The organism is Crocosphaera chwakensis CCY0110 (assembly GCF_000169335.1).
Lineage (GTDB): Bacteria > Cyanobacteriota > Cyanobacteriia > Cyanobacteriales > Microcystaceae > Crocosphaera > Crocosphaera chwakensis.
Window position 1 is genome coordinate 1 of record NZ_AAXW01000017.1, and the last position, 57,671, is coordinate 57,671.

General features: G+C 35.2%; 54 protein-coding genes, 1 tRNA gene and 1 pseudogene. 27 read left to right on the forward strand and 29 right to left on the reverse strand.

The features are described 5' to 3' along the window. The 4 genes from CY0110_RS12545 to CY0110_RS12560 form a co-directional block, all read left to right on the forward strand. The coding region (locus tag CY0110_RS12545; protein WP_008275818.1) for a sensor histidine kinase at positions 1 to 1,317 on the forward strand (1,317 nt) is incomplete at its 5' end. An 89-nt stretch (positions 1,318 to 1,406) separates the two neighbouring features. Then, a complete protein-coding gene (locus CY0110_RS12550) occupies positions 1,407 to 2,585 on the forward strand; it encodes a MotA/TolQ/ExbB proton channel family protein (protein WP_008275819.1) in 1,179 nt (392 codons plus the stop codon). A 3-nt stretch (positions 2,586 to 2,588) separates the two neighbouring features. Further along, the gene (locus CY0110_RS12555) at positions 2,589 to 3,065 is read left to right on the forward strand and encodes a hypothetical protein (RefSeq protein ID WP_008275820.1); all 477 of its coding nucleotides are present in this window, start codon (positions 2,589 to 2,591) and stop codon (positions 3,063 to 3,065) included. Then, complete coding sequence (locus CY0110_RS12560) at positions 3,055 to 3,756, forward strand: hypothetical protein (protein WP_008275821.1); 702 nt, start codon at positions 3,055 to 3,057, stop codon at positions 3,754 to 3,756. Before CY0110_RS12555 ends, CY0110_RS12560 begins: the two co-directional genes overlap by 11 nt. Before the next feature lie 194 nt (positions 3,757 to 3,950). Here the strand turns inward: CY0110_RS12560 and CY0110_RS12565 are convergent, their stop codons facing one another. From CY0110_RS12565 to CY0110_RS12590, 6 genes are all read right to left on the reverse strand, one after another. Then, a complete protein-coding gene (locus CY0110_RS12565; RefSeq protein WP_008275823.1) occupies positions 3,951 to 6,059 on the reverse strand; it encodes a hydantoinase/oxoprolinase family protein in 2,109 nt (702 codons plus the stop codon). 27 nt (positions 6,060 to 6,086) lie between these two features. Continuing rightward, the gene (locus CY0110_RS12570; RefSeq protein ID WP_008275824.1) at positions 6,087 to 7,901 is read right to left on the reverse strand and encodes an ABC transporter ATP-binding protein; all 1,815 of its coding nucleotides are present in this window, start codon (positions 7,899 to 7,901) and stop codon (positions 6,087 to 6,089) included. A 323-nt stretch (positions 7,902 to 8,224) separates the two neighbouring features. Beyond that, entirely contained in the window at positions 8,225 to 8,563 is a 339-nt protein-coding gene (locus tag CY0110_RS12575; RefSeq protein ID WP_008275825.1) for a hypothetical protein, read from the reverse strand. A gap of 112 nt (positions 8,564 to 8,675) precedes the next feature. Next, positions 8,676 to 9,188, reverse strand: a complete 513-nt coding sequence (locus CY0110_RS12580) for a Spy/CpxP family protein refolding chaperone (RefSeq protein WP_008275826.1) — start codon at positions 9,186 to 9,188, stop codon at positions 8,676 to 8,678. A 45-nt stretch (positions 9,189 to 9,233) separates the two neighbouring features. Next, the gene (locus CY0110_RS12585) at positions 9,234 to 9,638 is read right to left on the reverse strand and encodes a hypothetical protein (protein ID WP_008275827.1); all 405 of its coding nucleotides are present in this window, start codon (positions 9,636 to 9,638) and stop codon (positions 9,234 to 9,236) included. Continuing rightward, the gene (locus CY0110_RS12590; RefSeq protein WP_008275828.1) at positions 9,638 to 10,204 is read right to left on the reverse strand and encodes a sigma-70 family RNA polymerase sigma factor; all 567 of its coding nucleotides are present in this window, start codon (positions 10,202 to 10,204) and stop codon (positions 9,638 to 9,640) included. The genes CY0110_RS12585 and CY0110_RS12590 overlap by 1 nt, the downstream gene beginning before the upstream one ends. A 137-nt stretch (positions 10,205 to 10,341) precedes the next feature. Here CY0110_RS12590 and recJ point away from each other — a divergent pair, with 137 nt between their 5' ends. From recJ to CY0110_RS12615, 5 genes are all read left to right on the forward strand, one after another. Beyond that, the gene (recJ, locus tag CY0110_RS12595) at positions 10,342 to 12,684 is read left to right on the forward strand and encodes a single-stranded-DNA-specific exonuclease RecJ (RefSeq protein ID WP_008275829.1); all 2,343 of its coding nucleotides are present in this window, start codon (positions 10,342 to 10,344) and stop codon (positions 12,682 to 12,684) included. A 33-nt stretch (positions 12,685 to 12,717) separates the two neighbouring features. After that, positions 12,718 to 13,167, forward strand: coding sequence for a hypothetical protein (locus tag CY0110_RS12600; RefSeq protein ID WP_008275830.1), 450 nt, complete (start codon positions 12,718 to 12,720; stop codon positions 13,165 to 13,167). Positions 13,168 to 13,516: 349 nt separating this feature from the next. Further along, positions 13,517 to 14,092: a L,D-transpeptidase gene (locus tag CY0110_RS12605; protein WP_008275831.1), complete on the forward strand. Its 576-nt coding sequence runs from the start codon at positions 13,517 to 13,519 to the stop codon at positions 14,090 to 14,092. 174 nt (positions 14,093 to 14,266) lie between these two features. Then, positions 14,267 to 14,965: a Mo-dependent nitrogenase C-terminal domain-containing protein gene (locus CY0110_RS12610; RefSeq protein ID WP_008275832.1), complete on the forward strand. Its 699-nt coding sequence runs from the start codon at positions 14,267 to 14,269 to the stop codon at positions 14,963 to 14,965. A 113-nt stretch (positions 14,966 to 15,078) separates the two neighbouring features. Continuing rightward, complete coding sequence (locus CY0110_RS12615; protein ID WP_008275833.1) at positions 15,079 to 16,509, forward strand: FAD-binding domain-containing protein; 1,431 nt, start codon at positions 15,079 to 15,081, stop codon at positions 16,507 to 16,509. Between the two features lie 3 nt (positions 16,510 to 16,512). Here CY0110_RS12615 and CY0110_RS12620 read toward each other — a convergent pair whose 3' ends face one another. The 5 genes from CY0110_RS12620 to CY0110_RS12635 all read right to left on the reverse strand — a co-directional run bounded on the left by CY0110_RS12620 (position 16,513) and on the right by CY0110_RS12635 (position 18,979). Further along, positions 16,513 to 16,842 carry a hypothetical protein gene (locus tag CY0110_RS12620; protein WP_008275834.1) on the reverse strand — a complete coding sequence of 110 codons (330 nt, stop codon included), beginning with the start codon at positions 16,840 to 16,842 and terminating at the stop codon, positions 16,513 to 16,515. A 118-nt stretch (positions 16,843 to 16,960) separates the two neighbouring features. Further along, the gene (locus CY0110_RS29255) at positions 16,961 to 17,308 is read right to left on the reverse strand and encodes a ribonuclease toxin HepT-like protein (protein WP_332306402.1); all 348 of its coding nucleotides are present in this window, start codon (positions 17,306 to 17,308) and stop codon (positions 16,961 to 16,963) included. 12 nt (positions 17,309 to 17,320) lie between these two features. Continuing rightward, positions 17,321 to 17,446 carry a hypothetical protein gene (locus CY0110_RS31380; protein ID WP_008275836.1) on the reverse strand — a complete coding sequence of 42 codons (126 nt, stop codon included), beginning with the start codon at positions 17,444 to 17,446 and terminating at the stop codon, positions 17,321 to 17,323. Further along, entirely contained in the window at positions 17,443 to 17,817 is a 375-nt protein-coding gene (locus CY0110_RS12630) for a nucleotidyltransferase family protein (RefSeq protein WP_008275837.1), read from the reverse strand. Before CY0110_RS12630 ends, CY0110_RS31380 begins: the two co-directional genes overlap by 4 nt. Before the next feature lie 145 nt (positions 17,818 to 17,962). Further along, positions 17,963 to 18,979 (reverse strand): AIPR family protein, encoded by a 1,017-nt coding sequence (locus CY0110_RS12635; protein WP_008275838.1) that lies wholly within the window; start codon positions 18,977 to 18,979, stop codon positions 17,963 to 17,965. Between the two features lie 45 nt (positions 18,980 to 19,024). Between CY0110_RS12635 and CY0110_RS29260 the strand changes: the two genes are divergently transcribed. After that, positions 19,025 to 19,973, forward strand: a protein-coding gene (locus CY0110_RS29260) for an IS630 family transposase (RefSeq protein WP_085961785.1) whose coding sequence is annotated in 2 segments (ribosomal slippage) — positions 19,025 to 19,365 and positions 19,364 to 19,973 — 951 coding nt in all. Because the reading frame shifts where the segments join, the coding sequence is not laid out codon by codon here. Between the two features lie 12 nt (positions 19,974 to 19,985). On the opposite strand, the gene CY0110_RS12650 is transcribed toward CY0110_RS29260, so the two are convergent. The 8 genes from CY0110_RS12650 to CY0110_RS12685 form a co-directional block, all read right to left on the reverse strand. Then, positions 19,986 to 20,744 (reverse strand): hypothetical protein, encoded by a 759-nt coding sequence (locus CY0110_RS12650; protein WP_008275839.1) that lies wholly within the window; start codon positions 20,742 to 20,744, stop codon positions 19,986 to 19,988. Positions 20,745 to 20,865: 121 nt separating this feature from the next. Beyond that, positions 20,866 to 21,054, reverse strand: coding sequence for a hypothetical protein (locus tag CY0110_RS12655; RefSeq protein WP_008275840.1), 189 nt, complete (start codon positions 21,052 to 21,054; stop codon positions 20,866 to 20,868). 7 nt (positions 21,055 to 21,061) lie between these two features. Next, positions 21,062 to 21,259 (reverse strand): DUF6887 family protein, encoded by a 198-nt coding sequence (locus CY0110_RS12660; protein ID WP_008275841.1) that lies wholly within the window; start codon positions 21,257 to 21,259, stop codon positions 21,062 to 21,064. After that, entirely contained in the window at positions 21,256 to 21,435 is a 180-nt protein-coding gene (locus CY0110_RS31650) for a DUF6888 family protein (RefSeq protein WP_008275842.1), read from the reverse strand. Before CY0110_RS31650 ends, CY0110_RS12660 begins: the two co-directional genes overlap by 4 nt. 74 nt (positions 21,436 to 21,509) lie before the next feature. Continuing rightward, the gene (gene carB / locus CY0110_RS12665) at positions 21,510 to 24,755 is read right to left on the reverse strand and encodes a carbamoyl-phosphate synthase large subunit (RefSeq protein ID WP_008275843.1); all 3,246 of its coding nucleotides are present in this window, start codon (positions 24,753 to 24,755) and stop codon (positions 21,510 to 21,512) included. A 571-nt stretch (positions 24,756 to 25,326) separates the two neighbouring features. Continuing rightward, positions 25,327 to 25,650, reverse strand: coding sequence for a HepT-like ribonuclease domain-containing protein (locus CY0110_RS12675; protein WP_008275845.1), 324 nt, complete (start codon positions 25,648 to 25,650; stop codon positions 25,327 to 25,329). After that, positions 25,647 to 25,940, reverse strand: coding sequence for a nucleotidyltransferase family protein (locus CY0110_RS12680; protein WP_008275846.1), 294 nt, complete (start codon positions 25,938 to 25,940; stop codon positions 25,647 to 25,649). Before CY0110_RS12680 ends, CY0110_RS12675 begins: the two co-directional genes overlap by 4 nt. Positions 25,941 to 25,960: 20 nt before the next feature. Next, the gene (locus CY0110_RS12685) at positions 25,961 to 26,218 is read right to left on the reverse strand and encodes a hypothetical protein (RefSeq protein ID WP_008275847.1); all 258 of its coding nucleotides are present in this window, start codon (positions 26,216 to 26,218) and stop codon (positions 25,961 to 25,963) included. A 156-nt stretch (positions 26,219 to 26,374) separates the two neighbouring features. On the opposite strand from CY0110_RS12685, the gene CY0110_RS12690 reads away from it, so the two are divergent. Next, the gene (locus CY0110_RS12690) at positions 26,375 to 27,082 is read left to right on the forward strand and encodes a hypothetical protein (RefSeq protein ID WP_008275848.1); all 708 of its coding nucleotides are present in this window, start codon (positions 26,375 to 26,377) and stop codon (positions 27,080 to 27,082) included. 86 nt (positions 27,083 to 27,168) lie between these two features. On the opposite strand, the gene CY0110_RS12695 is transcribed toward CY0110_RS12690, so the two are convergent. Further along, positions 27,169 to 28,506 carry a phospholipid carrier-dependent glycosyltransferase gene (locus tag CY0110_RS12695; protein WP_008275849.1) on the reverse strand — a complete coding sequence of 446 codons (1,338 nt, stop codon included), beginning with the start codon at positions 28,504 to 28,506 and terminating at the stop codon, positions 27,169 to 27,171. A 415-nt stretch (positions 28,507 to 28,921) separates the two neighbouring features. Here CY0110_RS12695 and CY0110_RS31385 point away from each other — a divergent pair, with 415 nt between their 5' ends. The 5 genes from CY0110_RS31385 to CY0110_RS12720 all read left to right on the forward strand — a co-directional run bounded on the left by CY0110_RS31385 (position 28,922) and on the right by CY0110_RS12720 (position 36,138). Further along, positions 28,922 to 32,650, forward strand: a complete 3,729-nt coding sequence (locus tag CY0110_RS31385) for a PAS domain S-box protein (RefSeq protein ID WP_008275850.1) — start codon at positions 28,922 to 28,924, stop codon at positions 32,648 to 32,650. A 254-nt stretch (positions 32,651 to 32,904) separates the two neighbouring features. After that, complete coding sequence (locus tag CY0110_RS12705) at positions 32,905 to 33,408, forward strand: LptA/OstA family protein (RefSeq protein WP_008275851.1); 504 nt, start codon at positions 32,905 to 32,907, stop codon at positions 33,406 to 33,408. A gap of 1 nt (position 33,409) precedes the next feature. After that, a complete protein-coding gene (lptB, locus tag CY0110_RS12710) occupies positions 33,410 to 34,126 on the forward strand; it encodes an LPS export ABC transporter ATP-binding protein (protein ID WP_008275852.1) in 717 nt (238 codons plus the stop codon). Positions 34,127 to 34,161: 35 nt separating this feature from the next. After that, positions 34,162 to 35,346, forward strand: coding sequence for an LptF/LptG family permease (locus CY0110_RS12715; protein WP_008275853.1), 1,185 nt, complete (start codon positions 34,162 to 34,164; stop codon positions 35,344 to 35,346). A 3-nt stretch (positions 35,347 to 35,349) separates the two neighbouring features. Continuing rightward, on the forward strand, positions 35,350 to 36,138 hold the full coding sequence (locus tag CY0110_RS12720; RefSeq protein ID WP_008275854.1) for a type 1 glutamine amidotransferase: 789 nt from the start codon (positions 35,350 to 35,352) through the stop codon (positions 36,136 to 36,138). A 28-nt stretch (positions 36,139 to 36,166) separates the two neighbouring features. Here the strand turns inward: CY0110_RS12720 and CY0110_RS12725 are convergent, their stop codons facing one another. Both CY0110_RS12725 and CY0110_RS12730 read right to left on the reverse strand, forming a co-directional pair. Then, on the reverse strand, positions 36,167 to 36,748 hold the full coding sequence (locus tag CY0110_RS12725; RefSeq protein WP_008275855.1) for a Uma2 family endonuclease: 582 nt from the start codon (positions 36,746 to 36,748) through the stop codon (positions 36,167 to 36,169). A 45-nt stretch (positions 36,749 to 36,793) separates the two neighbouring features. Continuing rightward, the gene (locus CY0110_RS12730; protein WP_232285717.1) at positions 36,794 to 38,059 is read right to left on the reverse strand and encodes a DUF2330 domain-containing protein; all 1,266 of its coding nucleotides are present in this window, start codon (positions 38,057 to 38,059) and stop codon (positions 36,794 to 36,796) included. A gap of 586 nt (positions 38,060 to 38,645) precedes the next feature. On the opposite strand from CY0110_RS12730, the gene CY0110_RS12735 reads away from it, so the two are divergent. From CY0110_RS12735 to CY0110_RS12755, 6 genes are all read left to right on the forward strand, one after another. Next, positions 38,646 to 40,856 (forward strand): polysaccharide biosynthesis tyrosine autokinase, encoded by a 2,211-nt coding sequence (locus tag CY0110_RS12735; RefSeq protein ID WP_008275857.1) that lies wholly within the window; start codon positions 38,646 to 38,648, stop codon positions 40,854 to 40,856. Between the two features lie 69 nt (positions 40,857 to 40,925). Beyond that, the gene (gene murJ, locus CY0110_RS12740; RefSeq protein WP_008275858.1) at positions 40,926 to 42,524 is read left to right on the forward strand and encodes a murein biosynthesis integral membrane protein MurJ; all 1,599 of its coding nucleotides are present in this window, start codon (positions 40,926 to 40,928) and stop codon (positions 42,522 to 42,524) included. Between the two features lie 187 nt (positions 42,525 to 42,711). Beyond that, the gene (locus CY0110_RS12745; RefSeq protein WP_008275859.1) at positions 42,712 to 43,923 is read left to right on the forward strand and encodes a cation:proton antiporter; all 1,212 of its coding nucleotides are present in this window, start codon (positions 42,712 to 42,714) and stop codon (positions 43,921 to 43,923) included. A gap of 192 nt (positions 43,924 to 44,115) precedes the next feature. Next, positions 44,116 to 44,313: a hypothetical protein gene (locus CY0110_RS29950; protein WP_157464574.1), complete on the forward strand. Its 198-nt coding sequence runs from the start codon at positions 44,116 to 44,118 to the stop codon at positions 44,311 to 44,313. Positions 44,314 to 44,324: 11 nt separating this feature from the next. Continuing rightward, positions 44,325 to 44,795, forward strand: coding sequence for a type II 3-dehydroquinate dehydratase (gene aroQ / locus CY0110_RS12750; RefSeq protein WP_008275861.1), 471 nt, complete (start codon positions 44,325 to 44,327; stop codon positions 44,793 to 44,795). A gap of 52 nt (positions 44,796 to 44,847) precedes the next feature. Further along, positions 44,848 to 45,564, forward strand: coding sequence for a LapA family protein (locus CY0110_RS12755; RefSeq protein ID WP_035799328.1), 717 nt, complete (start codon positions 44,848 to 44,850; stop codon positions 45,562 to 45,564). A 205-nt stretch (positions 45,565 to 45,769) separates the two neighbouring features. On the opposite strand, the gene psbA is transcribed toward CY0110_RS12755, so the two are convergent. Continuing rightward, complete coding sequence (gene psbA, locus CY0110_RS12760) at positions 45,770 to 46,831, reverse strand: photosystem II q(b) protein (RefSeq protein ID WP_035799329.1); 1,062 nt, start codon at positions 46,829 to 46,831, stop codon at positions 45,770 to 45,772. Positions 46,832 to 47,212: 381 nt separating this feature from the next. Here psbA and CY0110_RS12765 point away from each other — a divergent pair, with 381 nt between their 5' ends. From CY0110_RS12765 to CY0110_RS12780, 4 genes are all read left to right on the forward strand, one after another. Next, complete coding sequence (locus CY0110_RS12765; RefSeq protein WP_008275864.1) at positions 47,213 to 47,770, forward strand: YqeG family HAD IIIA-type phosphatase; 558 nt, start codon at positions 47,213 to 47,215, stop codon at positions 47,768 to 47,770. Positions 47,771 to 47,877: 107 nt separating this feature from the next. Next, positions 47,878 to 48,486: a hypothetical protein gene (locus CY0110_RS12770; protein WP_008275865.1), complete on the forward strand. Its 609-nt coding sequence runs from the start codon at positions 47,878 to 47,880 to the stop codon at positions 48,484 to 48,486. Positions 48,487 to 48,498: 12 nt separating this feature from the next. Next, positions 48,499 to 49,506, forward strand: a complete 1,008-nt coding sequence (locus CY0110_RS12775) for a DUF262 domain-containing protein (protein ID WP_008275866.1) — start codon at positions 48,499 to 48,501, stop codon at positions 49,504 to 49,506. A gap of 477 nt (positions 49,507 to 49,983) precedes the next feature. After that, positions 49,984 to 51,627 (forward strand): dipeptide ABC transporter ATP-binding protein, encoded by a 1,644-nt coding sequence (locus CY0110_RS12780; RefSeq protein WP_008275867.1) that lies wholly within the window; start codon positions 49,984 to 49,986, stop codon positions 51,625 to 51,627. Here CY0110_RS12780 and CY0110_RS12785 read toward each other — a convergent pair. From CY0110_RS12785 to CY0110_RS12810, 5 genes and pseudogenes are all read right to left on the reverse strand, one after another. Continuing rightward, a complete protein-coding gene (locus CY0110_RS12785; protein WP_008275868.1) occupies positions 51,624 to 53,687 on the reverse strand; it encodes a mechanosensitive ion channel family protein in 2,064 nt (687 codons plus the stop codon). The genes CY0110_RS12780 and CY0110_RS12785 overlap by 4 nt on opposite strands. Before the next feature lie 28 nt (positions 53,688 to 53,715). Next, positions 53,716 to 54,663, reverse strand: a pseudogene (locus CY0110_RS29265) (IS630 family transposase). Between the two features lie 388 nt (positions 54,664 to 55,051). Continuing rightward, positions 55,052 to 56,320 carry a glutamate-5-semialdehyde dehydrogenase gene (locus CY0110_RS12800; protein WP_008275870.1) on the reverse strand — a complete coding sequence of 423 codons (1,269 nt, stop codon included), beginning with the start codon at positions 56,318 to 56,320 and terminating at the stop codon, positions 55,052 to 55,054. A 10-nt stretch (positions 56,321 to 56,330) separates the two neighbouring features. Continuing rightward, positions 56,331 to 56,738: a hypothetical protein gene (locus tag CY0110_RS12805; RefSeq protein ID WP_008275871.1), complete on the reverse strand. Its 408-nt coding sequence runs from the start codon at positions 56,736 to 56,738 to the stop codon at positions 56,331 to 56,333. 123 nt (positions 56,739 to 56,861) lie between these two features. After that, positions 56,862 to 56,934, reverse strand: a tRNA-Thr gene (locus CY0110_RS12810). Positions 56,935 to 56,993: 59 nt separating this feature from the next. On the opposite strand from CY0110_RS12810, the gene CY0110_RS12815 reads away from it, so the two are divergent. Further along, the gene (locus tag CY0110_RS12815; RefSeq protein WP_008275872.1) at positions 56,994 to 57,263 is read left to right on the forward strand and encodes a DUF3493 domain-containing protein; all 270 of its coding nucleotides are present in this window, start codon (positions 56,994 to 56,996) and stop codon (positions 57,261 to 57,263) included. Positions 57,264 to 57,276: 13 nt separating this feature from the next. Here CY0110_RS12815 and CY0110_RS12820 read toward each other — a convergent pair whose 3' ends face one another. Beyond that, positions 57,277 to 57,468 carry a hypothetical protein gene (locus CY0110_RS12820; RefSeq protein ID WP_008275873.1) on the reverse strand — a complete coding sequence of 64 codons (192 nt, stop codon included), beginning with the start codon at positions 57,466 to 57,468 and terminating at the stop codon, positions 57,277 to 57,279. Positions 57,469 to 57,671 lie beyond the last annotated feature (203 nt).

Here is a 57,671-nt window from a genome sequence, read left to right on the forward strand (position 1 = left end):
AGTGGCGTGGTACTTTGGATTAGTTGGCAGATGCAAAGTATTTTGGTTGTCACCCATAAAAATAATACACGCTACATTGCAGATCGTTTTCCTTCTGATGTAGAAATCTATAGTGATATGGTTTCAGTAGAAGAGGGAACCCAAAAAGCCATTGATAACCTGTCTAACCCTCAAACTTTACTATGGGTAAAAACCCCTCAAGGCAATATTTTGGCCCAGTCTCAAGCTCTACAAATGGGGATGACAGGAAGTAATTTAGTCTCATTAACTGATATTCCGCCACAACCAGAATTACAAAAGGTTAATAATCGTTATTGGTTGTTATGTTCGACAAAGTTGGTGGTAAAAGGGGTTAATCTTGGACAGTTTTATCTTGCTCAAGATATTACCAAAGATCAAATGATGTTTTGGCGTGTGATGCGTAGTCTATTAATGATTAGTGTCATTGCAACTATTCTGATGACAATGGCGATCGCTTGGTACATCCAAACTTCTTTGACACCCCTAAAGCGCATGAGTCAGATGACAAAAGATATTGCGCCGGAAACGTTAGGAAAAGTACAACTTGAATTAGAAAATGCCCCAAGTGAGGTAAAAGAATTAGCCCAAACCCTACAAACTACTTTAACTCGTCTTTCTAACGCTTGGGAAGATCAACGTCAGTTAGTTAGCAATGTTTCCCACGAGTTACGCACCCCCTTAACGGTGGTTTCTGGCTATTTGCAAAGTACCTTACGACGGGGTAATAATTTAACGGATATCCAACGAGAAGCCTTAGAAACTGCTTCATCCGAGGCTGATCGCACAGTTCAATTATTACAGGATTTATTAGATTTAGCTAGGGCTGAACATGGAGGGATGTATTTTAACCTCGAAACCATTTTCCTCAATGAGTTATTAACAGAAATTGAAGGGATGGTGTATCAATATCCGATTTCTGTAAACCTTTCTCTTCCTAATGAATTGATCAAAGTAAAAGGGGATAAAAATCGTCTTAAACAAGTGTTTTTAAACTTAATTGACAATGCAGTTAAATACTCCCATTCTTCTGAGCCAATTCTGATTAAATTGACTCAGAATAAACAACAGGCAAAAATAGAAGTGTGCGATCGCGGTGTAGGTATTCCTTTAGCAGACCAAACTCGCATTTTTGAGCGATTTTATCGAGTAGATGAAGCCAGAAGTCGTAATGTTGGGGGAACCGGACTCGGTTTATCTATCGTCAAAACGTTAGTAGAAGGGATGGGGGGAACCATTAACGTTATCTCTCAACCCAATCAAGGCACAATCTTCACCATTCTGTTACCCTTGTTTTAAGTTCGGAGTTCAGGGTCATTATTCTTTGAGCTATGATAACTTTAAATAATGCTTGACTACCTGATCTCTATTTTCATAATTAATCGAGGATGAATACAACAACCAAAGAAACCAATCAATATCTATTATTATCAGGGGATGCTGAACGGAAAAAATTAGAAATTAATTTCTGGTTAGTTTCTCTGATAGCGTTATTGTTATTTATTGCGATTTATACTCTGACTTTATTATTCTTAAGAACTACTTTTATTGGAGTTCTTTTATACGAGAGGGGATTTACTCAATTTTTAGTCATTTATTTAGCTTGTTTTGTGGTTTCGTTGACAGTTCTTAAACTGATTAAGTTACAACAAGAAACTTTAGCATTGCGTCGTTCTTGGGTTCCCCAAACTGTTACCTTTGATAATCCGCGATCGCGGGATTTACTTACATTACAAAATAATTTAACCAAACATAATCAACTCTTACCCATTCGTTGTAGTCGCATTTTATCGGCTTATATTCAATCAGGAAGTCGTAAAGTTGCCTCAGAATTAGCCCTCGATGATTCTACATTTTACTTAAGTGCTTCTGATTCTTCTTATAGTTTTCCCCGTGTCCTAGTTTGGGCAATTCCGTTATTAGGATTTATCGGTACTGTTATCGGTATTAGTCAAGCAGTAAATGGATTTTCTAGTTTCCTAGAACAAGCAGGGGAAATTGAACAAATTAAAGAAGGAATTGGCACAGTAACCAGTGGTTTAGCAGTGGCATTTGATACGACCCTGTTAGCTTTATTATTAAGTGTTTTAGTAATGATTCCCTTAGTTTTAGTAGAAAGAATGGAATCTCGCTTACTGCTAAGAATTGATATTTACGTCAATGATTTAGTTTTACCTCGTCTCAAAGAAAAGAGTGAAAACCTAGATTATAATGGTATTAATCAATCTATTCGTCAAGCATTTCAAGACTATTTACCGAATCCTGAAGCCTTAATTAAACCGGCAGAAATCTATGCACAACAAGCAGCCGAAACCTTTTCTCAAAGCTTTATTTTAGAAATTGAAAAACTACAAAAATTAAGTGGTCATCTCATCGAACAAATTGAACAGATTAATAACATGAGTATCGAAGAAAAAAGTAAATTTCTTGAAACTTTGGATCAACAATTAAATGTTAATCGAGAACTTTCTCAGTCTATGATTACAGAAATTAAACACATTCAACCGATCTTGGAAAAATTAAGTAAACCTCGTTTAATTACCTTTACTGACTCAGAAGAACTTTAATCTATGCGTCGTCGTTCTTTTTCTAAAAATTCCTTAGAAGTCGAATTATTTCCCTTTCTCTCTATTTTAGCCTGTACCATTGGTACACTGATTTTATTAATCATTGTTTTAACCACTCAACTCTTAAAAAATGAACGGGAAATTACCATTATTGCTAAACAAGAAACCACAGGAGAAAATCAAGGTAAAATACCGAAATATATAGAATGTAGACAAGATGGTGTTTTATTACATCCGAGTCAAGTATTTGTTCCGAAATCTGAAATTGATAATCGGCGATCGCCTTTAAATCAACTAATTCAGGAGGTACAAAAAAACAAAGATAAACAGTATTTAATTGTTGTCCTTCGTCCTCAAGGAATTGATGTCTTTCAACAAGTTAGAGACATAGTAGAAGAAAGGGGAATCGATATTGGATATGAACCCATTGATCAAGATTGGAAATTAAAAATAGAAGAAGCAAAAAACAATGAGAACTAGAAGATATCGTAAGCTAAATTCACCCAGTCAAAACCTAGATTCTTTTTTGGATATTCTCACTAATACCGTCGGGGTATTAATGTTTATTAGTTTATTTATTACCGTTGTCGCAGTAGAATCAAGTACCATTGTTACAACACCTTTAGTGTCTAATACCGAGAAAAAACCACGCTTTTTTGAAGTTAGAAATAACAAAATCTCTTATCTTAATGACGAAGAAGTAGATCGTCAAATTGCCCTTTTAATGAAAAATTTACCTGAATGTTCTGTTCCTGAACTTCCCACAAACTTAGATAGTTATACTTATCAATTTTATCTCAATCGTCTTCAAGAATATGAAAATTGCCGAGCGCAAACGATTCAGAGTTTTCAACAATTTAAAGGACAAACTGAACATTATAAAGTAACATTTTATGACCTCGATGCACTCATTTATGAACCCTTAACCCCTGACACAAGAGAATCTTATAAAACTATCGCTCAAACCGATTCAAACTTTAACAAAACCTTAGAAAACTTTGATCCAAAAACAGATTATTTAGCGTTTCTGGTTCGTCCTGATAGTTTTTCTGCATTTAGAACAGCGAGAAAACAAGCATGGAAAGCTGGTTATAATGTAGGTTGGGAACCATTAAAAGAAGAAACTCCCATTGTTTTTGGTTCTAATGGAAGAAGTGTTGGAGTACAGTAAAATTCTTAGAAATTAACTCTAGAACAAACGAATCAAGCAATTATTAGTAACTATTATGATTCGAGGATTAGAAAAAATCTACAGTTTTGAAGAATATTATCAAAATAATGATGAATCAGACAATCGGTATGAATTAATTGATGGAAAGTTAACATTATAAAATAAAGTAACTAAAACAATCAAGAAATAAGGAATCACACTGCATGAGTATCCTTACTAAGAATCAAATGATTATACTGCGTTAATTTTGCATTCCAATGAGGTTCAACCATAATAGTGCTAATTTTTTCAACAATAATTGCGGGGCCTTGAATACTATCTTGAGGTTCTAAGTCTTCTCGATTAAAAATTGGTGTATATTGCCATTTATTGTTTGTAAAAACCTGAACTATTTCTATGGGTTTCGGTAACTCATCCAGAGGACGAATACGAGTCAGTAAAGGTTCATCAGGACTATCCATAATTTGAATAATCTCAACTGAAATAGATTCTATAATCAGAATTTTTTGCGGTTGAATAAAACCATATCTTAATTGATGTTCTTCTTCAAAACTTTTCTGCATTACTGTAACATCTTCAGCAAAGTCGACTAATAAATTTGAATCAGTTCCTTGATATTTTAAACTTACTTTAGAGACAATTTTTTCTCCTTTCATTGATTCCTGTTCATCAAGTTCCTTTTTTGCTTCATTTTTTAACTGTTTAATTACTTGTTTTAATTCAGCCATTACCTCTTGATTTAATATTTTTTCCATGACACTTTCTTTGATGACTCTAATATCAGCTAATCCCATTCCATAAGCACTTAAACCACCAGCATAAGGATGAAGAAATACGGTTTTAATTCCTAATGTATCAGCAATTAAACAAGCAACTTGACCCCCTGCACCTCCAAAGGTACATAACGCATAATGCGTGACATCATAACCCCGTTGTAAGCTAATTTTCTTAATCGCATTCGCCATACTTTCTACAGCGATTTTAATAAAGCCGGCTGCTATTTTTTCAGGACAATTTTTCTGTTTTGTAGTTTTATCAATTTCTTGAGAAACTTTTATAAATTTGTGATTAACTATCTCTTTATCTAAGGGTAAATTACCCTCTTTTCCGAAAATGTAGGGAAAATATTCAGGTCGTATTTTTCCTAACATTACATTAGCATCTGTTACAGTTAAAGGTCCACCCCGACGGTAACAAGCCGGTCCAGGGTTAGCACCTGCGGATTCCGGCCCTACTTTAAAACTAGCACCATCGAAGCATAAAATTGAACCCCCGCCGGCTGCAACGGTGTGAATACTTAATACTGGAACTCGCATTCTTGCACCAGCTATTTCATTATCCAGTTGTCGTTCATATTCCCCTTTAAAATGAGCAACATCTGTGGAAGTTCCTCCCATATCAAAAGTAATAATCTCTTTAAAACCTGCTCTTAAACTGGTTTGAACTGCCCCAACAATTCCACCAGCAGGGCCGGATAAAATACTATCTTTTCCTTGAAATTTATGGGCATCAATTAACCCTCCATCTGATTTCATAAACATTAATTTTGTGTTAGGTAGTTGACTAGAAACTTGATTAACATAGCGTCTTAAAATGGGAGATAAATAAGCATCAACTACTGTTGTATCTCCCCTAGAAATCAGTTTCATTAAAGGACTAACTTGATGAGATATTGACATCTGAATAAAGCCGATATTTTTAGCTATTTCTGCTACTTTATTTTCATGATCTGGATATCGATAACTGTGCATAAAAACAATGGCACAACTTCTTATCCCTTGGTTATAAACTTCTTGTAAATCTTCTCTTACTTTGTTTACATTAACGGGAATTAGTTCATTGCCATTACTATCATATCTTTCGTCTATTTCAATAACTGATTCATACAACATTGAGGGTAAAATGATTTGTCGAGCGAATATATTAGGACGGTTTTGATAACCAATTCTAAGGGCATCTTTAAACCCTTTTGTGATTAATAAAACTGTGCGATCGCCCTTTCTTTCTAGTAACGCATTGGTAGCAACTGTTGTCCCCATTTTCACCACTTCTATTGTTTCAGTTGGGATAGCTTCATTATCAGTAAGACACAGTATATCCCTAATACCTTGAATGACAGCATCTTCATATCTTTCAGGGTTTTCTGAGAGTAATTTATAGACAATTATCCACTTATTTTTAGGTAAAGCTACAATTAAAAACTGTTCTTTTTTGTTGGATAAGTTATTGATAATTTCTGTATCGACAATAACGGCAACGATATCAGTAAAAGTTCCACCACGGTCTACAAAAAATTTATTCATTGTCCTAATTGATTCTATAGTTAATAGTTAAGATAATTCTCCTGTTTCTTGCAACGAATGTAAACGATGATAAATTCCTTGATGATTTAAGAGTTGTTGATGATTTCCCACTTCAATAATTTTTCCCTTATCGAGAACAACAATTTTATCAGCTTCTCGGACGGTACTTAAACGATGAGCAATAATAATAGTAGTTCTTGTGCCTAAAATAGATGACATGGCTAATTGAATTAATCTTTCAGATTCATAGTCTAAACTAGACGTAGCCTCATCGAAAATCAATACATCAGGGTCAACAATTAATGCTCTAGCAATACCAATTCTTTGCCGTTGTCCCCCTGATAGACGCACTCCTCTTTCTCCGACAATGGTATAGTAACCTTGAGGAAACTGATTAATAAATTCATCAACTCTAGCAATTTCGCAGGCTTTTTCTACTGCTTCAAAACTAACTGCTCTATTACCATAGGTTAAATTATCTAAGAGGGTTCCATTAAATATTTCCACCTCTTGGTGAACCATTGCTAGTCTCTGACGATATTGAACAATATCTAAGGTTTGAATATCTTTGCCATCGATGAAAATTTGTCCTTGAGTAGATTTAAAATAACGTAATAATAGTTTGATTAATGTGGATTTTCCTGACCCAGATTTTCCCACGATTGCCACAGTTTCACAGGGATGAATTAACAAGTTGATATTGTTTAAAACCCAATGGTTTTCGTGGTAAGCAAAGGATAAGTTATGAAAATGTATTTTTCCTGTAAATTGATAGGCTTTATGATTAATAGATTTTTGGGTTAAAATAGCTGCATCTTCTCCTGATGGAGTCTGTAGAAACTCATAAAATCGAGAAATAGAACTATAACGACGGGCAAAAATTTCGGCTAGTTGAGTAATGGGATCTAATTCTGCATAAGCCATACTAGAAATAGTAATTAGAGTAATAAAATGGCCTAAGGAAATATGACCTTGTACTGTAATGATCAAACTATACACAAGAATTAAAAATACTGAGGATTGAATGACAGTTTTTTGCCAAGTTACTAATTTTACATATCCTGTGTGAATGCGAAATAATACATATTTAAACTCTCTATTCAATCTATTATCTTGTCGTTCTAATTCTCTTCTTTCGGTAGCAAATGCTTTAACTGTCTTGATATTTGTAATCAGTTCTGAACTAAAACTCTGGGTATTCTCGCTATGTTTATCTAATAGTTCCTCTTGTTTAAGAATTTTGTTTAAATGTTTAATGCTGAAGAACAAAATGAGAGTAAAGGAAATGAGAAAAATGAGAGCTATTTTCCATTCAATCAATAAAATAATTACAAAAATACCAAAAACTCTAATAATTTTTGGCAATAGTTCCCCTGCAATTTCGGGATAAGTCCATAACTGGTTTTCCACTCCTTTAGCAATACGATTGGTAATCCTTCCAGGGTTATATTCATCATAAAAAGATAATGGTAGAGTCAGAATTTTTCTAACGGTATTTTTTAACTGTTCTCGGCGAACTTTTAAGGCAATTTCCCAGTGAAACCAATCCGTTAACCAAGGTTGAATAGGAGAACGAATTACTGTTACTAAAAAGATAATTCCTAATAAAATTCCTAAAGAAAATAGCTGATTATTAGGAAGATTAGTAATTTTTGCTAGAGAATTAACTAAATTTTGTAAAATGCCATCTAACGGTTGATAAGACAGAACATTTATCATTTGTCCTGTGATATAAGGAACCATCAAATCAAGGATTTCTAAAGCTCCAGAGGCTAAAATGCTATAAACAGCAATATGCTTATAATTATGATAGGATTTTAGTAAATCTTTCCAAGATATCATTGTTTTTACTATTGTTATTTATCTTTGAAAAGTTATAATTAATCAGTTCGTTTTTTTATTTTAACACAATTGTAGTAAATTATGTTGCAAATCTCAATAGTTGATGGGAGGTTTAAATTTACGTGATCCTTAACTGACAAAAATGCAAAAGTTTGCTTTTTACGGATAATAGTGTTATTTTCAGTGAGAGTAAGAATTGAGAAAAATTGAAGATGGAAACACAGAAATTATTAAATAATAAGTTTAAAGATATTCTTCTAATTCTAAACGATACAATAGATCAATAAATTATTGATTTTTTCAGTTAGCTTTACTTAAGTTTGCTATTTTTCTAATTGATTCATACGTTTTTCTAAGTCCATTACTCTTTCTTTTAATTCTATAACTAAGGTCGATAACCGTTCAAATAATGGATCACTCCGTCCAACTAATTCACCGTCAACTATCTGGGGTGAAGGATTATAATCAGGGATATTATAGTTATTATTAGAATCTTGTCGTAAGTTAGTAATTGCACTTTCTAAACGACTAACTCTTGCTCTCAAGCGATTGATATCTCCTCGTAAACGATTTTCAACACTAGCTGAAACCGGGTTAATTTGTTTTATTAAAATGATCAATAGTAAGATAATTAAGATTGATAATAGTTGAATTTTTCTCATTATTTTGAATTAGTTCTTTACTGACTATAAAGTTTAGGTACTATATTCAGCATAATAGGCCAAGATAATATATTTTATCTTGGTCTTTTAAAAGGTTTAATTATATTAAACTTTAAGGCATTTCTTCTATATTGGGGCGTTTTCTCCCTCCTGTTTGACGACGTTGCTGTAAAAATTGAGCGAATTGCTGACGTTGTTCTGTTGTTAAAACTTGACGCATTTCTAACATACTTTCAAACCGTATGTTTCCCATTTCCTGACGAAGGTCAATAATTTCTTGATGCTTGCGTTTTAGGTCACTTTCTGATGTATTTCCTTGCATCATTTGACTTAATTCTTGACCCTGTGTCCGCATTTGTGTTTTTAACTGTTCCATTTGAGGACGATATTTTTCTCTAATGTTTCTCAGTTGCTGCATTTGCTCATCACTAAGATTTAATTTTTGTTGGAATTGTTCTCCTCTGTCTCTTCTACTGGGTTGATTTCCGTTCTGTTGAGCTAAAATTTTAGTCTCAGAAAGTAACACCGATGAAGGGGGTTCTTGAGGAGAGTTAGCTAAGGCCATGGTTCCGCCAATACCTAAGGTCAAAACGGATACAATTAAAGTAAATTCTTTAGAAATCATAGTGGCTCTTACTTGTTAAGTAATAATAAATTATGTGATCAAATATCAAGGCTGAGAGATTAAATATTGATGACCAACATCATCAACAGAAATCCATTGATAATAAACCGATTGATTCTCGGTTTCCCAAGGAGATGTATCAGTGGTTTCTTCCCAAGTATTGATCATAAAATTTTCTATTTCTGCTGTTTCTATGCTTTGAGATTGCTTGACAAATTGTTCGTATTCAGAGGGTTTCATCAGATTAGAAATTCCCCAAACTGCCAATAAACCAGCAGTAATGAAGCTAGGAATTAACCAACGTAATCGATAGGTTTTTCGATGTTGAGATTCCTGAGAAATCCTCAGACAAATTTGTTTTTCTAAAGCAGAATCTTCTGGAGGAGGTGAGGGACGATATTCTTGCAGAAAGGAGATTAATTCTCGATCATCTTTTGGGAATTGAGACATTATAAAGCTCCTTGTTGTTTCAAAAACTTACGCATTTGATTTCGGGCATAAAATAAACGAGATTTGACCGTACCTAGGGGTAATTCTAAAATACTAGCAACTTCTTTTTGCGGAACATCTTCTAAGTCGTGTAACACTAAAACAGCCCGATGATCTAAACTTAAAGTCTGTAACCCTTGTTGCACTAAATCTTGATAATGAAGTCGCATCAAGTCTGGTGTATCTTCTGGACGAGATGGCATAATATTTAAAATTGTACCATCATCATTTAAAGACAAATTTTGGGCAAATTTCCGTCGTTTGTCCGTGGCAACATTCCAGGTAATACGATACAACCAAGTGGAAAAGTAGGACGGTTCACGTAGTTTTGGTAAACTTTTCCAAACTCTCAGAAATACCTCTTGCACTAAGTCATCAAGCATTTCACTCCCACATAATTGATAGAGAGTCGCTCTTACCCGTTGTTGGTAGCGTCGGTACAGTTGTTTAAAGGAAAGGGTATCCCCTTGCTGACAGCGACGCACTAAGTCTGTTTCTATTGTATTGGCAGCATTTTCTGCTAACACGGTTACGCTCACTCTATCACTGAATTCTCCTCTTTAGACTAGGTACGTTCTCAAAAGGTTCAATTTAATTTTTAGTGCTAGAATAAATAAGCATGATAGTCAAAATAAAACTAATTTGTCATTAAAAACAGTTATTAATGAATAATATTCAGTCTCAATGGCAAGTTTTACCTGTTATTTCTTTACCTTCTTGGTTTGTTGATTTTGTTAATAGTTATTGTGCCAATTCTCAGGGAATTTATGCTGCTCAACTATTATGGCATAGAGGGATTCAAACCCCAGAGCAATTAAAAGGTTTTTTAGATCCTAACTCTTATCGTCCCTTGAGTCCTTTTGAATTTGGTTATGAAATGAAATTGGCAACTCAACGCCTAGAAGTTGCTATGAATAATCAAGAAAGAGTAACCATCTGGGGTGATTTTGATGCAGATGGTGTTACAGCTACCAGTGTTTTATGGGAAGGGTTAGGTCAATTTTTTGACCCTCATCTCCAGCTTAATTATTATATACCAAATCGGGCTACAGAGTCCCACGGTTTAAATATTCCAGGCATTAATAAATTAGCACAAGAAGGAACAAAATTAATTGTTACTTGTGACACCGGTAGCACTAATTTAGAAGAAATTAATTATGCTAATTCTCTAGGAATTGATATCATTGTGACTGATCATCATACTTTACCTGATGAACGCCCTGATGTGGTTTCTATTATTAATCCTCGCTATTTTTCTGAAGATCATCCTTTATTTTCTTTGTCAGGGGTTGCGGTAGCTTATAAATTAGTTGAAGCGTTATATTTAAGCTTTCCAGAAATTCCCGAAAGTCCTTTAGAAAATTTATTAGATTTAGTAGCAATTGGTTTAATTGCTGATTTAGTTGAATTAAAAGGAGACTGTCGTTATTTAGCACAGCAAGGGTTAAAAAAGTTACAACAACAGTTAAAAAATACCACCCGTCCAGGGATTGCTCACTTACTCAACTTATGCAAAAGAGGAGGCGATCGCCCGACGGATATTTCTTTCGGGATTGGGCCTAGAATTAATGCCATTAGTCGCATTCAAGGGGATGCTCATTTTGCCGTTGAATTATTGACCAGTAAAGATGAGAAACGCTGTTATAAACTAGCTTTAGAAACAGAATTAGCCAATACCCGCCGTAAGTCTTTGCAAAAGGATATTAAAAAAGATGTTGAAAAAAAATTACAAATGTTAGACTTATCTACCACTCAAGTTATTGTCTTAGAAGATTCACAATGGCAAAGTGGTGTATTAGGATTAGTTGCGGGTCAAATTGCTCAAGAATATGGTCGTCCTACCATTTTATTAACGACGGCTGAAACAGAAAATATGAGTAAAAATGAGATAAAATTAGCTAGAGGTTCAGCTCGTTCTGTTTATAATATTGATTTGTATAACTTAGTCGCTTCTCAACGAGATTTATTATATAAATTTGGTGGACATCCTTTTGCAGCAGGATTAAGTTTAGCCGTTGAAAACTTATCATTATTTAGAGAAAGTATCAATCGAAAACTGAGACAGGAAGTTATCGATGTTAATACCTTAAGTGCTACTATTCAAGCAGATTTAGTGGTAACAGTTTCTCAACTTGGTCAATCTTTATTTAGAGAATTAAAATTATTAGAACCCTATGGAATGGGAAACCCTGTCCCTAGATTATTAATTCAGAATTGTTGGTTTGAAACGTTAGGAAATCAAAATATTAGAGATGCTAAAAATAATAAAATTAAATACATAAAAACAAAGTTTAATATTTATGATCATTCTGTTGATGAGGGTTTTCCTGGGATTTGGTGGGAACATTATCAAGAAGAATTACCCCAAGGCAAAGATAAACGATGTGATGCTATTGTTGAACTAGATTATAATACCTATGGAAAGGGACGTTATGAAGTACGTTTAATTGAAATCAGAGAAAGCTTAAACTCTGAGGCTCATCAGTCATTACAAACCAGTCAAATTACTTTAATTGATTATAGAAATCAAGATAAAGTTAACGAGAGTTACTTAGAAGTTGAAACATTAAATAGTTGTCCTGTGAGTTGGAATGAATTATATAAAAAGTATCAAAAAAGTATTAATAATCAACATAATTTAGCGTTGAACTACTCTTATGATAAGCAATTTAATTCATCAGAAATTATTAAACAATTAATTGGGATTGCTAAATATATTAACCGAACTCAGAAAATAATAACAAAAGAAGAATTAAAAGAAAAATTATGGTTAAGCGATCGCAGTCTTAATTTAGCTTTAGATTTTTTAGGAAAAATTGGATTTTTAATCAGCGAAGACAAAGAAACAATTCAAATAAAAAACATAACTCATCCATCAGAATATTATCACCTCTCGCAACAAAAATTATTAGATACCCTAAAAGAAGAACATTTCAAAAGAAAATATTTTACTCAAGTCCCTGTCGAAACCTTACAAAAGTTATTGATGTACGAAAGTGTAAAATAATAATAGAAACGATTAACTTCAATATTGAAAAAGATGAAGATCAATATTAATTTTTCCAATCAAAAATTAGTTAGATTGGAGTCTAGTTTTTATAATATTAGTTTCGGAATCAATTGGGAATGTGAAAAAATATATTATCCCGATCAGAATTGGTCTGATTTAGGAATTGCGGTTTTAGGTTGTTGGATAGGAACAGTTCAGGAACTTATAAAAGGAAAAAATGAAGCAGAATTTATTTTTTTAGATGGTCCTTATTTTTTAGCTGCTAAATATAATAAAAAAAGTGGCATATTGCAACTAACTCCTGAAGGTTTAGACATTAAGTGTCAAATAAAGTTATCTGATTTTATTGATAAGTTAATCATTGCTATAGAACAAGTTCATCAAGAATTAAAGCAAAGAAATATTAGAGAAAAAGAACAAATGTCTCTAGAAAAAGGAATAAATATTCTCAAAGACTCTTTAAAGCAACTTGAATTTTAAAATTTCTATCTAAGGGACTAGATACTAAGTAATAGATAGGTTTTATTAAAAATACGAAAAAATACGCAAAACTAAATACTTCCTATTTCATAAGTATGAGAAATACTATCGATGTAATTTTCAAGAGGATTGACGATAATAAATATAAAGTTTAAGATAAGTAAAGAAGTTTGAAATTATATAAATTAACTGTTGCTGTATTTGAAGAAGAATTGAGAAAAACTAACTCTTAAGAGAGTCCTAATTTTGAATAACCCTTGATAAAAGCACTTCTAGAATACAGGTAACTTATCTTACTCTTCTTTTTTTTCCACTTAAACATTTTTCGTTTTTACTCGAATTGACTACCATGAAATTCACTCTTTCTTTACTCACACTCACCTTTATTAGCGGAAGTATACTATTACCTATTGAGGGGATTAATAAACAAGCGATCGCCTCTGAAGGAACACCCCCCGCAACCCCTTCGACAGAATTACCCGTTACCCTTCCTCTAGAAGAAGCAGCCATTGTTACCCCCGAAGAAACCATTGAAACCTTAGCCACACGGGTAGTTCTCAACCTCAAAGAACGCAAAGTTTACGTTTATCAAGACGATCAAGTTATTGCTAATTATCCTGTAGCGATCGGTAAACCGGGATGGGAAACCCCCAGAGGTGAATTTTCTGTCATTCAAATGGTAGAAGACCCCCAATGGAAAAACCCTTGGAATGGTCGCGTTAGTGCAGCCGGTCCAAATAGTCCCCTAGGAGAACGTTGGATTGGTTTTTGGAGAGAAGGGGGCAAATACATCGGATTTCACGGAACCCCAGGAGAACACGTTATGGGACAAGCGGTTTCTCATGGTTGCGTTAGAATGCGGAACCAAGATGTTAAAGCATTATATGAATTAGTGCAAACAGGAATTCCCGTGATTGTTCAATAAGCTACTTAGGTTAGTCCAAAGAAAAAGTTACACTCAAGAAAGAGGGGCATAAACTTCTAGCAGTCAAAGCAGAGGAAATGGATATGAGTAGTAATCGTTAACCTTTGCTTTTTGCCTAACCAGAAGCATTATGTTCCTTATGACTAACCTAAAAAAGTTGACTATAAAATTCTTATGGCAAGTGTAGCGAAATCTCCGTACACCAAAAAACAAATTTCTGCTTGGTTAAGAGGGTTACTTACCCTTGCTTGGTGTGATGGCAACTATGATCCCCAAGAACAGAAGTTAATCGCAGATTTAACAAAAGATTTAGCCATCGACGATGAAGAGGTTGTTCTCTATAAGTCCATCGAACCTGAAGAGTTGGCTGATATTTTGGGTCATGATCCTAATACTGGGGAAAACTTCTTACGGACTGCAGTTTTAGTGGCGATCGCCGATGGTATTTATTCAGCGTCTGAAGCTGAACTTTTACATCGTTATAGCGAAGCTTTAGGGCTAAAAATAGAGGCGTTGGAGTCTTTAGAGCATACCCTATGTGAACCCCAACAAAACCATCCTGACGCTGAAGCAATTGGAGATTCAGCCCCTTTGGTGAGTCCGCCTCAGCCTCACCCAAATTTATTACATCCTCTCAAAGACTGGTTAGATGGCATGGACATCCACGATCCCAGTTTAGCCCGATTTATTTGTAAGATGGTTCCTCCTCAATGTCCATTTGAAAGGGATATCAAGTTATTTGGTCACAAAGTGGTTCATATTCCCCCTTTATGTAAACTGAATCCTTTGTATGAACAGTTAGTTGGGTTAAGATTCCGTGCATTATGCTATTTAGCTGATGAATGTAAGGAAGATATTTCCGAGTTTACTTAGTCCTCTTTCTATGGTCAGAAATGGTAGCAGTAGGGTGGGCAATGTCTTAATAGACCTTACAATAGTTAATAGTTTGCCCACCTTATCTATCTAAAATCTTTAAACATTTATCCATGACCAATATTATAATTTTTTGGCATCGTCGTGACTTAAGAGTATCTGATAATATCGGACTTTCCCAAGCGTATCAAAAAAGTTCTAAATTAGTGGGTTTATTTTGTTTGGACTCGAATCTTTTAAACCGAGATGATATTGCACCTGCTAGAGTAAATTATATGTTAGGGTGTTTACAACATTTACAAAAAAGCTATCAAAAATTAGGCAGTCAATTATTAATTTTTCAAGGAGAACCCACCAAAATTATTCCAAAAGTTGCAGATGCTTTAAACGTTGATTGTGTTTTCTGGAATAATGATGTCGAACCCTATAGTAAAGAACGAGATAAGCAAGTAAAAGAAGCTTTAGAAGAAAAAAGTATTCAATCAAAAACTTACTGGGATCAATTATTACACGCACCTGGAGAGATTCTAACAAAAAGTAACAATGATCCTTATAAAGTTTATACTCCCTTTTGGCGCAGTTGGGTCAAAGAAGAAAAAGCTGATATTGTTGAGTCTATCGAAAAATTAGAAAGTTTAAGCGATGAAGAAATTAACACCGTTAAAGACTTAGGACTAATTGACTTACCCACTGCCAAAGACTTAGGTTATAGTTGGGATGCACCTTTACTTTTAGAACCAGGAGAAACTGCAGCCAAAGAACAACTTAATTACTTTTCTGATAATGCAATTTACAGTTATCAAGAACAAAGAAATTTACCTGCAATAGACGCAACTTCTAAACTTAGTCCAGCATTCAAATTCGGTATTATCGGTATTCGTGAGGTTTGGCAAGCAACTGTAGAAGCTTATGAAAATACCCGAAGTGATGAAGCAAGGGAAAATATACAAACCTGGCAACAAGAAATCGCTTGGCGAGAATTTTATCAACACTGTTTATACTTTTTCCCTGAGTTAGCAGAAGGTCCTTATCGAGACGAATTTAAAGAATTTCCTTGGGATAATAATGAACAACATTTTCAAGCTTGGTGTGAAGGAAAAACCGGTTATCCTATCGTTGATGCTGCCATGAGACAGTTAAATGAAACGGGATGGATGCACAACCGATGTCGTATGATTGTCGCTAGTTTTTTGACCAAAGATTTAATTATTAATTGGCAGTGGGGAGAAAAATATTTTATGCAAAAATTAATCGATGGGGACTTATCCGCTAATAATGGGGGTTGGCAATGGAGTGCATCCAGTGGAATGGACCCGAAACCGTTACGTATTTTTAACCCTGCGAGTCAAGCACAAAAATATGACCCCGATGGGGAATATATTCGTCTATGGGTTCCTGAAATAAGTTCTCTTGATACAGAATGTTTAGTAACTGGAAAAATACCACCTTTAGAAGCGCATAGTTGCGGTTATCCTCAGCCTATTGTTGATCATAAACAGCAGCAACGGGAGTTTAAAGAACGATATAAACGGATTAAAAACTAATCACTAATTATTCATACTTAAAATAACACTAACTAAAATAGCAACCGCAGCCGTTACTAAGACTCCTAATGAGACATTTAACTGCTGTTTGTTTGCGTCTTGATAACCTTTTATTTCGCTTCTGATGGCGTTTATTTGCTCGTCGGATGACTTTTTAAAGGCTTCTAATTTTTCATCGGATGATTTTTGCATTTGAGTTATCTTTTCATCAGAAACCTGTTTATATAAATCTAGCTTTTCTGAATAAAATTCTAATTTCTCAGCTAACATCTTATCATTATTTTCTAAGATAGTTAGTTTGTCGATAATGGTTTGAAACTCTCTTTCTGTCATTTTTTTGTTCTCAAATATAAACTTACTACCTCTAGTCTAACTCATAAATTTAATTATTCATAAATTCAGGAACCTTAGTCTATATATATTGGTATCAAGTCAATTCTAAAATAATTTTTTATTTTTCAGTGATCGCTTTTAAGATTTGAACAAAGTCTAATAATTCGTTTTTGACGTTAGTAAAACATTTATCTAAACTATTAATTAATGGTTCAACTCTAGTTATCTCGAATTCAAAACCATAGATATTTCTAACCACATGACGAAATCTTCTATATTCATCAAGTTGTTCAATCGTTATTTTTGAAAAAATCTGAGGACGTAAATTGTCTATTTTGTCTCCCATTTGATTTAGTAATTCTCTATGCCAATTTTTCCCTGATGGTATCGTTTGATCAACTGTTGTTGCTATTTGAGTCAATACTCTTTCTAAACCTGTATAAAAATCATGAAGACTTAAAGCAATAGAATCTAAAAATCAGTCTTGGTTTTCTGAATTATCATTAATTGCATTGATTCCTCTTTTAACACGGTTTACTACTTTTTCTAATTCAATTAATTCTTGCTTAATTCTTTCTGCTAATACTTTATAAGGATAATTCATAATATAATACCATCTTTTTCTATATTTGCTTTTAATTTTTTACTGCAAGTTTCTATATCAACTAAATTAATTTCAATATCTTGATCTAAATCTTTTACTGTTTCCATTGCGCGAAACGTATCTTGAGGAGAAAGTCCCCAAGCAGCAATATCAATATCTGACCAAAGGGTGAAATAATTTTCACGAATAAGGGAACCAAATACAACAACTTTATTAACTTTAAACTGTTTTTTTAATAGGTTAGCTGCTTGTTTAGCTAATATCCAAGCTTTTTCTTGTCTTAATTGTCTTTCTTTTGCGGTTTTTTGCCAGTTTTTTTGTGCAGTTTGACGATATTTAATAATATCTTCGGGGGTGACTTGATTAATCATATTTTTCGAGTGTCATTACTAAATGTTAGATTATATCATTTATTCCCTAACCAGTTTCCTTGTTCATCATAATTAAGCGATCGCTCATATTTTACTACATTCCACACCATATCAAATATATATTTCATTACTGTTGGTGTGCTTTTTAATTATTGGCCTTTTCAATTATCTCTTCAAAATATTTTTTAGGTTTATTTGATCTAAAAAATGAAGCATGAGAATATTTGTTTTCTGATTGCTTTTTTTCTTTTTCTATGATTTTTTCAAGATATTCAATTGCTTTTGGATAAAGTTCCCAAATTTTTTCAATATGACTAAAAGCAAGATTGATTGCTTGTTGTTGCGCTAACTCACCAATAATATGTAAAATATAATAAGAAGCATATATAATATAGGATTTTTCACTAAATTTTTTTGGATCATTAATTATAGTTTTTTTTGTTTCTTGCTTTTGTAATTCAATTTTTTCAAAAAGTTGATAACTGAGTAAAATTTTATCCGCAGTAATCTCATCATTAAATACTTCATCATATTTATCTCCAAAAATAAATCTTTTTCTATTTTTTGCTTCATAGGGTAATTGATTATAAAAAGCCATTAAAGTTTGACCTACTTTTTCAGCATCTAATCGAAGTTGTCGAGATTTATTACTATGTTGATTTCTTTTTCTTTCATAAAAATATCCCTTTACTAATAGCTCTTTTTCAAGTTTTTGTTGAATATAATCTACTGATCTAACATCTCTGCTTTTAACAGGATTTTGACTATTTGTGTATTCTGCTATTTTCTTACTTAATTCTAAGTCTTGTGTTTCATAAATTCTACATAAAAGTTCGACATTTTCAAATTTACTTGAGTCTTTAAAAAAAGCTTCATACAAAGCATGAATTGTTTGACTTCCATTAACTACCTGTATTTTTTGTAATTCAATAATTGGGGATCTTCTTTTTGAATAGCTCAGATGATTACAGGTAATTGTGATTCCATTATTATAGTAAAAAAAGTTTTCATTATCTTCAGATATAGCTGTTTCAACAATGCTTCTATTAATTTTAGATTTTTTGTCATATACTCTCACATTATCTTCAAAAACATCTTCTAAAATTTTATAATTTTTCAAATTTTCGTATCCTTTATCATCTATAGCATTTCCCTGACTCATGAGGTACATTATAGATTGTAATATCTATTACTGATGTACTAAAAAATGAAGCCTTATTCTATAGACTTTAGAGAAAAAATCATAGAAGTGTGGAAAAAAGAAAACCTCTCTATCAGGAATCTAGCTAAGCGTTTTGGAGTAGCGAAAAGCTTTATTCAAAAATTGCTTAAACAATATCAACAAACTGGAGATATTAGACCTTTACCGCAAGGAGGAAGCCCATCTCCTAAGCTTAATAGTGAGCAATTGGTTATTTTAGTGGAAATCATGGAAAAAAATAATGATGCAACTCTCGAAGAATTATGTGAGTTACTCTATAAAGAAACAGGAGTGCAAGTCAAAAAAACCACAATGGGAAGAATCAGCCAAAGATTGAATTATAGTGTCAAAAAAAACTTTATATGCACCTGAAAAAGACAATGAAAAAGTCCATCAAAAAAGAGTGAAGTTTTGGGAAACCATTCGAGATGTAAAGACAAATAATTTAATTTTTATAGACGAATCAGGAGTGAATTTAGCAATGCTGAGACTATACGCTAGGTCGCTAAAAGGCACGAGAGCTAGGGGAGAAAAACCCCAGAAGCGAGGCAAAAATATTTCTATTATTAGTGCATTATCCTTAGATAAAGTTCTGGCAACAAAGAATATTTACGGGTCAGTAGACGGAATTACATTTGAAGCTTTTATCCTCACAGAATTAGTACCAAAGCTATGGAAAGATGCTTGTGTTGTTATGGATAATGCTAGAATTCATCTGGGAGAAATGGTCAAAGAATCTATTGAAAAAGTCGGGGCTAATGTAATTTACCTACCTCCTTATTCTCCTGAATTTTCTCCGATTGAAAATTTCTGGTCAAAAGTCAAAGCTATTTTGAGAAAAATCAAAGCAAGAAACTATAAAGACCTAATAGAAGGTATTACATCAGCTATGTTACAAGTTACCAAACAAGATATTCGTAACTGGTTTACTCATTGCTGCTACTGTACCTCATGACTATGGGAATTGCTATAAATCAGTAGCATTCCTAATATCTTCATTATCAAGAACGATTCTAATCAAATCTTTAGCATCAATTTCAAAAATTAATGCTCTTACGTTACCTCCTGTTTTTTCAAAATATCGTTGATCTATTCCCATAATTTTTGCATTAATTTCTTTTTTGGTTGATGAAGTAACCAAATCTATTAATTCAGGTAGCAAATGATATTGAACATCAAAATTAGAATATTTTTCGATTTCTCTTTGAAATCTTTTTTCTTCATTTGGTTCAAATATCTTGTAAAAATTTCCACAAATATGAAGAACAAAATTTGGGTTTTGTGTTTCAAAAATTTTCCATATTTCTTTACACTTAGAATAGAGGATTGGATTAACATCTTCATTAAGATATTCATCTTTAGACATTAAGGACTTAACAAAGGATAGAATTTTATCGATTTCTACAGAAGGATAGTGATTTTTCGTCTTTTCAAATTTTGAAGTGTACTTAAAATTAAAGAAATGGACTGTAATAGTTGATTCACTATCATCAATATATATGGCATCTATCCCTCTATCATGTCCACCTAATTGATGATTTGTTTTAAGAAAATTAGTATCTGTAATTGAGTCCTTTATTTCATCTTCATTTAATTCTAAAATATAATCCATGACGAAAAAATAAAAGGCATTAGATAGAGTATCAAATTCCAAATCTTCCTTAATTTTAGTAACATAACTATTAATTAGAGAAAAGTCTTGAATACTTGGTGTAATTTGACTCATATTGTCTATTTTTAAACTTTTAAATTTGTTCTTGTTGATAAGCTGATAAAATTGAAGTAATTAAAGAAGAATAATCAATTCCTTGACTTTCAGAATCACTTCTTAATCAGTTCATTAATTCTTAATCTAAAGATACTAATACTTCAGTTTTATCTTTATTTCTTGGAGATACTTTAGTAGCTTTTGACCAAACTTCTAGATCGGTTTCAGGTGCATCAGAAAAGTCAATTTCATGAACAGAAATTGCTCTTATTTGTGCTAACTCTTCATAAAAAGGTTGATAGGGATCTGATAATTTACGAATAACCATAATTATTTTAGTTTTGTTTTTCTTTTAAATGATTAGTAACAACTTTATCAATTTCTTGGGGAGAAAGAGAATTAGAATATACTTTAGTAGAAGGATTAGATTTTAAACGATCCACATAAATATAAAACGCTTCTTTGTCTTCTTGATGCGTAATCACATATTGACGTAATTCCTCTTTATTCATGTTATGAAAATCTGGTTTCATGTTAAAAACTCCCAATCTCCATTACGATTAATTAATATCTGAATATCATTACCTGCCAAAATAAATAATTGACCGTCTCTTTCGTCAAGACGTACTAAATAAATTGGCTGATAAGTATTGGTTAAGGACTGAGATAAATAAATACATTTTTGTCCCTGTTCATTGGTGGGTAAAATTTATCTTATCTCCTCTCCTTGATGATAGCTTAATGATATAACAAAAAGGTGGGCATTGCCCACCCTACAAAATGTTAGGAAATATAGTCTTGCAAGGCTTTAACTTCCAAGGGTTCTGTCTGTAAAGAACGAATGGCTGCGACGGTTGCTTTTGCTCCTGCTATTGTCGTAATAATGGGCAATTTATAGTCTAATGCAGTGCGTCGAATCTTACGACCATCAATTTGAGAATCTTCTCCACTGGGGGTATTAATAATAAATTGAATCTGTTTATTTTTGATCCAATCTATCACATGAGGACGACCTTCATGGAGTTTTAAAACCACGTCTATTCCCTCGATTCCGTTCTCTTCTAACACTTTTTGAGTTCCAGAAGTTGCCACCACTTTAAACCCTAAATCAAGCAAATCTTTAACCACAGGAACCGTTAAAACTTTGTCCCGATCGCTCATAGAAACAAACACCGTTCCACTGGTAGCTAAATCAACACCGGCTGCAATTTCTGCTTTTGCAAATGCCTTACCAAAGTCTTCATCTATCCCCATTACTTCACCGGTTGACCGCATTTCTGGCCCTAATAAAGTATCGGCACCAGGGAATTTTTGGAAGGGTAAAACCGCCTCTTTAACCGCAATATGACGGGGAACAAATTCCTCTGTTATTCCTAACTCTTCTAAGGTTTTTCCTGACATTACCAAAGAGGCAATTTTTGCTAAGGGACGACCAGTTGCTTTAGAAACATAGGGAACCGTTCGAGACGCGCGGGGGTTCGCTTCTAAAATGTAAACTTGTTCCCCTTGAACTGCGTATTGAATGTTCATCAAACCGACAACTTTTAAACTATTTGCTAACGCAGCCGTCCAAGTCCGAATAGTCTCAATAACGCTGTTAGAAAGAGTAGTAAACGGAACCGAACAAGCAGAGTCTCCAGAGTGGACCCCTGCTTGTTCAATATGTTCCATAATGCCACCAATAACTACTTTTCCGGTGGTGTCACACAATGCGTCTACATCCACTTCGATCGCATTTTCTAAGAACTTATCAATCAAAATAGGATGATCCGGTTCCACTTGTACCGCATAGGTCATGTAGCGTTCTAACTCTTCATCAGAATAAACGATCTCCATAGCACGTCCTCCCAATACATAAGAAGGCCGTACCACCACAGGATACCCAATACGAGAAGAAACTCTTAAAGACTCCTCATAGCTCCGAGAAATGCCGTTAGGAGGCTGTTTAATATCGAGATCGTGTAAAATCTTTTCAAACCGTTCTCGGTCCTCTGCGGTGTCAATAGAGTCCGGTGAGGTTCCCCATATCTTGGTTTGTACGGGACATTCCGAACTGTCGAGGTATGTCTGCAATGGCACTGCAAGTTTCAAGGGAGTTTGACCACCAAACTGAATAATAACCCCCACTGGGTTCTCTGTTTCAATGATGTTTAAGACATCTTCTTTGGTCAATGGTTCAAAATAGAGGCGATCGCTGGTATCGTAGTCAGTAGAAACGGTTTCCGGGTTGGAGTTAACCATGATCGTTTCAAACCCGGCCTCACTCAAAGAAAAGGACGCATGACAACAACAATAGTCAAACTCGATCCCCTGTCCAATGCGGTTGGGACCTCCTCCTAAAATCATCACTTTCTTTTTATCGGTGACAGTAACTTCTGTTTCAGAGGGTTCGTAGGTGGAATAATAATAAGGGGTGTATGCTTCAAATTCGGCTGCGCAAGTATCTACTACCTTATACACAGGAATGATTCCTAAACTTTTACGATAGTTTCTCACTTCGTCTTCAGTGGTTTTCGTCGCAAACGCTATCTGGCGATCGCTGAACCCTTTTTGTTTAATGACGCGCATATCAGACGCATCAATATCCTTTAACTTGGTTTGTTTAAGGACTTTTTCGGTGTCGATGAGGTCTTCTAACTTATCCAAAAACCAGATATCGATCGCCGTTAACTCATGGACTTCTTCTGCTGTCATCCCTAATCGCATGGCATGATAAATACTGTAAACGCGATCGGGGTTAGGAGTGCGTAAACTAGATCGAACTTGGGATAAAGAGGGTAACGTTTCTTGTTTGTCGCATCCAAACCCATAACGACCGGTTTCGAGGGATCTTAAAGCTTTTTGAAACGACTCTTGAAATGTGCGTCCAATGGCCATTGCTTCCCCCACAGACTTCATCTGAGTGGTTAAAATAGCTTGAGATCCGGGAAACTTTTCAAAGGCAAAACGGGGTATTTTTGTTACCACATAGTCAATGGTGGGTTCAAAGGATGCAGGGGTTTGCTTGGTGATATCATTATTTATTTCATTGAGGGTGTAACCCACTGCCAATTTAGCTGCAAACTTAGCAATAGGGAACCCTGTCGCTTTCGATGCTAACGCAGAAGACCGAGAAACACGAGGGTTCATTTCAATAACGATCACTTCCCCGTTGGTGGGATTAACAGAAAATTGAATGTTAGATCCGCCGGTTTCTACGCCAATCTCCCTTATAATAGCCTGGGAATAATCTCTTAACCGTTGATACTCCTTATCTGTCAACGTTTGCGCTGGCGCAACGGTAATAGAGTCCCCAGTATGGACACCCATCGGATCAAAGTTTTCAATAGAACAGATAATGACCACATTATCCGCTAAGTCTCGCATTACCTCTAACTCGTATTCCTTCCACCCTAAGAGAGATTTTTCCACTAAAATTTGAGAGACTGGAGACGCATCAATCCCAAATTGCGCCATTTCTTCAAATTCTTCCTGGTTATAGGCAATACCCCCTCCTGTCCCTCCCAAGGTGAACGCAGGACGTATAATCAAGGGATAAGACCCGATCTCTTTGCCGATCACTTGTGCTTCTTCGAGGGTACTGGCAATACCCGAAGGACACACAGGAACCCCTATTTTTGCCATTGCATCTTTAAACAGTTCCCGATCTTCTGCCATTTCAATGGCCGGCAGTTTCGCACCAATTAATTCTACATTGTACTTATCCAAAACGCCACTTTTTGCCAAGGATACCGCAACATTTAAGGCCGTTTGTCCTCCCATTGTCGGTAATAACGCATCGGGACGTTCTTTGGCTATGACTTTTTCTACCATATCGGGGGTGAGGGGTTCGATATAGGTGCGATTAGCCATTTCTGGATCGGTCATAATAGAAGCAGGGTTAGAATTGACTAAAACTACCTCATAACCTTCTTCTCGTAGTGCTTTACAGGCTTGAGTACCAGAATAGTCGAATTCGCAAGCTTGGCCAATAACAATGGGACCTGCACCTAAAATTAAGATTTTCTTTAAGTCGTCGCGGCGTGGCATAAGCGTATTTGTAGAGTTAGATAGAATAAACCGAACTTATTGTATAGTCTGTCTTTCGATTTCTTGCTGCAATCTAATCCTTTATTTAGGTTTAAGGGGTTTGGGTTAGTCAGAAGTTTGTGGGCATAATAGGAAAATAGTTGAAACAACTTTCTCAACTTTATAAATTAATGTGTGATTTTTAAATTAAATAGGAGTATTTTGAAATATGTATTTTTTTTATAAATTGGCTATTCACTTTTTATTCTTATGTACTTTTTTATGGTTTCCTATAAGTATTTTTATATCTATTAAAGCATTGAAAGAAGGTGATGCAGATAGTTGTTTTAATGCTCTTGATTCTCTGTTTTCTGTTGTCGATATTGCTATTTACTTACTTTTATTTATTACCGCTCTAAAAGCATTAATAGATGTACTTATCCTTTAAAGATTAGACTAAAGTGAGAAAAGTTTTAAGAAACTAAAAGTATTATCTAAAACTATACTGATTTGCCTACCAAATAAGCTATATGTAAGAAAATATAATTAAATCACCTGATACTTAACGATATCATAATTAAGTAAGAAATAATTATAAAATATCTTCAATCTTCTTTTTCAAATCAGGTAAATTATCTCTAATAATTATCCAAATAATATCAAAATCAACCCGAAAATATTCATGGGCAATAATATTTCTAACATCAATAGTTCCCACCCAAGGAATATCAGTATATCTTTCTTTAGTTTCCTGAGACATTTTACTAGAAGCTTCACCAATAATCATTAAATGATGAACAACCCAAGTTTGTATTAATTCATCCTCCATAAATTTATCTTGTCCTTGTGCTGCATACTTTTCTATTTGATTAATTGCATCTAAAATATCTTGTAATCTTTCCCTATCATCTCTCATAAATCAATTGCTTCTTCTAATACTTTTGCTTTAATTCTTTCTTTTAAACCATTAACAGTAACAATATCTATTTTTCGACCTAAAATTGATTGTAAATCCTGCATTAACCCAGAAGGAAACCAAGGCGTAATTTTATCTAAATGATAATCAATTAATAGATCAATATCACTATTTTTGGTTTCCTCTCCTCTTGCAACTGAACCAAAAATCCTTATATTGTATGCACCATGTTTAGCAGCAATATCAATAATCTCTTGACGTTTTTCTTTTAGTAATTGTTTAAGTTCCATGTTCATAATATATTTTTTATTTATTTTTCTCTTGATTTAGGAATTAAATTAATTAAAGTTCGTAGTGCATGATTAACTGATTCAGAGTCAGGAAAATACTCTTTAACATCAGGATCTAAAATAATTGTACCTTCTTCTAAGACAAAATTTTGAACAACCGTTGTCCCATCTTCTTGGTTGATAGTTACACTATGTCCCTCTCGATAAGCTTGATAATGTTTCCCTCTTACTCCCTGACTAAAATCATATTCAGGTAACATTTCATCGATTGGAGTCATTTAACTTAACTGATTTAATTCAATACTATACTAACATAAGAATTTTATGATTTTTACTATGGCTAAATATATAATACGGCGTTAACCACGAAATGATATAATAAAAAATTGCACAGGTAAAACTTGTGAATAAACTAGGGATTTCAAGGATAAATTATGGAACCGAAACGCGAATTTTTTCCCAAGGTGAAAAAGACGGTGATGCCTCGCCCTTATTTTGCCACAGAAAAGGATGTTTTGGGACACAGAGGAACTGCAGCAGCAGTTGATGCAGCTATTTATGGTTCAAACTGGTATTTAGATAAAGAACAAGGTTTAATTGAAATTTACGACGCAGGAGCAGCCATTAGCTTTTTTAACCTCCTTCCTCGCAAAGACAAATATGAAAAAGAAGGGCTTTATTTACGCTTAAAAATTGCCTATCGAACCACAGAAAATGCAAACGTTAATCTTCGTAACTTTTCAGGCAATCATGTTACCTTACCTAACAGTCTAACCGGTGCGATGTACGATGATCCCCAAACTTATTGGTGGGTAACCGATGATTTAACCCTTAATATTAACTCTATTTTCTCAGGGGAAAAACTTTGGATACAACGGGTTGACTGGGAATGGATGAGTAAAGAAATTATCTACGAAGACGAGCTTTTTGCTAAAAACACAATTCTTTATCGTTCCTTAGAAGAAGTACAAAAACTCTATTCAGAAAAAGAACTTACTGATGACGATGTTAAAGACTTTTTGAGAGATAAAATTAAAAATGATGATTGGTTTGCTAAAAAGTGTCTTGTCATGCTACGAGAAGAGCAATTAATGGGAGAAAAATTGGTCAAACTCTTTGAAGATAGCGGACTAGAATTATAAGCTAGAGTGGGCAATATTCCCTAACAAACTAAAATATTATTAGCGGAAAATTATGGACCTTGCCCACTTTAAATTTGATTATTTTATTAAATCCAGTTAGGTAACATTCTTAGATCAAATTCTCTTGAAGATAAAGGAAGTCCTAAGTAAATAGGTAACCAATAAATAAAAGCCAAGCTAATCAATAATAATAATATGATTCCTAAGCGACGATTTAAAATAAATTGACTGATTAAACATTGTTCAATAATCAGGCCAATACCCAGTAAAGAAAAGCTATAAGCAGACATATAATGATACAAAAAAGTACAACGACTAACTAATGCCCAAGGTAATAAGTTAGCCCAATAATTAATAAACATAAAAAAGATAACTGAAAAGAAAGGATTGTACTTTCGTTTATATAAAATGACAATAATAAAAATACTAAAAATCAAAATTGACCCCGTTGCTAACCACCATAAAATCGGATTTCCCATAGCATGAACATCATGAATAATAGTTCCTGATGATGTGCTTTTTTTATAGTAATAATAAGCAATTGGTCTAGCCATAATTAGCCAACTATACCATTTAGAACAATAGGGATGAACCTCCGAACCATCACCAATACTTTGATGAAAAGACCATATTTTTTGATGAATTTCCCACCAACTATACTTAGGATTAAATAATAAGTAAGGTAACCAAAGAATACTATAAGTAAAAATTGGAATTATCAATAAGTTAAATATTAATAAAGAAGGTTTACTTAATTTTATATTTTCAAATATCCTCCCTAAATTTTTAGCATCAAAAATATGAATTAATCTTGGCGGTAAGTAAACAATAAAAATAACTAAATAAATACCTAATAAAAACCCTAAACCATTCCACTTAATTGCTACTGATGCCCCTAAAAATATACCGCTTAATGTTAAATATAAATATTTTTTGTGATTAATATAAATCAAGAAACACAAACAACCCAATAAACCCAATGTAACTAAATAAATATTATTTAAAGCATAACGGGATTCTACTAAAAACAAGCCTTCTAGTGTAGCAATAAAAGTAACAACTATAGTATAAGAACCACGCTGAGTAAGTTGATAAGCGATCGCTCCTAAAATAATAGGAAAAAAAGAACCAGTTAAGGCATTTAACCAACGATAACTAATGGTTGAACGCCAAGATCCTGTTAAGTTATTTGTGATTTCAGAAGAAGTTGGAAACCAAGAACCAATCCAAATCCCTATGGCAATTAAATATTCTGTTAAAGGAGGATGAGAATTAAAAAAAGGAGTTTGAGTTAAATAATTATTAGCAAATTTAGCATAATAGATTTCATCAAATACTAAAGTATTAAATTGTTCTAAATTCCAAAAACGCAAACCTAGAGACAGTACAAAAAATATTAATATTAGCAAAGTGAATTTAAACATATTTAAGAGTTTGACTAATCACTAATTGAATATGAAAAATGTTCTTATCCTTCTGAGATATTTTTTACTTGTTAAACCTTGTTGAAAAACAACATAATGCACTTATAATTTAAGTTATTCTATACTGAAAATATTAAAAAGAAATTCAAAGATCAAAGTAAACTCACTTGTTGACCTCCTATTGTTAACTAAACCAACACCTTGATCTAAGGGATTGACATGACCGTCATTGAGCAAATTGAGCAATTTGCCATCAGGAGAGCGTTAAATCAGTGCAATTAGAGGCTATTATTACTAACTATTTACATTCTGTTTAAAACTTCACCAAATTTGATTAAAATCAAAAGAGACTTGAATAAAGTTGTCTAACAGAGGGAACCCTAGTATAAAACAGTGGAATGGGGACTTAATACGAGTGAAAGACAAGCTTGGATACAAAAGCCAAACATCTAAAAAGCCATGGGAACCCACCCTTGAAGCACAAATTTCCCACCCACAAGCCCTAAGCAGAATTACTCAAATTGCTTTACAATCTAAAGACATTAACGAGTTTCTCCAAGAAGTAACTCAGATTATTGCTGATATTTTAAAAGTTCCTTATTGTGCTATTTTAAAACAAGTTGTCGATGATCAAAAACTACATTTAATTGCCGAAGTAGGACGGAATGAACAAGAAATGGGAAACCCTACGATTTCCCTAGGCCAACTTTGTCGACTAACCCAAACCCTTCGTACCAGTGAAAGCCTAGTTTTTGAAGATTTAACGATTCATAAGCATTTTTCTTCCCATTCTTTCCTAGCCAAGCAAAAGGTAATGAGTGGCATTAGTGTCGTTATTCCCACATCCGATGAGCCTTATGGCATCCTGACCATTCATAGTAGAAAAAAACGCTGTTATACTAAACAAGAGCGCACTTTTTTAGGAATTGTAGCTCAATTAATCGGGACAACTATCTCCCGACTTCAACCTAACCCACCAGTGAAGTTGAATAATCAAGAGACAAAGCTTACAAACATTGGCAGCGATCGCTTTTTTAACCTCACCCTAGAAATGTGCTGCATTGCTGGGTTTGATGGTTATTTCAAAAAGATTAATCCGATTTTTGCCCGTACTCTCGGCTACTCGGTAGCCGAATTAAAATCTAAACCGTTCCTAGAATGGGTACATCCCGAAGACGTAACAACAACCCTAGAACAACTAGAAAACCTTATCAAAGGTAAACAAGTCCCTTATTTTGAAAATCGCTATCGTTGTCATGATGGTTCCTATCGTTGGTTAGCCTGGACATCTGTGGCTAGTGTTGAAGAAAAAATGATTTACACGGTTGCCCACGACGTAACAGAATGGAAAAAAATAGAGGCAGCTTTAAGAAAAAGTGAAGAAAAGTTTCGTCTTCTTTTTGATAAGTCTCCGACGGCTATGGGTTTAGTCGATATGAAAGGGCAATTAATTAACGTTAACGAAGCCTTTTGTCAGTTAGTCGGTTATGGGGCAGAAGAATTATTAACCAAAGGTTGCGCTGATATTACCCATCCTGATGATCTAGAAAAAGAAAAGCAATTATTTAATCAGTTACTCTCAGGAGAAATTAATAGTTTTCGCCTAGAAAAACGCTACATTAAGAAAAATAAGCAAATTATTTATGGTCTACATCAAGCCACTTTAATTCGGGATATCGAGGGAAACCCCCTACATTTATTAAGTCAAATTATTGATATTACTCAACAAACTGATCAAACCCTTGCTCTACAAGAAAATGAAGAAAAATTAGGACGAATTATTAGCACCATTTCCGATAGTTTATTGGTGGTAAATATACAAGGAAACATTCGTTTTATTAATGATTCAGGAATTAAACTATTTGGCCGTTCTATGACTGAATTAATGAATCATCCCTTAGGTTTACCTTTGGGAGACGAGAAACCAACCGAAATTTTTATTCAACAACCTGATGGAAAATTAATTATTACTCAAATGCGTGTAGCTGATATTACTTGGCAAGGAGAATCAGCTTATTTAGTCTCCTTAAGAGACATTACAGAAAATTACGAAGCCCAACAAGCTCTATCAGACAGCGAAGAAAAATATCGTCAAATTGTTGAGACGGCAACAGAAGGAATCTGGATTACTGATCAAGATAATAAAACCACATTTGTTAATCAACAAATGGCACAAATGTTAGGTTATAAAATAGAAGAAATGATTGATAAAAACTTATTTGATTTTGTTGATTTTGAAGATAATGCAAGGGTACAAAAGAATATACAAGATCGTAGTCGAGGTATTACTGAAACCCATGATTTTAAATTTCGTTGCCGTGATGGAAAAGAATTATGGACGATTGTATCGACGAATCCCTTATTTGATCATCAAGAAAATTATCTAGGATCATTGGGTATGATTACGGATATTAGCCAACGAAAAAAAACAGAGCAAGCATTATATGAAAGTGAGCAAAGATTAGAAGGAATTTTAACCTCCATTCAAGATGTCGTTTGGTCTTTCGATGCTAATTTCTCTCGATTAATTTATATTAATCCTGCTGCTCAAATTACTTTTGGTTTTTTGTTAGAAGAATTATACAAAAACCCTAATCTTTGGTGGCAATTAATTGATACTGATGATCAAGAATTAGTTCAATATCATCGGCAAATTGTTAAAGAAATGGGTCATACAGAATATAAATATCGCATTATAAGAAAAGATAATCAAATTCGTTGGTTATCCAGTCGAATACGCTGCGTTTATGATGACAAAGGTGATCTTATTCGTATTGATGGTATTGATAGCGATATCACTGAAAAAAAGCGAGCAGAAGAACAATTACAATATAATGCAACCCACGATCCTTTAACCAATTTACCTAATCGAATTTTGTTTATGGATCGCTTAGAACACGCTATAGCAAGACAAAAAAGACATCTTAACTTTACCTTTGCTGTTTTATTTTTAGACTTAGATGAATTTAAAGTAATTAATGATAGTTTAGGTCATGCCATTGGCGATCAGTTATTACAAGAAATTGCTCGTCGTCTTGAAGATGGTTTATGCAGTGATGATACATTAGCCAGATTAGGGGGTGATGAATTCGCTATTTTATTAGAAGATATAGAAGATATTAAAAAAGCCATTAAAATTGCTCAGCAGATTCATTTAGACTTAATAAAACCCTTTGTTTTACAAGGACAAGATATCTTTATTAATACTAGCATTGGTATTGCCTTAAATAGTCCAGCCTACGAAGCAGCCTCAGAAATTTTAAGAGATGCAGATACAGCAATGTATCGCGCTAAAGCAGACGGAAAAGCCTGTTATGCTATTTTTGATCGTCAAATGCACGAACGAGCTGTTAGCCGTTTAAAGTTAGAAACAGATTTAAGAATAGGGATTAATAAACAAGAATTTAGTCTTTATTATCAGCCAATTATCTCGTTAAAAACAGGAAAATTAACTGGATTTGAAGCGTTGATTCGTTGGAACCATCCCCACAAAAAGCTGATTTCTCCAGATCAGTTTATTCCTGTGGCCGAAGAAACAGGCTTAATTATCCCCATTGGAGAATGGACTCTAAAAGAAGCTTGTCAACAATTAAAAATATGGCATCAAAAATACCCTCGCTATTCTCATCTGAAAGTGGGGGTAAATTTATCAAGTAAACAATTAAAATATACTAACTTACTTGATACCATCGATCAGACGTTAAAAGACACTCAATTAGATAGTAGATATTTAAAATTAGAAATTACAGAAACCCTGTTGATGGAAAATTTACAAGCAGCCACAAAAATTTTATTAAAGATACAAGAACGGGATATTGAAATTTGTTTAGATGATTTTGGCACCGGATATTCTTCTTTGAGTTATTTACATCGTTTTCCTGTTAATACTTTAAAAATTGATCGCTCGTTTGTTAGGCTGATGGAACCCCACAACGAAAATGTAGAGATTATACGAGCTATTGTGACTTTAGCCCACATTTTGGGCTTGGATGTTATTGCAGAAGGAGTAGAAACCCAATTACAATTGACTCAACTACAACGGTTAGGATGCGAACAGGGACAAGGTTACTTTTTTGCTAAACCTTTACCTGTTCACGAGGTAGAAAAGCTACTTAAAACCCCTTCAAGTTGGCTCCTTGCTTAAAGATTAAATCTTGAAATGACTTAATCTTGCCTTAAATTTCATAGATACTCGATAATTCTTTACCTGTTTCGGAAAATAATAGCAGCTTTCAGATGTTAAGTTAACTTGAAAGATAAGAGCCTATCAGCAACAAACTGCCCACAGCCTTCGTCCTTGTAACTTACAAGAAACAATTATTAGACAGTTTTAACATTGCCATAGAAAAGATTGAGTACACTAAGACAATAGAATACACTTAAAAGCGATCCTAGACCATGTTTTCTATTCCTATGTCCTACTACAAAAACACCCTAGGAACCCTTGGTTGTAGCTTAGCTGTACTCATGGGTATCCTAACCCTCAAAACCTTTCCTACCAATGCACAGAGTCAAAACCCACCCCCCAATAGTCCCCTCACGGTTCGTTCTGATATCCAAGAAGCCAACTCAGAAACCGGAGTGGTAACTGCCAGGGGTAACGTGCAATTTTTCTACCCAGCTAGGCAAATTCAAGGAACCTCGGCCCAAGCCCAATATTTTAGTCGAGAACGGCGTTTGGTTCTCACAGGAGACGTTTATGTGCTACAAGAAGGCAATAGTATGCGGGCTGAAACCATGACCTATTTAATCGACGAAGGACGATTTATTGCCACCCCAGAATCGGCACAACAAGTAGAATCAATCTACTTAGTCACAGAAGCTGAAGACAGTCCCCCAGAACCAGCCCCCGTGTCACCGGCACCGCCTTTAGACACCACCTTACCCACCCCCCAATTTTAAAATGACACTGATTTTAGAAAATATCCATAAAACTTATGGAAAAAGAGATATTGTTAACCGCGTAAATATAAAAGTTGCCCCTGGGGAAATTGTGGGCCTTCTCGGCCCCAACGGCGCAGGCAAAACAACCACTTTTTACATTGCCACAGGTTTGATTAAACCCAATAAAGGGAGAGTTTGGTTAAATCAGCAAGAAGTGACTCGCTTACCCTTGAATAAACGCGCTCGCTTGGGTATTGGTTATATGACCCAACAACCGAGTATTTTTCGTCATCTGAGTGTGGCCGAAAATATTCAAGTTGCCCTAGAACAAACAAACGTTCCCTTTAGACAACGGCCTCAGCGTCTCCATCATTTGCTTAAAGAGTTTCGTCTCGAAAAAATTGCCCATACCAAAGGGTCCCAAGTCTCTGGAGGAGAAAGACGCAGAACAGAATTAGCTCGTTCCTTAGCCGTCGGCCAACAAGGACCAGACTTTTTGTTATTAGATGAACCCTTTGCTGGAGTCGACCCTATTGCTGTGTCGGAAATTCAAACCATGATCGCTCAACTACGCGATCGCCAAATGGGTATTTTGATCACCGATCACAATGTCCAAGCTACCCTAGCCATTACCAACCGCGCCTATATTATGCGAGACGGTCAAATTTTAGCGGCCGGCAGTGCCGAAGAAATTTATAACAATCCTTTAGTGCGACAGTATTATTTAGGAAATTAGAGACAACCGATCAACTCTAAGATCACACACAAATTATGGATATTGGTCAAATAAACCCCATTAAAATCAAACTAAAACCCCAGATCCCTGGTTTATCAATCATGGATCGTTATCTGTTTATTGAACTCCTGTTGCCTTTCCTTTTTGGTATGGGCATTTTTACCTCTTTGGGCTTATCCATTGGTACCTTATTCGATCTGGTCCGTCGGGTAACCGAGTCAGGACTAATGTTATCTGTGGCCATGAGAATATTAGTCTTAAAAATGCCAGGATTTGTTAGTTTAGCCTTTCCTATGGCTATGTTACTGGCCGCTTTAATGGCTTATAGTCGTTTGTCGAGTGATAGTGAAATTATTGCCCTACGGAGTTTAGGCGTTAGTGTTTATCGTTTAATTATTCCGGTTATTCTTTTTGGTTTGGTGGTGACAGGATGTGCTTTTATTGTTAACGATTGGATCGCACCAGCGGCCACCCACGAAGCAGCCCTTACCTTACAACGCGCTGTAAATCAAGAACGACCTGACTTTAAAGAACGCAATATTGTTTATCCTGAATATAAAACCATTCAAGAAGAAGACGGTCAACAAGCCACGGTTTTAACTCGTTTATTCTATGCTGAAGAATATAACGGAGACAAGATGAAAGGGTTAACTATTTTAGATAGAACCCAAGAAGGGGTTAACCAAATCGTTACCTCCGAGTCGGCTACTTGGAATATTTCGAGTAATACCTGGGACTTTTTTAATGGCACGATTTATCTCATTGCCCCGGATGGATCTTATCGAAATATTGTCCGTTTTCAACATCAACAGTTAGCTTTACCCAGGGCCCCATTAGATTTGGCTAACCGTCGTCAAAATTTTACAGAAATGACCATCGCCCAAACTAAAGAATATCTCAAAGCCATGCAGTTAAGTGGTGATGAGAAGCGCGTTAGAAAGGTTAAGGTTCGTTTACAAGAAAAGTATGCGATGCCTTTCGTCTGTTTAATCTTTGGTGTTGTGGGGGCTGCTATTGGCGTTAGACCGCAAAATACTAACAAGGCCACCAGTTTTGGGGTTTGTGTGGGCTTGATTTTCGGCTATTATCTCTTAGCCTTTATGAGTACCTCTCTCGGTATTTGGGGCATTTTAACCCCATTTTTGGGGGCGTGGTTGCCCAACATTCTCGGATTAACCGCCGGTAGTTTATTATTAATTCAATCAGCACGTTTACGATAATCTATGTCTGAACCTCGTTCCTTAACCATCGGTTGGCTTTATCCCAACTTAATGAGTACCTACGGCGATCGCGGTAACGTCATCTGTATCCAACGTCGTTGTCAATGGCGAGATATTCCGGTTACCATCCTTCCCCTCGATCAACAAACAGAAGCGGATCAATTTTCCAAGGTAGATGTTATCGTCGGTGGCGGGGCTCAAGATCGTCAACAAGAAATCGTTATGCGCGATTTAAAAGGAGCGAAAGCTGATCAGCTACGGAATAAGTTAGAGGAAGGTGTTCCAGGGGTGTTTACCTGCGGATCACCCCAACTTCTCGGTCATTATTATGAACCAGCGTTAGGGCAAAGAATCGAAGGGTTAGGGTTATTAGATTTAGTGACGAAACATCCCGGTCCGAATGTGTCCCGTTGTATTGGAAATGTGGTATTTGAAGTAACCGCTTCTCCCTTAGCAGAAGATTTAAAACAAACGTTAGGTCAACCACCGATTATTATTGGTTTTGAAAATCACGGGGGACGCACTTATTTAGGGGATGTGCAACCCTTGGGAAAGGTTAAGTCTGGGTATGGGAATAATGGAGAAGATGGTTATGAAGGGGCGTTTTATCGTCATGCGATCGCTACTTATTCTCATGGGCCTCTATTACCGAAAAATCCTTTTGTGGCTGACTGGTTGATTAAAACAGCATTACAAGAAAAATATCAAACCGAAATTAATTTAATTCCTCTTGATGATAGTTTAGCCCAACAGGCAAGAGAAGCCATGTTAAAACGCTTAGAAGTTGTCTGAGTTTGGTGTTAAGGATTTAGAATTATAACTAATTAAAATTAACTTTATCGTAAATATCAATAAGAGCAATTTCAAAATTAACAGAAGATAGGGTTAAAGTATCGGTAGAATTATTGTATTCGATAAACGTCCATTTATTGGATTCTTGACGACTATATTGTTCAATATGAATACAATTTTGATCAATTAAAATATATTCTTGAAAACTAGAAATAGTGCGATAAGCTGCAAATTTTTCGTCTTTATCATAATTTCTAGTTGACGTAGATAATACTTCAACAATGAGTAAAGGATTAATTAAAGTATCGTTACGATTTTGAGCATATTCTAAAGGTTGATTAACTACCATTATATCAGGATAAGTATAGATTTTTTCTGAAGGAATCCATAACCGTTGATCGGTCATAAAAACGTCCAATGGTTTGCCTTTAAGGGCAAAGTTTAAAGCACTACTCAAGTTTAATGCAATTTTATTATGATTCGGTGTACCACCAGCCATTTCAATGATTTCTCCTTTAATATAATGATGTCGTTGTTGAGCATCAGCTTCTAATTTTAAATATTCTTCAGGAGTATAGAATTTTGTTTTTTTCTGTACATCAATTACCATATTTGACCTCAATTTTTTTAACAACTTAAACTGAATAAATGACTTTTAAGAACCGAAAATACGTCGCCACCAAGGGACATTTTTAAATTCAACAAAATTAATTTTTTTACGAATATCATAAAGGTTCCATCCCGTTAAACGAGATAAAGTTATTGCTTCTTTGTCTTGTCTTTCTCTCACTGATTGATAATAAGTTTGTGCTGCCTCACAATCTCTTTTTTCTCGAAAGGGATGACGAATAATATATCTTCCTTGAAATAATTGATTATTAGCAGTTTCTTGAAACTTCAAATCTTCAGGAAAATGATCCCGATCATAGCGAACATGAAGACGGGTAATAAACACATTATTAAACTGTCTGTTACGACCATTATTTAACCAAAATACTCCCGCTTTTTCTAATTCTTCTTGGTTCAACGGTTGTGCTGAACAAGGGTCGCAATTAGCCATATTCCAAGCGTATTCAATAAAAGCGACTTTCTTGCCGTTTTGTTCATAACTTTTAGCAAACATTGCCTTATAAAATGGGGCAAATTCTTGTTGAATGAACTCAGGAATTTCTACATTAGAAGGAACCTTTACTGTACGATAATTAGTTAGTTCCACTTGTCCTTTAGGAGATAATAAGTAAACAATTAAATCCTGTTCTCCTTGAGCATTTAACATTCCTAAGCGAATTGGTAACATAAATTTAGGAGATTCATAAGCCATCATCAAAGGACGAAGGGATTTAAACCCCGTATTTTCGTATTCCGTTAAATTTACTTTAGCGACAAAAAATTTAAGATTTTGCTGAATATAAGGTTGTAAAATTTCACTAGCTCCATTGGGGATTTCATAGCCATTTTCTCGTAACCAAACTTCTAACCCATTGGACTCTTTTGCACTGAGAATAACAATATCATATTCTCCTACTGTAAATTCTTCTTCAACCGTTACCCCTAAAGCATTATCACGACTTTCTTTCATTTCTGACGCTGCTTGAGGAGCAGCAGGGGTTCTGAAAACTTCATCTTCTAAATAGGAACGATCACAGGGATCTTCATCAAAATATTCCACTAATCTCGGCGCACTAAAAGCATCTAATCTTTCAATAATTGCTGGTTCTCCAACTTTCACTTGTTCTTCAGTTAAAACAACAGGAACAGGGACAACCATAGCAAAGTCATTAACCGATCCTTGATAATCATTAGCCATAGTTAAAACAGTGCGTTTTCCGTCCCTAGCAATAATAACTTGAGAAGCTTGATTATACAGATTGCTATCAGCTTTGGCGACATAAAAACCACAAAAAGCAAAAGCGGAATTCATAGAAAATAATAAGCAGAGAAAAACCAAAAATAGAAGTGTCAAACTGCGACTGAATCTGATCATATTTTTTATATAATTTCTTGTAAATGAAGGATCTTGATTAAAGGGTCAGTGTTACTAAGTGAGTGTACAAAATTAATTTCCTAGTTAAGACAGGCAAAAGGCAACGAGTTTATGGGGATCATAGGGGATAAAACCTGGTTTCTAAAAGTGAAAATTTTTTGGAGCGAGGCATAAATCCTCCTTACACAAACAACTTCTGTGGGATAGCGTCGAAAGCAGATCGAGGAACTTCTGACTTCGTTAATGCAATGTGTAATTCATTTTTCTTAGGTACTTATTTATCTTATCCTCCCCAAGGAAGTGAGACCAGAGGAAAATTCGCTCTGATGAATCTCATCATCAGACAAGCCCACAGGAGCATAAAAAAAATCTTAACAAAGAGGAAAAACTAAGGTAACGACCGTTTTGCCCTTCTTTTTGCCTGATGTATTAGGGGGGTTAACTTTGGTAGTATAAAAGAGTCGTTATCATAAGGAACTAAAAATCTTTACAATAGTAGCATTATTAATGTTCTTAAATTATTATGGCGCCCCCAATTGTTAAACGATTTGCTATTTCTTTTCAACAAAACTACTGGTTAGGATTTTTAACCATGATAGCTGGTTTTGGAGTCTCAGGATTGGTCGCTCTACAACCACCGCCACCTCCTCCGGCTCCTACCTATACAGCGTTTGGACAATTGAGCTTTACCGAACCCCCTCCGGCGTTTACAACAACAGGGAATGAACTGCAAGCCCAAGGAAGAGGGCTATCGTTGAGCAAAAGTACCCTCTTATCTGGGCGGGTGCTTCAAAATGTAATGGATAAATTAGAATTATCCGCCAAGGAAATTCAACAAATACAAGAAAAAGCCCTAGTCATAGAGCTACCGGAGCAAGATAAACGAGGACAAACCTCTTCTTCAGTTATTAGACTGCAATATACCGATAAACAATCTCCTACTCGCGCCACATTGATTCTAGACGCTTTTATGGAGGAGATGGTGGACCATAGTCGTTGGCTCAATACCTCTGAATTGAGAAGTCGTATTGATGCACTCAGTAAACGACTTGAGCAAGTTAAACAAGACCTAACCGCAGCAGAAAATAGATTTTATCGCTATGTATCTCAACAAGGGTCAGATTTACTAGCCATTCAAGATGGTAGTCTTTTTAGTGGAATCACCAGTTCTCAACAAAGACAACGGGAATTAGGCTTAGCCCTTCAAGAAATAGACGGTCGCATCAACAGTCTAATCAATCAGTTAGGGTTAACACCGCAACAAGCTTACGCTTCAGTCGCTTTGAGTGCTGACCCGATTTTAGCCAACTTACGAGCGCAAATTTTGCAAATTGAGCAACAATTAGAACGACTAAAAATAGATTTACGGCCAGAACACCCCACAATTGAAAAACTGCTCAAAGAAAAACAAGTCAACGAAACCCTCTTTCAACAAAGAGCCCAAGAATTAATCGGTGCCAGAGATTTAGCCCCCATTCCCATCAGTCAGATTCGTCAAGATAGTAGTCTTGACCCTAGCAGACAACAATTAGCTAATGAACTTCTAGCCTTAGAAACCAGACGGGCTGGATTAGTGAAGCAATTAAATTCAGTCATTGACACAGAACAAAAATTACGCGAGCAATACGAAAAATTCCCAGATAAGCAGTTACAACAAGCCAAACTGGTTCAAGAGGTAGAATTTCAACGAATTGTTTATCAAAATATTTTAACCGCCTTGGTAGATGCTCAAGCAGCAGAAGCAGAAACTGTCGGTAGTTTATCCGAAGCGGTTCCCCCGACTTTTCGACCGACCCGTCCCCAAAGACCTCAAGAAAAAAATAAGTTACTCATTATTGCAGCCGGTGGTGGTATCGGTTTAGTCGCGGGGTTAGGATTAATTCTTCTATTGGCTTTAATCGACGATCGCTTACATACCCCTCAAGAACTTAGGGACTCCCTCACCGATCGCGAAATTCCCCTTTTGGGACAGTTACCCTTTATCTATAGTTCTCTTTACCGAGAGGATCTTAGTCCCGTTTTATTGGAAGGAGACGCAGGAGACTTGAGTTTCTATGAACGGGTTCGCAGTAACTTACGTCGCCTGGGCTCAGATATGTCGAAAGTGGTGATGATCACCAGTGTGAGTAATGAAGAAGGAAAAAGCGCAACCGCTTATAATCTAGCCATTGCCTCGGCACAAGCAGGAAAACGTACCTTATTAATAGAAGGAGATTTGCGATCATCGTCTAAAGCCCGATGGTTAGAAATCACCCCAGACCCCAATAGTAGCTTAGAACCGTTACGATTCTACCAAAACCGCGCCGATGCTGTTGTATTAGTACCAGGAGTCCCCTATTTGTCTATCTTACCCAGTCCCGGTCCTCAAAGTCAGGCTGCAGCGATTATTGAATCAAGCGAATTACGATTACTTCTAGACAATGTTAAAGGCAACTATGACATGGTGATTATTGACACTCCGTCTCTATCTCGCTGTAACGATGCCCTCCTGTTAGAACCCTTCACCGATGGTTTAGTCTTAGTCACTCGACCCGGTGTCACCCGTTCTAGCTTGTTAAATGAGGCGATCGATCAATTATCTGATGCGGAGGTTCCTGTTTTAGGGGCAGTGGTCAATGGAGTAGAAGATTTAGTGGCACCGGTCAGTAATGTACCAGAAACAGATAACAATGGTAATGGTAACGGCAATGGTCATGGCACAGAAATTCCTATCTTTAAAGAAAATCCTGTTTAAACAAGATACCCTCTTGTTTCAAGTCACGGAATCTTGAATAATAAGTGACAATTTGTTGTAGGGAGTGCCGTGTCTATTAACCCGAAAAAGTCCCGTTCCTTAGTAAGCATTGCTGGCCTGGTTGCTGTCGCTACTCTGATTAGTAAAATCTTTGGGTTAGTACGTGAACAAGCGATCGCAGCAGCCTTTGGGGTTGGCCCAGTAGTCAATGCTTACGCCTATGCCTATGTTATCCCTGGTTTCTTATTAATTTTACTGGGGGGTATCAACGGACCGTTTCACAGTGCATTAATTAGTGTTTTAGCAAAGCGAGATAAGTCAGAAGCAGCCCCATTAGTGGAAACAGTAACCACCCTAATTAGTGGGGTGTTGTTGCTGGTAACAATTGTTTTGATTGTCTTCGCCGATACCTTTATCTCAATTTTAGCCCCTGGGTTAGAAGGAGAGGTTAAAGCGATCGCTATTCAACAATTACAAATTATGGCGCCTTTGGCTCTATTAGCTGGCCTCATTGGTATCGGTTTTGGAACCCTAAACGCTGCTGATCAATATCTCTTACCCAGTATTAGCCCTTTATTTTCCAGTGTGGCCATTGTTATCGGGGTTTGGATCTTAATCTGGCAGTTTGGCAGCAATTTGAACAACCCCGAAAATTGGTATTTAGGGGGTATGGTTTTGGCCGGAGGAACCCTCGCCGGCGGGGTTTTACAATGGTTAGCTCAACTGGGAGCGCAATGGCAAGCAGGGATGGGAAAACTGCGGTTACGCTTTAACTGGCGACTTCCAGGGGTGATGGATGTGATGAAGGTGATGGGTCCTGCTACTCTTTCATCGGGAATGTTACATATTAATGTTTATACTGACCTATTTTTTGCCTCGTTTATTGAAAATGCGGCCGCAGCCATGCGTTACGCCAATTTCATTGTCTTAACCCCCTTAGGCATTATTTCTAATATGATTTTAGTGCCGTTTATGCCAGTCTTCTCTCGTTTAACGGCTCCTGAAAATTGGCCTGAATTAAAAGTAAGAATTCGTCAAGGGTTATTATTGACGGCGTTAACTATGTTGCCGTTAACCGCTATTTTTATCGCTTTAGCTGATGTTATTATTCGGGTTATTTATCAGCGCGGTGCTTTTAAATCGGCCGATGCTGATATGGTGATTCCAGTTTTAATGACTTATGGAATTGGAATGTTTTTCTATTTAGCAAGGGATGTTTTAGTTAGGGTTTTTTACGCTTTGGGGGACGGTGAAACTCCGTTTCGTATTAGTATTTTTAATATTTTTCTTAATGGTTTTCTGGATTTTATTTTGTATAAACCGTTTAAAACACCTGGCTTAGTTCTAGCTACCATTGGGGTTAATTTAGTTTCTTTGATTATTTTTATAGGCATTCTTAATAAGCGTTTAGGCGGTTTACCTTTAAAAGAATGGGGTAATGCCTTATTAGCATTAACTGGGATTAGTTTTGTGGCTGGTGTGGCAAGTTGGGGGGTTAGTTGGGGTTGGCAACAATTTTATACTGGTAATAATTTAATTTTACAATTATTACAATTACTCTTATCTGTTATTACTGCTATCCTGATTTTTCTGGTTTTATCCATTCAATTAAAATTACCAGAAGTTGATCTATTACTCTCTCGAATTAAAGGAAAATTTCAAAGCTAACTTGTTTTATACATAAGATACACCATAATACTACGAAAGTTTTATACTAAATTCAGGTTTAAAAATAGACTAACAAACGCTATAACCATTATGATTAGGACGTTGATAGAATCAGGGAACCTTGTAGGCTGATACACTGCCTACCTTACAGTAATGTCCTAACTAATTAATCATAAATACTAAAACTATGACTAATTTAGAGCAAAATCTTCCCTTAATCATTTTATTAATAGGGGTGATAATAATTTTATCTATCTTAACTAAATTTGGACTACAACGTTTTAATATACCTATATTAGTTGGTTATCTTTGTTTAGGATTATTATTAAGAATAATTGAAGATAATGTTAACTTATTGGCAGATGCGGGCTTAGAAATTATTAAATTTTTAGCAGATGTGGGCTTAATTTGTTTACTATTTCGTGTTGGTTTAGAAAGTGATTTAGGTAAACTAATTCAACAGTTAAGAAGAGCAAGTTTAGTTTGGTTAGGTGATGTAGCTATTAGTGGTATGGCGGGTTTTGTTATTCCTGTGGTATTTCTTCAATTAGATATAATTTCTAGCTTATTTATTGCAACTGCCATGACAGCAACTAGCGTAGGAATATCTGTTAGTATTTGGCAAGAAGCTCAAGCGTTAAACTCACCCAACGGTGAATTAATGTTAGATGTAGCAGAAATGGATGATATTTCTGCAATTTTTTTAATGGCTTTACTATTTAATATAGTCCCTGTGATTCATAATGGTTCTCAAACAAATTTAGATTTATTGATTTTTAAAACTGTTGTATTATTTATTTTTAAAGCCATATTTTTTGCGGGATTTTGTTTCTTTTTTTCTCGTTATTTAGAATCTCATATTACCGCTTTTTTTCGTAAGTTTGATCCGCCGGCTGATTTTACTTTAACTATTGTCGGATTTGGTTTTTTGATAGCTGCGATCGCAGGATTATTAGGGTTTTCTCAAGCAGTGGGAGCCTTTTTTGCAGGATTAGTCTTTAGTCGAGATCCTGAAGCGGTCAAAATCGATGCTTCTTTTGAGATGCTATATGATTTGTTTGTTCCTTTCTTTTTTATTAGTATTGGTTTAGCTATTGATGTTACTACTTTGGGAAACGCCACTGTTTGGGGAACCATTTTATTAATTGGAGCCGTCTTAGGAAAATTAATCGGTGCTGGTTTACCCACTTTCCTGATGACAGGATGGCACGGTTCTATAATCATAGGCTTAAGTATGGTTCCAAGAGCAGAAATTATGATGGTAGTCATGCAACGTGGATTACATTTAGGAGAATGGGCTGTGTCAACTCACATCTTTTCTGCAATGATCTTTGTTAGCTCGGTTACCTGTGTGGTTACTCCTTTGATATTGCGATCGCTCCTCAAACCAGCAGATTAATTTAGGAACCCCATAACCCTAATCCTGTGCTAACTTTAACGAATTTTTCTATTAATTCCTTTCTGTATAATGGCCCATCTTTCAAAATCTTATGTTATATTTAAGATAACTATAAACTCGTTTATAACCTGAGTTTGTCATCAACAGTACCGATAATCTCTAAATTAAGATGAAAGTTCAACGGGCTGTTAATTGGTTGGCAAGCAACAAAAGGGAAGCAACTATATCACAGGAGCCGTCTGCCTGATGGACTATTTAGAAAAAGTTCTAGAAAAGCTTAGAGAATTGGCCCAAAAGCTAATTGAAACCCTACTAGGCCCTCAAGCCGAACCAGAACCAGAACTGATACCCATTCCAGTCAACGACCCGAAGCGTCGCCATCATAGATAAGTAGGTCTGGTGTGTTCACTGAATCTTCTAAAAAGTTAAGTATCCTTGTCATTCATGGGCCTAATCTTAATCTGTTAGGTGTTCGTGAGCCTGGAATCTATGGTTCTATTACTTTAGAAGGGATAAACCGTCTTCTTAACGAGAAGGCGGAGTCTTTGCCTGTCACTCTATCGATTACTCAATCGAACCACGAAGGGGTGTTAGTAGATTCAATTCAAGCTGCTTTAGGCAACTATCAAGGAATATTAATCAATGCTGCTGCTTATACCCATACAAGCATTGCCATTCGAGATGCCTTGTCTGCGATCAAAATACCCACCGTGGAGGTTCATCTAAGTAACATCTATCGACGAGAGGGGTTTCGCCATCATTCCTACATTGCTGACATTGCAGTGGGACAGATTAGTGGTTTTGGAGCCAATAGTTATATCTTAGGATTAGAAGCTTTATATCATTATCTTAGCCAGGAACAACAACCATAGATAATTAACAAGATTTCTCTTATGAGGCTTAGAGAAAGCAATAGGAATTAGTATGCGGTTAATAATATTAGTATTGATGGCGATCGGCACAGGAATTATTCTGTTGCAAAATCAACAGCCGATTATCCTTTATTTTTTGGGAACTGATGAAGAAACGGCGTTATTTGCCCTAAACCTCCCTTTAGCTATTTGGATTCTTATATTTACCCTAGCAGGAATTATTAGTAGTTTCTTGATTCAATTATTTACCCGATCTTCTCGTGTACTTTCCTTTAATAAACCTCGTAACTCCCGTCCTCGTTCTCCAGAACCGGCTGAAACCCCCTATCAACGACCTGAACCTAAAAAAAAATCTGACTGGGAAACCCCCCCACCCCCAGAATGGGAAAATAATTCAGAAACACAAGAAGATGACGCATGGGATATTGAAGAACCTCCCGAAGAAAAGACTATTCCCCGTAATCCCTCTACCGTTCAAGACACTCGATCAGAGTTTGAAAAACAGCAACCCCCTAGAACCGTATCTCAAGAGGGAACGGTTTATTCTTATACCTATCGAGAATTAAGTGATCGCAGCGATCGCGTCGCGTCTGAACCCCCTCCAAACCCTCCTAAATCTGAACAATCTGAAGATAAGACCCCACCTCCTCCACCGAATGGAGATGTTTACGATGCCCAATATCGTATCATTACTCCTCCCTATCAACCGTCTCAAGAGTCTAATGATGAGGACGAAGAAAATGAGGAAGACCCAGAAAACTGGATTTAAAACGATAGATTAAACTTTTCTTGAAGACGTTGAGTAATTAATTCAATTTGTTGATGGCTCATTTTAGTATAGTTAATCGGCTTCATTCGTTCTATTTATTGTAAAGGTTTTGTATTGCGATCGCTTTAAATATAAAAAAAGAAACCCCATCTCAATTCTTAAGATGGGGCTAGATGAGAAAAGGGTTTTAAGATTGAATCAAAGTTTATTTAAGCGAGATCAAGGTTTGTTCACCACTTGCTAAGTCTAGGGGGAAGTTGTGAGCATTGCGCTCGTGCATGACTTCCATCCCAATACCTGCACGATTGAGAACATCAGCCCAGGTACCGATGACACGGCCTTGAGAATCTAACACAGACTGGTTAAAGTTAAATCCATTAAGATTAAAGGCCATGGTACTAACACCCATCGCAGTGAACCAAATACCAATTACTGGCCAAGCTCCTAAGAAGAAGTGTAAAGCACGACTATTGTTAAAAGAAGCATATTGGAAGATTAAACGACCAAAGTAACCATGAGCGGCCACAATGTTATAGGTTTCTTCTTCTTGTCCAAACTTATAACCGTAGTTTTGAGATTCGGTTTCGGTTGTTTCACGGACTAAGCTAGAGGTGACTAAACTTCCGTGCATGGCAGAGAATAAAGAACCACCAAATACACCAGCAACACCCAACATATGGAAGGGGTGCATTAAAATATTATGCTCAGCTTGGAAAACGAACATAAAGTTAAAAGTTCCACTGATTCCTAAAGGCATACCATCAGAGAAAGAACCCTGACCAATAGGATAGATTAAGAATACAGCAGCGGCCGCAGAGACAGGTGCGCTATAAGCAACACAAATCCAAGGACGCATCCCTAAACGATAAGACAGTTCCCATTGTCTTCCCATCCAGCAGAAAATACCAATGAGAAAATGGAAAATGACTAATTGATAAGGGCCGCCGTTATACAGCCATTCATCGAGGGATGCTGCTTCCCAGATGGGATAAAAGTGTAATCCGATCGCATTAGAAGACGGAACCACTGCTCCAGAAATAATATTGTTTCCGTATAGCAACGATCCAGCTACCGGCTCACGAATCCCATCAATATCAACAGGAGGTGCTGCAATGAAGGCAATGATAAAACAGATGGTGGCAGTTAATATTGTAGGGATAAGAATCACGCCAAACCAGCCTACATATAGACGGTTATTTGTGCTTGTTATCCACTGACAAAACCGCTCCCACAAAGAAAGATTTTGGCTTTGTATGGTAGTTGTCATGGCTAAATAATAATGAAATCACAACAATAATTAAGGACAGATTGTATCAATGATTACCTGACCTTGTTATGTATAAGTATATTTACATTCATTGATTATGATCCACTTTTTTTTGTATATTTTTATGAAACAAAAATGAAGTTTTATGATTTTTTGTAAATATAAATAACGAGTTATTAAATAAGTGTAAAAAATTGAACAGTCTAAAAAGAGATTGAGGATTACTGACGTTAAGGAATTAAAATCCAGTAAAATAGGGAAGTGCAACCGTAAGTTTTTATCTAAACTAAGAGATTGACCTTCATTATATCAAGTTGACCTCTGATCATTAGAGTGATAGAAACTTATGCAGCCAATTATCTTTATATTAATTAAACATTTATGTCTAAGGCCAAACTGTTACAGCCTGATTTAATTTTAGGGGATACGATTCTTGGTTTAAATCAAGATGTTCTTGATCAGTATCGTATCAAAGGATTAATTTTGGATGTGGATGAAACCCTCGTCCCTCTGAAAAAAGCTTATGTTTCTGAGGAATTGAGACTATGGATCAATCAAATTCGTCAAAAAACCCCGATTTGGTTAGTGAGTAATAATCTAAGTGAAAGTCGTATTGGTAGTATTGCTAATTCTTTGGAGTTACCTTACTTATTAGGGGCCGTTAAACCCTCTCGACGGAAACTAAAAAAAGCGATTCGCGCTATGGAATTACCCATTCCTCAAGTGGCCATGGTAGGCGATCGCTTATTTACTGATGTTTTAGCCGGAAACCGTTTGGGAATGTTTACTATTCTGGTTAAACCAATGGTTGATCCTGCGATCGCAGTCCGTTCTTATCCTATCCATAATTTTGAAGTTTGGATCTCTGAAAAACTTGGAGTTTCTTTGATGTCTTCGCAACATAACTTTACAAAACGCAATAGAAGACCAAGAAAGTAAATAAAAATATATAAATTAGCCATGAATAACGAAGAATTGGCCTGGGATTATCTTTGGTTATCTTAATTTGATCCTATCATCTTCTATAAATTATATAATTGTCTGTAATGGAAGCGTTAGAAAAATTTTTCGCTCAAGTCAAAAAACTCCAAGATGAAGAGGAAATAATTGATTTTTGCCGTAAATACTTAATACATGGAATTCCTTATATATTTACTGATAATCAAGATGAATATTATGAATTTAGAAAAAGAATTTCGCAGCATTTTAATATTAACTTTTACGAAATTTATATTACAGGTTCGGCGAAGTTAGGATTTAGTCCTTTTAAACAAAAGCAATTTGATGATGATTCAGATATTGATGTTGCTATTGTTTCCCATCAATTATACGAAAAGATGTTAGAACCTATTTATGAATATCAAATAGAACTGAGAAAAGCGAGAAAAAGTATAACGGTAAGAGAATTAGACCAATATCATTCTTTTCTTGAGTATACGGCAATTGGTTGGATTCGACCCGATAAACTTCCTTTATCTTTTAATGTAGGAATATTAAAACAATCATGGTTTGAGTTTTTTAAATCCATTTCTTATAGTAGATCAGAAGTAGGAAATTATAAGGTTTCTGCTGGAGTATTCAAAAGTTATTCTTATTTTGAACGATATACAATCAGTACATTAAAACAAATTATTAACGCACAACAAATAATTTAATAATAGTTTAAAATGCAAACACAAATTAAATCCTCAGTAACTAACCCAACTATAGCTGATATTTACCAAAATATAGAAAGTGGTAAATTAATTCTTAGACCCGATTTTCAGCGTAAGTTTGTTTGGACTCATGACCATCAAGAAGAATTTATTGATACTATCTTAAAAGGATATCCTTTTCCAGAAATTTATGTTTGTAAAGGGGAAGTTGATACTAGAAAAATGCGGACAACAGAATGGGTAATAGATGGACAACAAAGATTAACAACGATTAAAAAATATATAGATGGACAACCTGATAAAGATAAACATGATAAAGATAAACCTTTTAAAAAAATTAAAAAATTTGAGGATTTAACTGATGAAGAAAGAGCAGATTTTTTATCTTATCAAGTTGTAGTTAGAGATATCGGTAAAGTTGATGAAAATGATATTAAAGAAGTATTTAGAAGAATTAACTTAACTAAATTCAAACTAGAAGATGTAGAAATTCATAATGCTGTTTATGATGGTGAATTTATTCAAACAGGTAAAGACTTATTAGATAATATTGATTTAAGTTATTTTCCAGTGTTTCGTGAATCAGAATTTACTCGAATGGCAGATTTGTACTTTATTTTATTAGTTATGTCAACCTTAGAAGAAGGGGGTTATTTTCCTCAAGATAAAGAAATAGAAAACTATATTGTTCAATTTAATGATGAGTATATCAATAAAAATCATATGAAAGCTTTACTAATCAAAACTTTTGCTACGATTAAAGATTTAAACATTGCTGATGATTCTATTTGGTATCGAAAATCTAACTTTTTTACGATGGTAGTAGAAATAGCTAAAGTTGGAGCAAATCTTGCTCAAAATTTCTTCCAAAAATTAATAAAATTAGAACAAAATATTCTGGATAATAAATATAAAGATAATGAATTTGGTGAATACTATAGATGTATGTGTTCTGGAACAAATCACAGAAAAGCTAGAGTTGTAAGAGCAGATATTTTTAGGAAATATACGTTAAATTAACTTTTTCTCGGCTCAAAGAAACTTTGTCAAGAAGTATAATAACTTTTTTATTTTGTCTCCCCTACGGAATAGTCATGTAGAGAAATATATCCAGCAAAAAAAACAAATAAATCCAGAATTTTTAGATAATTTTGAATCTAGCTATTTGAAGTGTAAACTATGATTTTTCTTAACACAAGCTAAAAACGCATCTGCTCTTACTATTGATCAATAATAATATTGTGGTTTATTATAGGAGTCAAGAGTAACTTATTATTTAAAGGAAGAAGTAAATATAGAGGTTTATTTGACTATAAAATTAGGTTTCTCTGATTGTTTTATTTACTCTAATAGAGAATTAATAAAAACAATCGCAAATTTTGAATGTTTAACTCGAATAGACTTTATTGAACAATATTTATAACAATTAAGGTTAACCTTATTCTTATCTAGTGTTAAACTGTCAACTATTAATATACTTTATAAAAAATTGAGCGAATGAACGGACAACCCTTATTTTGTGTTGATGAGTTGCGTATTCAGTACCCATTCAGTGAGACGTGGGCCGTTGATAGGGTTTCTTTTACGCTACAAAGAGGGGAAAAACTAGGCTTAGTCGGAGAGTCTGGCTGTGGTAAGTCTACGATGGGAAAGGCTGCTATGGGTTTGCTGCCGAAATTAACACAAATTGAGGGAAAAATCGAGTTTCAGGGTGAATCTATTTTCGGGTTAAACGCTGAAGGGTTAAGAAAGTTTCGGGGTGAGGTAGTAGGGTTAGTGTTCCAGGACCCTATGACTCGTCTAGACCCCTTGATGACCATTGGAGAACACTGTATAGAAACCTTACAGGCCCATCGTCCCCAATTATCTCGCAAAGAAGCCAAAACGATCGCCATCAAAACCCTAGAGAAAGTGAATATCCCCCCGAACCGTTGGGGACAATATCCCCACGAATTTAGTGGTGGAATGCGTCAACGGGTGGCTATGGCTTTAGCGTTATTATTAAACCCTAAAATGATTATTGCTGACGAACCCACTACCGCTTTAGATGTAACCGTAGCAGCAGAAATTTTACAAGAATTAACCCGTTTGTGTGAAGAAGAAGAAATGGGGTTATTATTAATTTCCCATGACTTAGCGATGGTAGCAGAATATTGCGATCGCCTGGCTGTAATGAATGGCGGTAAAATTGTAGAAATGGGTAATATGGCTGATATTCTCCATCATCCTCAACACGATTATACTAAGTCATTATTAAAAGCAGCTTTGCACGTTCAAGTAGAAGACGATGAACCTATCAATATCGACTCTTGGGAAGAGGATAAACCGACAAAGAAAGCTTTATTAACGGTCAATCATTTAAAACAATATTTTACCTTAGAAGGAAATTTTATACAGCAATTTTTCTCCAAAGAACCAGAAGTTATTAAAGCGGTAGATGATGTTAGTTTTGAGTTGTATTCGGGGGAAATTTTAGGGTTAGTGGGTGAGTCGGGATGTGGAAAAAGTACCTTATCTCGTACTCTTTTACAGTTATTAAAAGCCACATCAGGAAGCATACACTTTTTAGGGGAAGAGTTAACCCAGCTTTCTGAACAAAAAATGCGCCTGAAACGTCGTCAAATACAGATGATTTTCCAAGATCCGAATGCTTGTTTAAATCCTTTAATGACTGTAGGACAAAGTGTTGCTGATCCTTTATTAATCCATCAATTAGCCACAGCAAAAGAAGCCAAAAAACAAGTTTATGAAATGTTAGAACGGGTTAAATTAACCCCTGTTGAAGACTATTATAATCGTTATCCCAAAGAATTATCAGGGGGACAACAACAACGCGTGGCTATTGCTAGGGCGTTAATTACTAAACCGAAATTAGTGATTTGTGATGAACCTGTAAGTATGTTAGATGCTAGTGTTCAAGCGAGAGTTTTAGACTTAATGTATGAATTAAAAAATGACTTTGATTTAACCTATTTATTTATTACCCATGATCTCTGGGTCGCTCGTTTTTTCTGTCATCGTATTGCAGTAATGAATCAAGGTAAAATTGTAGAAATTGGCGACACTGAAAGTATTTTTAAAGAACCCAAACATCCTTATACTCAAAAGTTACTCAATGCTGCTCCTTTATTGGCCATTTAACTATTTTTTCGAGGGATATTATAAGATAATAATTGATCATCATTCTGAGCATCATTGATAACAGAAATAGTATGATGGGGAATGCCTAGAGAAATATTCGCCTCATCAAAATCTTGTTTGACCCGTAAGCGAAATTCTCGACCAAGGGGCCAATGTTCAAGGGGTTTTGTTCTAATTAAAACACGAATTAATATCCCTTCATGGGAAACGTCATCTACCCCTAAAACTTCTAAAGGTTCAAGAAATTTATCACTCCATTGGGGTTCATTTTGCATTTCTTTAGCGACATTAATCATAATATCGATTGCTTTTTTTATGTCTTCATACCAAGCAATTTTAATAGTAAAATTAACCCTTGACCAGTCTTTTGTATGATTAATAACTGTGGAAATTTGACTATTAGGAATGGCAATAAGTTGTCCATCTAAATTCCGTAAAGAAGTCACAAATAGATTGATACTTTCAACAAATCCCCCCATACCATTAACATCAATTACATCACCAATAGCATAGCGATCGCTCCATAAAATTAAGACACCATTAAGCATATCTTCTAGTAAATTTCGAGACAAAAAAGCAACAGCAACTGCTACAATTCCTGCTCCAGCTAACACAGTCGTATCAATTCCGACTAACCAAATAGTTAAATAGATACCTAATACAATGCTTATAAAACTGGTTGCTTGTTTAAGGGTTGTAGAATATGTATTAATTCTTAAAGTATAACGATTGGACTCAGGGTTAGTCTGGTGTGCTTCAGTCGCCCAACGATTAAGATAATAATCGATCAAAAAATCTCCAACTTTATCTAAAATTGTTAATCCCATCCAAACTATAATTAAAAGTATTGTTCGCTTGAGAATATAGACAGATAAGAAACGAATGTCTCTAAAAACTAAAGAAATAACAATTAAACAACAACCTAAAATAAATACGTCTAAAATCAAAGAAAGTCTAAGCAATAGTTGATAAAAATTTATCCTTTGTTTGAACCAATTTTGTCGTTGTAAAAAAAGTTTTTGTTTAGATCGAGATAATTTAGAAGATAACCAGCGATTTTTTTTTGTGATTTTTTTGATTATGTTTAAGATTTTTGTTACCAAAAACTGGAAATTAAATGAATTCTTTTGAGATTTGTTTTCTCTAGATGTTTCATTATCAATCTCTTGTGAATTATGATTAGAATCGTCAGAATAAGTCTGACGAGATCCAATAGCTTTGCTATTTCTTGCTAAGGTTTCCGTTAGTTTATTAAGTTTTTTCTTGAGATAATTACTCCGTTGTCGTAAAAAGCTTCGGAGAAATTCAACTAACCGTATTGAGATAATTGCTATGAGAATAGAAATTGCACTAATAATCCATCTTCCAGCAAAATATTTTTGATCAAACTCATGTCCCCACAGTGCATTATTAAAAGAATTTATAATATTTTCTTGCCATATTAAAGCTAATTCTTCAACGGTTACATTATTAGCGATCGCATCATTCTCAGTAACCGTTACAATTAATAGAGAAGAAGTTCCCAATTCAAATTGATCAGGAGCATAAATAACAGTTTGTTGATTCTTAATACCAATTTCGATTTTAGGCAGCCAAGGATGAGGGGGTTTAGTTTCAGCCGGTTCCCATAATGCTTTGACTGAGGTTGGTATCCAAAATTGAATATCATTGATGTCAGTAGCAGCAGAATTCTTTTGACTACTAATGATACGATTAACTATTTTTTTAAAGCTTTGTTGAACTAATTTCGCTCGTTGCTCTAATGCGTGGATTGCTTCAAAATTATTTTGATCAATGGTTTGCAAGGTAGCTAATGTTAATTCTGGTATTAATATTGCTTTTCTAACTTGTTTTGAGTCATCATGAATATAAACATCACTACACCAAAATCTTCCACAAATATAAGCTTTATTGAGATCCCACGGTGCTGTTTGTGCTGGTTGAGAATTAGTTGAGGGAGAAAACAGAGAAATTTGTCCGAAACTGGGTTTTACTGAGGTAAGAGTTAAAAGAGAACTCAAACAAAGAATAATAATATACTTGAATTTTTTTGTGAACATAATTTTTAATATATAGCAATTCCCATAGTCATGAGGTACAGTAGCAGCAATGAGTAAACCAGTTACGAATATCTTGTTTGGTAACTTGTAACATAGCTGATGTAATACCTTCTATTAGGTCTTTATAGTTTCTTGCTTTGATTTTTCTCAAAATAGCTTTGACTTTTGACCAGAAATTTTCAATCGGAGAAATTCAGGAGAATAAGGAGGTAGGTAAATTACATTAGCCCCGACTTTTTCAATAGATTCTTTGACCATTTCTCCCAGATGAATTCTAGCATTATCCATAACAACACAAGCATCTTTCCATAGCTTTGGTACTAATTCTGTGAGGATAAAAGCTTCAAATGTAATTCCGTCTACTGACCCGTAAATATTCTTTGTTGCCAGAACTTTATCTAAGGATAATGCACTAATAATAGAAATATTTTTGCCTCGCTTCTGGGGTTTTTCTCCCCTAGCTCTCGTGCCTTTTAGCGACCTAGCGTATAGTCTCAGCATTGCTAAATTCACTCCTGATTCGTCTATAAAAATTAAATTATTTGTCTTTACATCTCGAATGGTTTCCCAAAACTTCACTCTTTTTTGATGGACTTTTTCATTGTCTTTTTCAGGTGCATATAAAGTTTTTTTTGACACTATAATTCAATCTTTGGCTGATTCTTCCCATTGTGGTTTTTTTGACTTGCACTCCTGTTTCTTTATAGAGTAACTCACATAATTCTTCGAGAGTTGCATCATTATTTTTTTCCATGATTTCCACTAAAATAACCAATTGCTCACTATTAAGCTTAGGAGATGGGCTTCCTCCTTGCGGTAAAGGTCTAATATCTCCAGTTTGTTGATATTGTTTAAGCAATTTTTGAATAAAGCTTTTCGCTACTCCAAAACGCTTAGCTAGATTCCTGATAGAGAGGTTTTCTTTTTTCCACACTTCTATGATTTTTTCTCTAAAGTCTATAGAATAAGGCTTCATTTTTTAGTACATCAGTAATAGATATTACAATCTATAATGTACCTCATGAGTCAGGGAAATGCTATAAATGACCAAATATTTTAAACAAATTTATCGTAGTTATGATCTTAAAAAGCATATTCTACCCCTGTGGTAAACAACAATTCTAATTGTGGATTATCTTCATAAATTACCTCATTTCGATAACTCATAAACACAAGATTATTGAGAAACCATTCATCGCTAATAGGAATCGATAATGGTTATACTTATTGAATAAAACTTAATATTTGCTTCATTATATGAAAGTCGCCACAAGTTTTTCGACTCTGTGACTATATTAATAACTATTATCTTATCTCTGAACCCAATCTAAGAAAGTATCCAGTTAATTGTTGAGATGATGGAATTATACAGAAAACTTACCATTTCCCTGAACCACTTGTTTAAGGGTTGTAAAAGTTTCTAGAGAAATTAAACCACGATAATGACCTTTTTGATTAGAAACCCCCAAAAATAGAGATTCTCCTGGGGTAGGATGACGATCAAAACGAGGAGAATTATTAATATAAACTAATGCGCTATCAATTTCTGTAGCAAATTGACGACTTTCTGCATAAGAATCTGTTACTAAACAATCTGCATGACCACTACTATATTGATTCATCCAAGCAATCCCTTCGGATAAATTAGTGACCACCTTAAAACTTATAATTTTATCTAAATAGGGAGTTTTCCATTCTGATGCTTTAACAGGCTTTAAATAATCTTTAAATTCTTCTAATAATATCTCATCTCCTCGTAATTCAAACCCTTTTTCCTGTAAAATATTAAATAATCTTACTAAAATTGAAGGATTTTGATTAGGACTAATTAATACTTTCTCAATAGCATTCACGGGATCAGGTTCGCTGGCATGGCTATCGAGAATAACCCAACGCACCATATCTAAATCAACGGTAGGAGACCAGTATAAATAACAATTACCCATGGCAGACTTTAACACAGGGGCCGTAGACCATTGAGTGACTTGTTCAACTAGATTGGGACGACCATAGGGAAGTACCAAACTTAAATATTGATGCTGCGTCACTAAATCTTGGATAGAAGCCCCTTGTTCTCCTGAAAGTACCTCTAAACACCCTGTGGGCAGTTCCGTCTCTTTGAGAGCAGATTGTAGGATATCTGCAATGACTTGGTTCGAGTGGGTTGATGAATTACAACCCCGTAATAGTAAGCTGTTGCCCGTCTTTAAACAAAATCCAGCAGCGATCGCTCCCAATTCAGGGAAGGTTTCATAAACCAAAGCAACCACCCCTAACGGCATGAGTTGACAGTAAGTCCCTGCTGTATTCAACCGATAAGGGGCATTAAACACCTGTTGAATGGGATCGGGGAGTTCAGCCAATGATTCAAGAATTTCGACGGTTTTGTTTAAACGTTCGGGGGTTAATTTCAACCATTCAATCAGCAAATCTGGAACAGCCATTTCTCGGCTCATTTCGAGATCGAGGGTATTAGCTTCAAGAATGGCATCAAAAGAACGACTTAATCCTTTAGCCATTGCTTTAATCCCTAAAGAGCGATCTTGACTATCACTGGTTTCCAATGCTAAATAAGCATCATAAGAGCGTTGAACCGAGGTTGACAGCAAGTTAGGAGAACTTTTAATGGTCATAAAATTTGCCTTAACGTCGATAGGCTAACCAGAAGATAATTGCTGGCAAAACCACTAATAAACCAGCCAAAGCGATACCAATGATGATACTTGGCCCTAAAGATGATTGCAATGCCAACAAAAACCATCCAATTAATATTACTACCATCATGCCTGTCATGACGGGTAGATAGCCGTCTCTTAACCCCGGTCGGATAATTAACCAACGGTAGCCAGTCCAACGCCAAACTCGCTTATAGGGGTAACTTGAAGATAACTGTTCTATGGTTTGACCATTTTCTTCGACGACAAAAATTTGTTGACAGCGATCGCAGCCAAAGGCTTCTGTTAAAACAATGGGCAAAAGATGCCCCCGTCGTCGACAGGGACAAGGATATTCTTGATTCAAATCGATTTTTATGGGCTTATGAGGTCGCACGAGTGTCAGGGTAGTGACTCCTAAAATTAGCTCTATATAAGTATAGTGTCTCTTATCTTCAGGATTAACCTGGTACTCAATCTAAACTTAAGATTTGGCCTTGATTAATTAACTTTAACTTAAAGCCACGTGCGAGACTTGAACTCGCGGCCCCATCATTACGAGTGATGTGCTCTACCAACTGAGCTAACGTGGCACAGGATTAGGTCACGCTAATAATGTATCATATTCTAACAGTCTCAATGGAATTTTTGCATGGAGAAGCCATCTAAAAAGTCTCGCCCGTCTCGTCCAAAACTTGATCCTGAAAAGTATGCGTCTTTAAAGGCAGAAGCTCAAGCACCCTATAAAGGCTTCAGAAAGTTTTTCTATATTGCTTTTGCTGCGTCTGGGTTTATTGGGGCTGTGGTATTTTTAGCTAAGTTAGCTGCAGGTAAAGAGGTAGCTACTGCGTTACCTAATTTTGCTTTACAGATAGGTGTTGTAGCACTAATGATTTTTTTATTTCGTTTAGAAAGTAAGTAACATTTTTGCTGTTTTAATCGTCAATAATAATTTCTCCTTCAAAGATTTGTTGTTGTAATTCTCGATATAATTTCATTGCCTCTTCTGTTACTTTTTGATCACTACGAATTGCTGCCTTAATATCTTCATCTTCTTGGCTAGATAATCGGCCATCGGCTAAGGCTCTTTCAATTATTTTTTTGATTTTGTTAGTAGCAGTATCCATTATATTGTATCCTTATAATTTATTGATTTTTTAAATCTTAGTATATATCACTTGTTTGCATAATAAACTACGCTGTCCTGTATTGTTAGACAGATAATGTATTTTATCACTGTAACAATTTTTTAAATCTAACTCATTGTTAAAATCATTGGCAACATATTGATAGTTTATGCGTCTTGAGAAAACAAGATTGCTCTTAATAA

Bases quoted from the DNA above. Each gene is read 5' to 3' on its own strand.
- CY0110_RS12690 (WP_008275848.1), top strand. From the start codon at position 26,375: ATGGAACCGAAACGCGAATTTTTTCCCAAGGTGAAAAAGACGGTGATG.
- CY0110_RS12655 (WP_008275840.1), bottom strand. From the start codon at position 21,054: ATGGTTATTCGTAAATTATCAGATCCCTATCAACCTTTTTATGAAGAG.
- CY0110_RS12635 (WP_008275838.1), bottom strand. From the start codon at position 18,979: ATGAGTCAGGGAAATGCTATAGATGATAAAGGATACGAAAATTTGAAA.
- CY0110_RS12600 (WP_008275830.1), top strand. From the start codon at position 12,718: ATGAAGATCAATATTAATTTTTCCAATCAAAAATTAGTTAGATTGGAG.
- carB (WP_008275843.1), bottom strand. From the start codon at position 24,755: ATGCCACGCCGCGACGACTTAAAGAAAATCTTAATTTTAGGTGCAGGT.
- CY0110_RS12715 (WP_008275853.1), top strand. From the start codon at position 34,162: ATGGATATTGGTCAAATAAACCCCATTAAAATCAAACTAAAACCCCAG.
- CY0110_RS12820 (WP_008275873.1), bottom strand. From the start codon at position 57,468: ATGGATACTGCTACTAACAAAATCAAAAAAATAATTGAAAGAGCCTTA.
- CY0110_RS12585 (WP_008275827.1), bottom strand. From the start codon at position 9,638: ATGTCTCAATTCCCAAAAGATGATCGAGAATTAATCTCCTTTCTGCAA.
- CY0110_RS12695 (WP_008275849.1), bottom strand. From the start codon at position 28,506: ATGTTTAAATTCACTTTGCTAATATTAATATTTTTTGTACTGTCTCTA.
- CY0110_RS12815 (WP_008275872.1), top strand. From the start codon at position 56,994: ATGGAGAAGCCATCTAAAAAGTCTCGCCCGTCTCGTCCAAAACTTGAT.
- CY0110_RS12565 (WP_008275823.1), bottom strand. From the start codon at position 6,059: ATGAATAAATTTTTTGTAGACCGTGGTGGAACTTTTACTGATATCGTT.
- CY0110_RS12660 (WP_008275841.1), bottom strand. From the start codon at position 21,259: ATGAAACCAGATTTTCATAACATGAATAAAGAGGAATTACGTCAATAT.
- CY0110_RS12755 (WP_035799328.1), top strand. From the start codon at position 44,848: ATGCGGTTAATAATATTAGTATTGATGGCGATCGGCACAGGAATTATT.
- CY0110_RS12550 (WP_008275819.1), top strand. From the start codon at position 1,407: ATGAATACAACAACCAAAGAAACCAATCAATATCTATTATTATCAGGG.
- CY0110_RS12620 (WP_008275834.1), bottom strand. From the start codon at position 16,842: ATGACAGAAAGAGAGTTTCAAACCATTATCGACAAACTAACTATCTTA.
- psbA (WP_035799329.1), bottom strand. From the start codon at position 46,831: ATGACAACTACCATACAAAGCCAAAATCTTTCTTTGTGGGAGCGGTTT.
- CY0110_RS12575 (WP_008275825.1), bottom strand. From the start codon at position 8,563: ATGAGAAAAATTCAACTATTATCAATCTTAATTATCTTACTATTGATC.
- CY0110_RS12615 (WP_008275833.1), top strand. From the start codon at position 15,079: ATGACCAATATTATAATTTTTTGGCATCGTCGTGACTTAAGAGTATCT.
- CY0110_RS12785 (WP_008275868.1), bottom strand. From the start codon at position 53,687: ATGTTCACAAAAAAATTCAAGTATATTATTATTCTTTGTTTGAGTTCT.
- CY0110_RS12680 (WP_008275846.1), bottom strand. From the start codon at position 25,940: ATGGAACTTAAACAATTACTAAAAGAAAAACGTCAAGAGATTATTGAT.
- CY0110_RS12610 (WP_008275832.1), top strand. From the start codon at position 14,267: ATGGCAAGTGTAGCGAAATCTCCGTACACCAAAAAACAAATTTCTGCT.
- recJ (WP_008275829.1), top strand. From the start codon at position 10,342: ATGAATAATATTCAGTCTCAATGGCAAGTTTTACCTGTTATTTCTTTA.
- CY0110_RS12630 (WP_008275837.1), bottom strand. From the start codon at position 17,817: ATGATTAATCAAGTCACCCCCGAAGATATTATTAAATATCGTCAAACT.
- CY0110_RS12705 (WP_008275851.1), top strand. From the start codon at position 32,905: ATGTTTTCTATTCCTATGTCCTACTACAAAAACACCCTAGGAACCCTT.
- CY0110_RS12725 (WP_008275855.1), bottom strand. From the start codon at position 36,748: ATGGTAATTGATGTACAGAAAAAAACAAAATTCTATACTCCTGAAGAA.
- CY0110_RS12720 (WP_008275854.1), top strand. From the start codon at position 35,350: ATGTCTGAACCTCGTTCCTTAACCATCGGTTGGCTTTATCCCAACTTA.
- CY0110_RS12555 (WP_008275820.1), top strand. From the start codon at position 2,589: ATGCGTCGTCGTTCTTTTTCTAAAAATTCCTTAGAAGTCGAATTATTT.
- CY0110_RS12560 (WP_008275821.1), top strand. From the start codon at position 3,055: ATGAGAACTAGAAGATATCGTAAGCTAAATTCACCCAGTCAAAACCTA.
- CY0110_RS12570 (WP_008275824.1), bottom strand. From the start codon at position 7,901: ATGATATCTTGGAAAGATTTACTAAAATCCTATCATAATTATAAGCAT.
- CY0110_RS12735 (WP_008275857.1), top strand. From the start codon at position 38,646: ATGGCGCCCCCAATTGTTAAACGATTTGCTATTTCTTTTCAACAAAAC.
- lptB (WP_008275852.1), top strand. From the start codon at position 33,410: ATGACACTGATTTTAGAAAATATCCATAAAACTTATGGAAAAAGAGAT.
- CY0110_RS12745 (WP_008275859.1), top strand. From the start codon at position 42,712: ATGACTAATTTAGAGCAAAATCTTCCCTTAATCATTTTATTAATAGGG.
- CY0110_RS12605 (WP_008275831.1), top strand. From the start codon at position 13,517: ATGAAATTCACTCTTTCTTTACTCACACTCACCTTTATTAGCGGAAGT.
- CY0110_RS12800 (WP_008275870.1), bottom strand. From the start codon at position 56,320: ATGACCATTAAAAGTTCTCCTAACTTGCTGTCAACCTCGGTTCAACGC.
- CY0110_RS12780 (WP_008275867.1), top strand. From the start codon at position 49,984: ATGAACGGACAACCCTTATTTTGTGTTGATGAGTTGCGTATTCAGTAC.
- CY0110_RS31380 (WP_008275836.1), bottom strand. From the start codon at position 17,446: ATGAATTATCCTTATAAAGTATTAGCAGAAAGAATTAAGCAAGAATTA.
- CY0110_RS12730 (WP_232285717.1), bottom strand. From the start codon at position 38,059: ATGAATTCCGCTTTTGCTTTTTGTGGTTTTTATGTCGCCAAAGCTGAT.
- CY0110_RS12650 (WP_008275839.1), bottom strand. From the start codon at position 20,744: ATGAGTCAAATTACACCAAGTATTCAAGACTTTTCTCTAATTAATAGT.
- CY0110_RS12685 (WP_008275847.1), bottom strand. From the start codon at position 26,218: ATGACTCCAATCGATGAAATGTTACCTGAATATGATTTTAGTCAGGGA.
- CY0110_RS12580 (WP_008275826.1), bottom strand. From the start codon at position 9,188: ATGATTTCTAAAGAATTTACTTTAATTGTATCCGTTTTGACCTTAGGT.
- CY0110_RS12770 (WP_008275865.1), top strand. From the start codon at position 47,878: ATGGAAGCGTTAGAAAAATTTTTCGCTCAAGTCAAAAAACTCCAAGAT.
- CY0110_RS12675 (WP_008275845.1), bottom strand. From the start codon at position 25,650: ATGAGAGATGATAGGGAAAGATTACAAGATATTTTAGATGCAATTAAT.
- CY0110_RS12775 (WP_008275866.1), top strand. From the start codon at position 48,499: ATGCAAACACAAATTAAATCCTCAGTAACTAACCCAACTATAGCTGAT.
- CY0110_RS12765 (WP_008275864.1), top strand. From the start codon at position 47,213: ATGTCTAAGGCCAAACTGTTACAGCCTGATTTAATTTTAGGGGATACG.